Here is a 57,181-nt window from a genome sequence, read left to right on the forward strand (position 1 = left end):
CCGCTTCGGCGAAGTCCACGGCTACGACGGCCCCCGCCTCCACGCCCCGGCCCTCCCCGACATCCCGCTCAAGGCGCGAGGAAGGGTGCGCTGAGCCGGGGAAGACAGCGTCGAAGTGGCGGTCCCGTCCGTCGTTCTGCTCCGATGGCCGGCCTCGGGCGACGGGAGCGACACACGACGCCCCGACGGGTGCGCGCTCCAGCGAGATCGCAGAGGATCCGGCGGTGCACGGTGAGTCGTTCGGGCTGCGAGGGGTGGGAGTGCCGCTTCCTCTCGGCCGCTCGGACGGTTTGATGAACGGGAACCGGCGGCTGGACGCGGCCGCCGGCTCGTTCGCACTGAAGCGGATCACGGATGTGCCGCTGTCACTGGCGCGCCGGAACCTGGGAGAGTGCGGGCTACAGCGTCGGTAGGGCCTCCCCACGGCGGGGTGGGCGGCGCTGCTCCAGCCAGAAGGTGTAGTTGCGCAGGTACGTCTCAAGCCCGTCGTCGATGTAGGCCGCGAATTCCAAGTGGCCCCGGGCCGCGTCGTGATAGTGCCCTTGGAACTTGACGGACCCGTTGCTCCCCCAGTCGGGGTGTGCAGCGGCACCCCAGTCCGCCGCGATGGCCAGGGCCCACTCGCGGACCCGGCTCCGGTCACGCCACCACGAACGAACGGTGGCAGGGGTCCAGTGCTCGTCGCCGTCCCAGCCGTACCCGCTGTACAGCTCCAGGCAGGCAGCGGAGACCACTGCCTCGGTCTCCGCTTCGTCCGTGGGCTGCCGGTAGACGAACTCCGTCCCGAAGCCGCCGCCGAAGTCGTCGTCGTAGGCGATGTGATGCGGCGCGTCCATCCGGCCGGTCGCCATGGAGTCGGTCGCCGCACCGTAGAACGGGCCTGGAACGTTGCGCCAGTTCCGTTCGGCCCAGACGCCTGCGAAGATTTCCCTTTCCTCAGCGGCGACGAGCCGCCGTGCCACGGGCAGCGGGTCCCAGTAACCGTGCAAGACAATCCCTCCTCGGGCGAGAGCACCGGACGAGATCATTCTCAGCCCGGCCGGTAAGTCCTCGGCCGTGGGGGTGAGCTCCTGCTGGGGCGCAAGGGGTCGAGCCCCAGCGGACTCGCCGGGCCTGGACTCGTCGAGGACCCGCAGGGGCGGGGTACAGATCGAACCGAGGCTGCCCGGAGCCACCCCGCCCTGGCTGGACGTCGTCGCCGTCCCCCGGCCACCGGCGACGGCCCTCGCCCGGGAATCGTCGGCTGGGCGTCAGGGCCGGTCGGCAGCCGCCCGCACCGGACTGGCCTCGGACGTCCGAGTCGTGCAGCGCCGTGGAAATCGGGATCGGGGCGGCACGTCGAGACGCTCGGCAGCAGCGTGCTCCAAGCCGTGGGCGGGGCGTCGGGCTCCGGCGCGGCCGGCGCCGCCCACCGGAGCAGCGGGATGAGCGCCACCTGGCGACCCGTCACCGGCCCGGACGGTGTCCGGCGGCTCGAAGCCCGCTGGGAAACCGGCCACTGAGCACGCCTGCCGCGCCCGACCGGGCCCGACCGGGCCCGACCGCGCCCTGTCGCCGCTGCGCGACCCGCTGGGACTGTCCGGCGTGCTACTCGGCCTGCTGCCGGCCGTCGTCGGGGTGGCCCCATGCAATGGTGGGGGCCGCCGACCCTGGGAAGGGGGGAACCCTCAGCGGGAACTCCGGGCGGCGCGGGGGACGGGGGCGCCGTGGCGGGCGGTGATCCGACGGTTCCCAGGCGATGAGGGGGACGAGCGTGGCCGTGCGCCGGGTGGCTTCGTCGACGGCGCGGTAGAGGGCCGCGAGGCTGCTCAACGACCCGTTGAGGTCGAGGCCGGGGGCGGGCCGGATCGGCGGGCCGGTCGTGTCGGTGCCGAGGAACCGGGGCCACCGCGGAACCGGGGCCACCGAGGCACCGGGCCGCCGAGTGACGGCCGACAGGCCGGGCCCGCTTCGATCGGACGTCAACGGTCCGTCAGGAAGCCGTCAGGGGCTCGTCAGGGCTGGTGGGCGGGGCTTGCCGGGTGGGCACCGGGCGGCATTGGATGGGGGACATGAACCGCTCGACACGCCACCACGACCGCCCGCCGCATCCGCGGTCGCAGGTCGTCGCTGTCGCGGTCGCGGCCGCCGTCCGATAGGCCGGAGCCTCCCCGCTCCGCCGTCGGCCCGTGCCGCTCAGCGCCGTCCGCCTCCCTGCCGCTCGCGCGGGGAGGCGGACGCGTTTCCCACCGTTCCACCCCTCTCCGCACCGCCGGTCCCGGAAGGGCGTGCCCTGTCACGCCCCGTCGGCACCCCGGCGGTGCCCGCCACCCTTGGATGGGTCATGTCCGACGCTGTTCTGTCCGCCACCTCCACCGTGTTCGCCGCCCGCACCGCCCTGGTCACCGGGGCCTCCTGCGGGATCGGCTGGGAAAGCGCCCGCCTGCTCGCCGGGCTCGGCGCCACCGTGCTGGTGCACGCCCGCACCACCGCCGAGGCCGAGGACGCCGTCGAGCGGCTGGTCGCCGCCGGCGCCCGGCGCGACCGGCTGGTGGAGGTCGCGGCCGACTTCACCCGGCTCTCGGAGGTCGCCGTACTGGCCGGCACGGTGATGAAGCACTACCCGGCCCTGGACCTGCTGATCAACAACGCCGCCGTGACGGCGCCCGAGCGCTGCACCCTCACCGACGACGGCAACGAGGTCTCGCTCCAGGTCAACTTCCTCGCCGCGCACCTGCTCGCCAGGCTGCTGCGGGCCCCGCTCTCGGCGGCCGGCGACGCCCGGATCGTCAACGTCTCGTCGTCGCTGCACCGCACCGCCTCGATGAACTGGTCCGACCCGCACCGGGTGAGGAGGTACTCGCGGGTCGCCGCGTACGCGCAGTCGCAGCTGGCGTTGACGATGGCGACCGCCGACATGGCGCCGGAAGGCTCGGGCATCACCGCCGTCAGCCTCAACCCGGGGCTGTGCGACACCGCGCTGCTGCCGATGTACGGCAGCCGCGTGGGCGCGCCGGCGGCCGAGGGTGCGGCGGCCGTGGTGCGGCTCTGCCTGCCGGACGTTCCGCTGCTCAACGGCGAGTACTACGACGGCGGTGAGCTCGCCCCGACGGCCGCGGCCGCCCAGGAGGAGCGCTCGCAGAAGCGCCTCGTCAAGCTGGCCGACCAGCTCGTCGGCCAGGCCGCCTGAACCGCCCGCCCGCCCACTCACTCACCGGAGAAGGAACGACATGTCCAAGCGTGCCCGCAAGAAGAAGGCCCGGCGGAAGAAGAAGGCCAACCACGGCCGCAAGCCGGGCCGGTGACCCACTGACCACCCGGTGCCGTGTGCCACCGGCACCGGGTGGACCTGCGGCCCCCGGGAGCCCTCGACGGAGTAGGTGACGGTGAACCCGTCCGCGGTCGTCGTCAGGGTGTGGACGGTCAGCTCGTGCAGGCCGTCCATGATTCGGACCCGGTACCCGCCGTCGGTGCTGCCGTGCACGGTCATTGCTCCGTCTTCTGTTCGGCGTCGATCCAGGAGGTCACGAGGGTGCCTCGTTGATCTCGGGTGTGGGGGTGAGTGAGCCGGTCCAGGCGGCGTTGACGTTGTCGGGTGTGACGGGTGTGCGTCGGGAGGCGGCGAAGAAGGCGGTCGAGGCGAGGAGGAGCAGGACGAAGACGACGACGACGCCGGGGGTGCCGCCGATCGCGTGGGCGGTCCAGTAGGCGGCGGCGCCGACGAGTGCGGAGGCGGGCAGGGTGAGCAGCCAGGCGAGGGCCATCCGGCGGGCGGTGTTCCAGCGGACGACGGCGCCTTTCCTGCCGACTCCGGAGCCGAGGATCGAGCCGGTGGCGACGTGGGTGGTGGAGAGGGAGTAGCCGAAGTCGGTGGAGGCGAGGATCACGGCGGCGGAGGCCGATTCGGCGGCCATGCCCTGGGGTGGTCCGATGTCGAGGAGGCCTTTGCCGAGGGTTCGGATGACGCGCCAGCCGCCGAGGTAGGTGCCCAGGGCGATGGCGATCGCGCAGGAGGTGATCACCCAGGTCGGTGACTGGGCGCCGGTGTCGTGGAATCCGTTGGTGAAGTCGAACCCCAGCGCGGTGACGACCACCAGAGCCAGGACCGCGTCGTTGCCGGTCACGGGCCCGAACCTAGCCCGCCGGCCGGATCGGCCCGATCCCCCGATCCCCCGACGACCCGGCGCGCCGGACCGCCACCGGCCCGCCGCCCGATCGGACCAACCCGGCCGGCCGGCGCCGACGGGCGTGCGGCCGGGTTCGGTTCGCCGCCCGTGGGTCAGGCCGGCCGGAGGAGCGCGTCCAGGCCGTACTCGAAGCGCTCGTCGAAGGAGCCGGGGGCGAGGTGCCCGAGGGCGCGCCGGAGGGCGGGGTGGGTCGCCTCCGAGACGGCGTCCGCCAGGCGGTCGTCCAGGGACTGATGCCGCGCCGCCTGTTCCTCCTGGGCGAGGCCGAGGGTGAAGTAGGTGACCGACCAGGCGGTCCAGGCAGCCTCGCGCTCGCCCAGGCCGGCGTTCAGGAGCGCGCCGACCAGGGCCTCGGCGAAGCGCAGGGTATTCGGCTCGGCGGCGTAGGTGCCGACGACGAGCGCGGCGCCGTCGCGGTGGGCCAGCAGGGCGCGGCGGTAACGGCGGGCCAGTTCGCGGGCGCGCTCGTCCGGCGAGGCGGGGAGGCCGTCGAGCGGGATCTCGCCGAGTACGGCGTCCGCCATCAGTTCGAGCATCCGGGCCTTGGTCTTCACGTGCCAGAGCACGGTGTTCATGCGTACGCCGAGCCGGTCGGCGACCGCCCGGGTGGACAGGGCGTCCAGGCCCTTGTCGTCCAGCAGCTCCAGCGCGGCACCGATCACGGTGCCGGGGTCGAGTCGGCCACCCGCTTGCTTGTTGGTCATTGACCTAGTTTACTGCGAAGCAGGAATTGGTCACCGACCAAGAGAGAGGTTGGACTCATGACAGCTCGTCACGTCGTCATCGCGGGAGGCGGCCCCGTCGGACTCTGGCTCGCCGCCGAACTGCGGCTGGGCGGGATCCCCGTCACCGTCGTCGAGGAGCGGACGGGGATCGACGGGCGCTCCAAGGCGCTCACCGTCCACCCGCGGACCATCGAGGTCCTGGCCTCACGCGGAGCGCACCGTCCGTTCCTCGCCGAGGGCCTGCCGATCCCGGGCGGGCACTTCGCCATGCTCGACACCCGGCTCGACTTCCGGGGCCTCGACACCTCCTTCCCGTACACGCTCGCCCTGCCCCAGGCGCGCACCGAGGAACTGCTCCAGGACCACGCGCGGCGGCTCGGCGCGCGGATCGTCCGCGGGCACCGCGTCACCGGGTTCACCGAGCACGCCGGGTCGGTGACCGTGCACGTCGACGGGCCGGAGGGGCCGTACGAGACGGAGGCGGCGTACCTCGTCGGCTGCGACGGCACCCGCAGCACCGTGCGCACCACCGCCGGGATCGACTTCCCCGGCACCCCCTCCACCGTCCTCGGCTGGCTCGGGGACGTCTCCCTCGACCGCCCGCCGCGCCCCGGCTTCAGCACGCTCACCCCCCGGGGCGGCGTCATGGTCGCACCGCTGCCCGACGGGCGGTTCCGCGTCGTCGGCGTCAGCCCCGACAGCCTCACCACCGAGTGGCCCGGCGACCTCACGCTGGACGAACTGCGGGAGAAGACCGTCGCCGCCGCCGGGGACGACTTCGGCATGCGTGACCCGTCGTGGCTCTCCCGCTTCGGCAACGCCACCCGACTCGCCTCCGAGTACCGGCGCGGACGCGCCCTGCTCGCCGGCGACGCCGCCCACCAGCACTTCCCCGCCGGGGGCGTCGGCATGAACGTCGGCATCCAGGACGCGCACAACCTCGGCTGGAAGCTGAGCGCGACGCTGAACGGCTGGGCCCCGGCGGGGCTGCTCGACACCTACCACGCCGAACGCCACCCGGTGGGCGCCCGGTTGACGGAACACAGCCGGGCGCAGACCGCCCTGATGACGGCCTTCACCCCCGAGGGCCTCGACCTGCGCTCGCTGCTGAGCGACATGCTCGCCACCCAGCCCGAGTTCCACCGCGCGATGGCCGAACGGCTCACCGCGCTCGCCGTCGCATACCCCGCCGCAGGCCCCGCAGGCCCCGCGGACCCCGCCGCCCCCGCGGCCCACCCGCTCACCGGCACCCGCGCCCCCGACCTGGCCCTCGCCGGCTCGGAGGCCGGCCTCCACGGCAGGCTGCGCCCGGACGCGTACCTCCTGCTCGACCTCACGCCGGGCGGCGCACTCGGTCGCCGCGAACTCGGCCACCGCGCACGGCCGGGGCTCGCCGTCCACGCCGCGACGCCCGCCCGCCCCCCGGCCGCCTGGGCCGAGGTCCGCGCCGCCCTGATCCGCCCCGACGGGCACGTCGCCTGGGTCGGCACCGACCGGGACGACACCGGGCTGGCCGCCGCCGCGGCCGAGGCCGCCACCGCCGTGGTGCGAACCGCGACCCGGTAGGGACGCGGGACCGTCCGGCCGAGACCGCGCCCCCTCGGCACCCGAGCCGGTCCGGCCACCGCGCCCGGCAGGAGCGCGGGGCCCGGTCCGGCGCCGGCTCCCCCTGGCACCCCGGCAGTCGCCGTTCGCGGACCGGCCCGTTCACCGCGTCCCAACCCGCCCGGGCCTGCGGCCGCTGCGTGACCCGGTCACTACGGTCGACGTGGATGAGGCGTAGCACGGAGCCGGCCGCGGCCCGGGCGGCTCGCCCCAAGGGCGCAACCCCAGGTGCGCCTTCGGTTGCGTTGCGTATCCAATGGACGGTGGGCGGCGGTTTCGCCGCGATCGTCCCCGGGAGTGCCATGAGTACGCCGCCCGAGCCGTCCCCGTCCGAGCCGCCCGATGGGGCGGCCGCCCCCGTCCGGCCCCACCCGGTGGGACCGGGTGCCTCAGGTGCCACGCGGATCGCGACGCGCGCGGTCACCGCTGTGCCGATCCCGCTCACCTTCATCCTCGTCCCGGTGGCCGTCCTCACGGTCCGGGCGCGTGGCATCGTGCTGGACACCGACCGGTACGTCTCGACGATGTCCCCTCTCGCGACGAATCCGGCGATCGAGGCGGCCGCCGTCGACCTCATCGCCACGACCACCGACGTCCGGCGCGACGGCAACGAGGTTGCGGCGGACGTGGCGTCCTGGCTGCAGCCCCGGGGCCTGCCGCCGCGCGCGGCCGAGGGGATCAAGTCACCGGGGCGGCTGGATGAGGCGGTCGACGACGTGGTCACCGAGGCGGCGACCCGTGTCGTACGAGCCCGCCGAGAACCAGGGCTGTCAGCGGCGCCCACGCCGATGACGGGACGGAGAACGAAATGACGCAGGCATCGTGGAGTGAGTACAGGCCGGGGCAGCGGTTCCCGGGGGTGGTGGGTCGGACGACCGAGGAGTCGACTCCGGCGTGGCCGCAGCCGGTGCGGGCGGTGACGGGTGCGCCGAACGTGCTGTTCATCGTGTTCGACGACACCGGGTTCGGACAACTGGGCTGCTACGGCAGCCCGATCGAGACGCCGAACATCGACGCGCTGGCCGCGGGCGGCCTGCTGTACAGCAACATGCACACCACCGCGCTGTGCTCGCCGTCGCGCTCCTGCATCATGACGGGCCGAAACCACCATGCCAACGGCATGGCGGCGATCACGGAGCTGGCCACCGGCTACCCGGGCTACAACGGGCAGATCCCGTTCGAGAACGGGTTCCTGTCGGAGATGCTGCTGCAGTACGGCTACAACACGTACATGGTCGGCAAGTGGCACCTGATGCCCTCGGAGCAGGAGTCGGCCGCGGGCCCGTACGACCGTTGGCCGCTGGGGCGGGGCTTCGAGCGGTTCTACGGGTTCCTGGGCGGGGATTCCAGCCAGTGGTACCCGGACCTGGTCCACGACAACCACCAGGTCGAGCCGCCGGCCACACCGGAGGAGGGCTACCACCTGACGGAGGACCTGGTCGGGCGGGCGATGTCGTTCATCGCCGACGCCAAGCAGGTTGCCCCGGACAAGCCGTTCTTCCTGAACCTGTGCCCCGGCGCCACCCATGCCCCGCACCACGTGCCGAAGGAGTGGGCGGACCGCTACCGGGGCCGGTTCGACGACGGTTGGGAGGCCTACCGCGAGCAGACCTTCGCCCGGCAGAAGGAGCTCGGGGTGGTGCCGGCGGACGCGCAGTTGTCCCCGCACGATCCGGACGTGCCCGCGTGGGAGTCGCTGACGCCCGACGCGCGGCGGCTGGCCGCGCGGATGATGGAGGTCTACGCCGGCTTCCTCTCCCACACCGACCACCACATCGGGCGGTTGGTGGAGTTCCTGAAGGAGACCGGCGAGTTCGACAACACGCTGATCATGGTGGTCTCCGACAACGGGGCGAGCGCCGAGGGCGGGGTGACCGGAACCACCAACGAGCTGCAGTTCTTCAACAACGCGCCGGAGTCGCTGGAGGAGAGCATGGCGCGGATCGAGGAGATCGGCGGCCCGGCCACGTTCAACCACTACCCGTGGGGCTGGACGTGGGCGGGCAACACGCCCTTCCGGCGGTGGAAGCGGGAGACCTACCGCGGCGGCGTGAGCGACCCGTTCCTCGTCCACTGGCCCGCCGGCATCCGGGCCCGCGGCGAGGTCCGCGGCCAGTTCGCGCACATCATCGACATGGTCCCCACCGTCCTGGACGTGCTCGGCATCGAGCCGCCCGCGACCATCCGGGGCGTCACCCAGTCGCCCCTCCACGGGGTCAGCTTCGCGCACACCTTCGACGACGCCGCTGCGGCGAGTCGCCACCGCACCCAGTACTACGAGATGCTCGGGCACCGGGCGATCGACCACGACGGGTGGCGGGCGGTCTGCCCCTGGCCCGGCCCCTCCTTCGAGGAGGCCGAGCGGCCCTTCGGTACCCCGATCACCATGGCCGACCTCGACGACCTCGACGCCCACCACTGGGAGCTCTACCACGTCGACGAGGACATCGCCGAGACCAGGAACCTCGCCCAGGAGCACCGCGGCAAGCTGATCGAGATGATCGCCCTGTGGTACGTGGAAGCGGGGAGGTACAACGTGATGCCGATCGACGGCAGCGTCCTGCAGCGCATCATGACCGAGCGCCCGCAGATCACCGAGGCCCGCACCGGCTACACCTTCCGTTCCGGAACCCAGGCCGTGCCCGCCGCGGTCGCGCCCCGGGTCCTCAACCGCCCGCACAGCGTCACCGCCGACGTCGAGATCCCGCCCGGCGGCGCGCAGGGCGTCCTGCTCTGCCAGGGCACCAACGCCGGCGGCTGGTCCCTCTACCTCAAGGACGGCCACCTCCACTACGCCCACAACTACGTCCAGCGGATCCTGCACCACGTGGTCTCCGGTGAGCGCGTGCCCGAGGGGCGGCACATCCTGCGCTTCGAGTTCGAGCCCACCGGCGCTCCGGACATCGCCCACGGCAAGGGCGCACCCGGCCGGGCCCAGCTGTACATCGACGGCCGCCTCGTCGGCGAGACCGAGATGCCGGTCACCACCCCGATCGCCTTCAACCCCGGTGGCATGGCCTGCGGCGCCAACCCCGGTTCGGCCGTCACCCCCGACTACCAGGCGCCGTTCCGCTTCACCGGCGCCCTCCACAGCGTGACCGTCGACCTGTCCGGCGACCTCATCGTCGACGCCGCGAGCGAGATGCGCATGCACATGGCCCGCCAGTAGGCGCGGCCCCCAGGGCCATGACCACGAGACCGCTCTGGATGGCCCGGCGCCCGAGCCGCTCAAGGACGGCGAACCGCTCGGCGACCTGGACGGCGGCGAAGCCGAGCACCATCCCCAGTGACCAGGGCAGGCTCGCCGGCCCCGCCCGCGGGGGCGTGAGGCCGAGGCCGGACCGCAGGAAGAGGCCGAGCGCCAGGGAGAAGCCGGCCACCGCGGCGAAGAACACCGCGCCGGTCGCCAGCCCGCGGAGAAGGCCCGCTTGCGGAACAGGCCCGGCACCACGAGCGGATCGCCGCCCGCCCGGGCCACCCGCGTCTCGTACCGGCCGAAGATCGCGGACAGCCCGATCCCGGCCACCATCGACACGAACGTCCAAGCCGGCCAGCCGAGTTCACGCCCCTGCACCAGTGGGAGCACCAGCAGCAACGCGCCCCGTGAGGCCAGGGCGGCGCCCACGAGGTCGAGCCGGGGCCGCCGCGCGGAGCGTGACTCCGGCAGGAACCTCCAGCCGCCCAGCAGGGCGAGCAGGCCGAGCGGCAGGTTGATCAGGAAGATCATGCGCCAGCCGGAGCCGAAGAGGTCGGCATCGACCAGGGCCCCGGCCAGGACCGGGCCGCCCACGGTCGACAGGGCCATCACCGGGCCGAACAGGCCGAACGCCCGGCCGACCTCCGGCCCGTCGAACATCTCCTTGATGATGCCCAGGCCCTGAGGGATCATCACCGAACCGAGCAGGCCCTGCAGTCCGCGAGCGCCGATCAGCGTCCCCGGCGACCAGGACACCGCACAGAGCAGGGACGCGGCGGTGAAGCCGAGCGCACCGATCAGGAACATCCGCCTGCGGCCCACGATGTCACCGAGGCGCCCGCCGGTGATCAGGCCCACCGCCATCGCCAGCGCGTACGCGGCGCCGAGCCACTGCACCGTCGCGGCTCCGCCGCCCGGGTCGGCCCGGATCGAGGGGGCCGCCACGTTGGCGATCAGCGCGTCCAGCATGTCCATCGCCTCGGCGGCGAGCAGCACCCAGAGCGCGACCCAGCGCCACCGGTACGGTTCACGGGCGGCCTGCTCGGTCGGCTGCCCGGCGGGGGAACGGAGGGGTGGACGGCGACGCCGGCCACGGGAAGTTCAGACTCCACAGGGCTGATCTCCGCCTCGGATTCCGCGGTGACCGGTCCGGGCGGTCTCGGAACGCGGCGGTGCCGGTGCGTCAGGCACGGTCGCGGTCACGGCTACGGTCACGCTTACGGCAGCACCGGCAGGGAGACCAGGCCACGCAACAGCCTCGTGTGCCGCCACTCCAACTCCTCGGCGGGCACGGCGAGGCGGAGCCCGGGGTGGCGGGTGGCGACGGTCCGGAACGCGATCTCGCCCTCGGCGCGGGCCAGGGCTGCCCCGAGGCACCGGTGGATGCCGTGCCCGAAGGCGAGATGCCCCTTGGCGTCCCGGTCGAGGTCGAGCCGTTCCGGGTCGGGGAAGCGCGCGGGGTCGTGATTGGCGGCGCCGGGCGCGATGAGCACCGGGGAGCCCGCAGGGATCCCGGTGCCGCCGAGGCTGACGGCCTCGGTGGCGAACCGGAAGGTCGCCGTGCTCACCGGGGAGTCGAGCCGGAGGAGCTCGTCCACGGCCGCGTTCACCAGGGCGGGCTCGTCCCGCAGGCGGTGCAGGGAGTCCGGCGTCAGCAGCAGGGCGCGGAGCCCGTTGCCGATCAGGTGGGTGGTGGTCTCGTGCCCGGCCACGAGAATCAGTACCGCGAGGGAGACGAGCTCGTCCTCGCCGAGCCGGTCCTCGCCGTCGCGGGCACGGATCAAGTCGTCGAGCAGGCTGTCGCCGGGGGCGCGGCGCTTGGCTTCGACGAGGTCGGCCATGTAGCCGGCGACGGCGTGTGAGGCGGCGTCGAGCCGCTCGGGCCGTCCGGCCGCGAAGAGTTCCTCGGACCACATGCGCACCGCCGCGCGGTCGGCGTCGGGAACCCCCAGCAGTTGGCAGATGACGGTGACCGGCAGCGGGACGGCGAGGCTCTCGACGGCGTCGGACACTTCGCCGGGCTCCCACGCGTCGAGCAGCTCGTTCGTCACACGGGCGATGTAGGGGCGGAGCCGTGCAACGGCGCCCGGCGTGAACGCCTTCGTCACCAGGCTCCGCAGCCGCGCGTGCCGGGGCGGATCGGTGGCCAGCATGCTCCGGGAGACGGCGGGGTGCAGGTTGCGTCCGGTGTCCTTGCCGGCGAAGAAGGCCGCCGTGTCCTTGGACAGCCGCGGGTCGGTGAACGCCTCCCTGGCTTCGGCGTAGCCGGTGACGAGGTAGCTGGACCGCCCTCCTCCGCCGGGCACCTTCCGGACCGGCGAGGCGCCCCGGAGTGCCGCGAAGGCGGGGTACGGGTTCCGGAGGAAGCCTGGGTCCTGAAGTGGGTTGCTCATGCTCGTCCCTGTGCCGTCTCGAATTTCCGTGCCTCGCGCGAGGCCGTCCGGCCTCCGGACGATGTCGCTCGCGGCGTACGCCCGTGGCCACGAGCGTAGCCAGGCGGTCCCGGCGCGGGCGCCAGCGCCGGCGCCAGCGCCGGGGCCGGGACCGGGGCGAGCAGGGCGGCCGGTGTGGGCCGGTGTGGGCCGGTGTGCCGGTTCCTGCGGCACACCGGCCCCGTACACGGCCCGGTCGGCGAGGGCAGTGGCTTCTGACCCCGCCTCGGGGCGGTCAGGCCGCGTCGACCAGCAGGCGGCCTTCCGCCGGGTCCGGTGCGGCGGTGCGGCCGGCGTAAGCGGAGTCGACCCGGGACCGTTCGGCCGCGTTGGGGACGGCGTTCCTGCAGGTGGTGCCGGCGCTGGAGCCCGACATCAACTGGGAGCACGGGCCGGGCTTGGTGTCCGGCAGGCCGAGGTTGTGGCCGATCTCGTGGGCGGCGATGCGGGTCTTGTCGTGGCCCTGGGCGACCGCCTGGCTTCCGAGTTCCACCCGGCCCTGGCCGCCCGGACGGACCGGTCCCAGCGTGGCCTGCGGCCAGCCGCTGGTGGCGACGATCTGGATCTCGGCACGGGTGCCGGGCCGGGCCGCCACCAGTTTGACGTTCTTGGTGTTCGCGTTCCAGGAGGCGACCCCGGCGGTGATGGCGGCTTCCCAGCCGCCGGCCCGGGTGGCGTCGTAGTAGAGGGTGGTCACCGCGGAAACGCTTGCCCGTGCGGTGGATTCGGGCGTGGACACGGCCTGCGCCGCGGGTGCCGCCATCACGGTGACGGCCGCGGCGGCGACTGCAGTGAACCACTTCGAGTGGGGCATGACTGTCCTTACGTGGGGGTCGGTCTCCCCCCCCGGGGGGGGAGGGGAGCGTGGGGGCGGGGGTGGTGGGCATCGCCACGTCCGCGAAGAAGCGGGCACCCCTGATTGGCGGTGGACTGTCAAGTCAATCGACGGGGGACGCACGGGTGTTACGTCCGATCCCGTCAACGACACCCGGTCGCGATTGACGCAGACGGACCCCAAGCCGCGGGAGGCCTGGTGGATCCGCTCTCTCGCACGGAGTGTCAGTCCGCCTTGGTGCAACGGGCGTCGAAGGCGTCCCGGACGAGATCGAGCAGCAGGGGCCGGGCACCGATGAGGGGTGATTCGTGGTGCAGAGCCGGTGATCAGGTCGCACAGGATGCACGCCTGTCCGATGCGGCGCGGTGAGACGCGCGGCGCGAATCCAGGGCTCCGCAGGCCGCCACGGTACTTGCGACCGGTCGACCTCCGGTCGACGTCAACGCGGTGGGGGCGGCACTCCCGAAGGGCTCTGCGGCACGGATGGGGTCGGAGTCCGATCTGGGGCGACGTCCGGCTGGTGTGGAGCTGGGCGCCGGTTGCTCGATCCGGCCCGGGTCCGCTCGGAAGCGGAGGGCAAATGACGTGTAGTCAGTTTCCCGAGGTCGTCCCATCGTTACCGGTGGAAGAGGGGGGCGTGGGCGGAGGGCTCGAGAAGGTGACGCCGGAGAAGTCCCGGCCTTGGAGGACCGGGGCTTGGAATGTACCTCCGCTGACCGTGATGGTCACATCGCCATCACCGGTGCGGACCACCCTGGCCTGCTCGTGCCACTGCTGCAAGCCGGCGCGGAACTGGGAGTCCAGGGCGGCTCGCACGGCCAGGGCGGTGCTCAGCGCGCTTGCCTGTTCCAGGCCGGGTGCTTCTTCGAGTGCGACCAGTTCCGCCTCCCCCGAGGAGGCTGCGGGTAGGTCCTCGGAGCGTTGGAACGGGCGGCGGACCAGGGCGCTCAAAGCGGCCCAGACCTGCCTGCCGGCTTCTCCTCCGGCGCCACTCGCCAGCGCTGCCAGCAATACCATCGAGACCGGCTCCACCGCGCCCCCAGTGTCGTCGCCTACCTGGACCTCAGTTGACACGGTACGGGTAACTCTCGTCCGTCTGAACGCAAACCGGGTAACTGTATCGTCGTCCGCGACCCGGGGGCAGGCTCGTGCAGGTCGTTTCGATCAGGGTCCTGAGGTCTGACCTGCGACAGGCTCGATCTCCCTCATGCATGCGCACGCTTGCCTGTCGGTGACCGAGCGGGTGGCAACGCAACCCCTCGGCCGAGGCGCCGTCCCGGCAGGTGCTGCCACATCCGTGATCAGGTCTGCCCGGAGGTGCCGGCGGGAGTGGCGGTCCGTTCGCTGTCGAACCGTCGATGGTGCGTGGAGTCGCAGCGCTAGGTCGCGTGAAACGCTCCGCCGGGTTGGGCCACGACGTGCGTGTGGCCCAACCCGGCGGCGCCTACAGCCCCGGGTCGGCCCAGATGGGCATCCAAGCCTGGACGGTCGAATCCGGGTGGGAGGCTTCCACCGGTCCGCCGGTCGAGGCGAACAGGAACGCGGCCGCGAGAGCGGTGGAGCATAGAAGGATGAGCTTCACGTGGTGCAATCCAATGATCGGAGGAATGGCGTTGAGTGGAATTAGTACAGCAGGGGGAACGCCGTCGATCAAATCGCACACGGGGTCAGGTTTGGGCGCAACGGCCACCGAGTAGGCTAATTCTTGTCGGTAAGTTGATCAAGTACTGTCAATATTTCTCCGAGCTTGATCGACCATGGTGCATTGATTGATTCAAACAGCTCGATAGCACGTTCGGCGGCCCCGCGGGCCTGGTTGTGGCGCCCGGAGTGTAGATGTAATTCGGCCAATGTCTCGCAGGCGTAGGCCTCTTCTTCCACTGCGTCAATCCGTCGCGCCAGGGCTGCTGCCTGGTCGAGGTGGGTCAAGGCGGTAGACGTGTCGGCGGTGGCGTGCGCGGTCTGGCCGAGTCCGCGCAGGGCTGCGGCCTGCTCGCGTTGCGCACCGATGGATCGGGCGAGTTCGAGAGCGAGGGAGTGTTGTTCGGCCGCGACGTCGAATTGTCCTGACCGTCGATGGACGATTCCGAGTCCGTTCATCGCGTCGGCCTCGGTTCGGCGGTTACCGGAATCGCGGAACGTGACGAGGGCGGATTGGTAGAGCTCGACGGCACGGGTGGATTCCCTCGGCAGTGGAAGGGAGGCCGCGAGATTCACCCGGACGGTCGCCAGGTCGTTCGGTGAGAGTACTCCGGCTCCGATGGACAGGATTCTCTCGAAGACGATCCGAGCCTGGATCGGGTTTCGGGTGCTCAGATGGATTCCTCCGAGATTGCTGAGAATCTGCAGCTCGAGCCGTGCATCGGCGAGACGATTGGCCAGAACCTGGGCCTCGGTGAGGGTTTTGAGTGCCGATGTGCTGTCTCCGAGGTGCAGAAGCACGGCGCCGATGTTGTTCAGGCAGCGGGCGTGGTTCCACTCGTCGTGTGCTCCTCGGTGAATCTCGACGACCTCACGTTGGATCGACAGTGCTGTTGTGAGGTCGCTCTGATGCCAATGGATCGCTGCGAGCTTCTCCATTGCCTCGGCGGTGCAGCGGGTGTTTCCCTCTGCCCGAGCGATGGAGAGGGCCCGCTCGGCCGCCTGTGAGGCGTCGAGGTACTTGGCGGCCCGGATCTGAACCGAGGCGAGTGCGAGGAGGGCGTGTGCCTCGGACAGAAGCACACCGCGTGTGCGCCAATGGGTGGACGCGGCAGAGTGCATCTCGGCGGCTTCGCGCCACAGTCCTTCGGATTCGAGATGTCCGGCGAGGACGTGGGCAAGCCAGGCGGCCTCCTCCGCCAAGCCACTGATTCGAGCATGCTGCTCAACGGCTGCCAGGCTGGGTAGCTCTGTGCTCAGCCAGGACTTGATCGTCCTTTCGTCGGGCCAGTCGAGCACCTCGGCCGTGGGTTCTCCGGCGGAATGCTCGGACTCGGCAGGCAACGGCAGGCGGAGACGGCGCGGGCTGAGGATTCGGTCCGCTCGGTCAGCGATTCGCGACGTGTGACCGACGAGGCGTCGAATCGATTGGTGGCGTTCCTCGACGGTCAAGAGATCCACTGCGAACTCGCGGAGGAGGTCGTGCAGCACGTATCTCTCGGGTGAGTGTTCCTGGATCATGTGAAGGTTGTGCAGGTTCTCGAGAATCCGGTCCGTCTCGCTCGGCGGACGTCCGATCAGCGCGGCAGCCAGATCCAGACCGACGTCAGGACCGGGATGGAGGCTGAGTCGGCGGAAGGCCTCCTGCTGTGCATCGGGCAGTGATTGGTACGAGACGTCGAAGGCGATGGCCACGCTGTCGAGGCCGTGGCGGAGCTCGTCCAGGCGGCCGCTCTTGCGGGAGAGCCGGTTGATGATGTGCCCCAGTGACCACGACGGGCGAGCCCTCAGCCGGCTGGCCGCCAGTTCGATGGCGAGCGGTAGTCGCTCGCAGAGGCCGATGATCGATTCGACCTCGTCCCTGTTTCCCGCGCGTTCGTGTCCGACCAGGCGGGTGAAGAGATCGACTGCGTCGTCGATCGGCAGGACATCTAGGAAGACCGGGCGGCAGGGGAGCTCGGCGAGGCGGTGGCGGCTGGTGATGAGGATCAGAGCGTTCGGGCTTCCGGGGAGGAGTGGGCGGATCTGGTCCGGGCCGCGGGCGTCGTCGAGGACCACGACTGCTCGGCGCTCGGTGAGCAGCTCTCGGCAGCGTGACAGGAGCTCGTCGCGGTCCGATGGAATGGCCGTGGCCGCAAAACCGGCTTGCCGAAGGATGGTTGTTGCGACTACCTCGGGCTGGAGCGGTTGCTGTGCGCCGGCGTTCGCCCGGAGGTCCACGTAGAGCTGCCCCTCCGGGAACCGGTGCTGCGACAGGTGGGCGGCGGTCACGGCGAGGTGGGACTTTCCCGAGCCGGCCATGCCGGAGATGACGGCGATGGCACCCCCGGAGGGGCCAGGTCCGATGGTCGAGAAGATGTCCTTCAATTCCCTTTGTCGGCCCACCAGTTCGCGGATCACAGGCAGGTAGCTGCGCTGTGCTGTGGTCTGCGCATGGGCGGGAACGCGGTGAACCGCCCTCCTCGGGCGGGGCAGGATCTCGTCGACGGGAGCCCGACGAAGGACGCGCTGTTGGAGGAGCCTGAGCTGGTCTCCCGGCTCGGCACCCAGCTGGCTCTGTAACGCTCGCCGGGTCCGTTGAAAGGCGCCGAGGGCCTCGGCCTGCCGGCCACAGCCGTAGAGCGCGGTGATCAGGTGGCCGGCAACCCGTTCGTCCGTCGGGCGCTCGTCGGCCAGTGCGGCCAGCTCGGGAACGAGGCTGATGAAGCGGCCGAGCCTCAACTCGACCTCGAAGCGGACAAGTGTGCTTGCCAGCCACTGGTCGCGCATGATGTTCCTGGTGGCGTGTGCCCACAGGCCGGGCAGGCCGGCCAGCGGCTCGCCCTGCCAGATCTCCTCCGCCTGGCCGAACGCCGCGAGTGCTTCACAGTCGTCCCCGGCCTCGGCCAGGGATCTCGCGCGGCGGGACAGTTGGAGGTAGCGCTGCCAGTCGATCCGTTGCGGATCGATGTTCAACGTGTAGGTGTGAGCTTTGCGGCTGACGGATGCCAGGGGAGTATCGGCATCGATGGGCTGTGCGAGACGTAGCGCGGTGCGAAATCGTGACAGGTAGGAGTGAGCTGTTGCGCGGGCCTTCGCCGGGGGGTCGTCGTCCCACAGCTTCGCGATCAACGAATCCAGTGAAACCGGTCGGCCTGCGTCGATCGCGAGAGCCGCCGCCAGGCATCGCACCTTGTCGGAGTCGAGCTTCATCGCCCGCCCGTGGGATGACAGTTCGACTGTTCCAAGGAGATGGAACTCCATCCGGATACCCCCACCGGTCGGTCCCCAGTCTTCACCGCAAGAGAGCATCGCACGCGCCTGGCCGAGCAGCTATACCACGTCAGGTTTCGAATCCCGGTGTGCTCTCGCATACTCTTCGTAGGTTTGCGTGCAATGTGGTAAGAGCCGAGGGGCATAATGGGACCACTGAACACGGACATGGTCGAAGCGGCACTGCGCAGGGCCAAGCCGTCATCGTTGGCGGCCATCGGGTCCTGGCTCCACGTGGCTCCCGGCGATCCAGGTGATCTGACCGAACTGTGGCTGCGCGGACTGGCCGGGCCTGATCGCGAGTCTGCGCTGACCGGTCTTGCTCTGCTGCTGGTGGAACGGTCGGAGCAGAGCTCCGAACTCGCAGTGGAACTGGTGCGATGGCTGGCCGATAGCGGTCACGACCGGGCGAGTTCACGGAGTGACCACCGCAATACGATCTCCGGCTCGGCCGATGTCGCTGGCGGTGTTGTACAGGCACGGGACATTCACGGGGGCGTGCACTTCCAGGTTGTCGCACCGGCGCAGCTTCCGGTTCCTCAACAGCTTCCGCCCGCCCCCGTGCGCCTCCTCGGCCGCGCGCGGGAGATGGAAGGACTTGACGCCGTTCTCAGAGAGGTTCCCGCAGGCGGTGGGCTGACGATCGTGCTGTCGGGGCCGGCAGGGGTGGGCAAGAGCGCGCTCGCGACGAGCTGGATGCGCGGGTTGACTACTCGATTTCCCGATGGCCTCTTCTATGCTGACCTTCGGGCCCATGCCCCGGACGGACCGGCCGAGTTGACCGAGGTTCTTGGTGGATTCCTGCGTGCGCTGGGCGTCGCCTCCGTGCCCTTGCCGGTTGCGGAGATCGTCGCCCTGTGGCGCTCGACGGCCTCGAAGCGCCACATCGGTCTTCTGCTCGACAGTGCTCTCAGCGCTGCCCAGGTTCGCCCGCTGCTTCCTGGATCGGACTCCTCCTTGGCCGTGGTCACCAGCCGGGCCCGGCTTACCGGCCTCGGCATCGACGGCGCTAGCTTCCACCCCGTGGGTCTGCTCGATCGAGAGTCGGCCGCAGCGATCCTCTCAGCCCGAATCGGGGCCGACCGGGTGGCTGCCGAACAGACTGCCGCCGACCAGGTGATCACCCGCTGTGCGGGCCTGCCGCTGGCCGTCTGCCTGGCCGGCGCCCGCGTGGCCGCCAGGCCGCACCAGGCTCTCGCGGTCACCGCCGATGCGCTCGCACATGAGAGTGACCGCTTGGACGCGTTGCGGATCGACGGTGAGACGGCCGTCAGGGGTGTCCTGGACGCCTCCTGCCGCGTACTCGCTGAGGAGCCTGCCCGCCTCTACCGGTTGCTCGGACTGCTGCCGCTACCGGACATCAGCCCGGCTGCGGCTGGGGCTGCGGCCGGTGTCCCGGTCGGCGATGCCGATCGAATGCTTGATGCGCTCGCCGAGGTGCACCTGCTCGAAGACCTGGGACACGGCCGGTACGGCTTCCACGACCTGGTCCGTTTGCACGCTCGTACGTGGGCGCTGGAGACGGATTCCCTTGAGCTCCGCCAGGCGGCGTTTCGTCGTGTTCTCGAGTGGTACCTCGCAGCGGCGACGCAGGCCGAGGCCCTGATCAGCCCCAGCCACCGAAACCTGGCACGGGACTACCGGGAACCACCTGCCGGGCTGCCTGACTTCGCCGATGAGTCCCAGGCTCTGGCGTGGCTCGACGCGGAGCGCGGCCACCTGATGGCCGTGCTGCGCCGTGGGGCCACCACTGAATGCCACGGCGCGGTATGGCAGCTCGTCGACGCTATGTGGCCCCTCTTTCTTCGACTCCGCCCCCATGACCTGTGGATCGAGGCCCACGAGATCGGGCTCGCGGCGGCGCGCCGTGCCGGCGATCGGCCGGGGGAGCTCCGGATGCTCACCTCGGGGGGCCATGGTTTGCGGAACGCAGACCGGCTGACCGGAGCCGCTGAGTGGTTCGCCGCGGCGCTGACGCTGGCTCAGGAAGTCGGGGATTCACGGGCCGAGGCCGATGCCCAGCACGGCCTGGGCCATGCCCACCAGGCCTCGGGTCAGTTGGACCGTGCGGCTGAAGCGTTCGGCCGTGCACTGGAGCTGAGGGAGTCGCTCGGCTACCTCCGTGGCGCGGAACTTGCCAGGCTCTCGCTGGGAGAACTGATGTTGGCGCGACGCCGAGACAGCGATGCGGTGCGCCTGCTGAGGCAGGCGCACCAACAACTCCTCGCGCTTCCGGACCGGTACGAGGCCGCCCGGGCGATGGCGTGGCTCGGCCGAGCTCATGCCGCAGCCCAGCAGAATTCCTCTGCCGAGGAGTGCTTCGACGACGCGCTCAAGGAGTTCCGGCAGCTCGGATCCCGGCACTGGGAAGCACGTGTTCTCGAACTGATGGGGGAGCTTGCCGAACAGCAGGACTGCCCGGCCGATGCGTTGATGCGGTTCGGGCAGTCGCTCGCGATCTACCGATCACTGGGTGCCTTGGACGTTGGCCGCCTGGCCGGCAGGATCGACGCCCTCCCACGGGCATAGTCGCACCGGACCGGCGCCACGGTGATCAGGTCGGCCGTACTCCTTCCTGCGGCGAGCCAGCCGTGCAACAGGGAGCCGATCACGGCAGGCTCCCAACCGGGGCCGCTCACCTCCGACACCTGTACGCACTCGGCCGTCCTGGTCGCAACGACGAGTCCGCCGAGGTAGCCCACAGCAGCTACTGCGCACCCCGGAAAGCGCCCGATCGTGTCTCCGGCTCGCCACTCGGCCTCGCGACGGCTGCACGGCCGGTGCTCGTGCAGGACGTCAGCGTGTGGCCGCCACCTCTCGTCGCGGGGGGAGCCGAGTCCGATGGAGAGGTGCTCGTCAGCCGGAGCCCGGAGGGCGTCGGCCCGATGCCCTTCCGTGACTGCGGTGAGTCGAACCAGCCAGACCGGGCCGACAGCTGACGTGACCTCGGCCATCCAGGAGGCTGTGTGAGCCCTGTGCGTCTCCCGGGCCATGCGGACCCGGACGGTCACCGCCACCGCGCCGCTCCCGACAACGGGCGCGGAAGGGCGACAGGCCCTCCCTCGGGTTCGTGTGCGGGCTCGCCCAGCTCCAGCACTCGGTAGAGCAACCTGCGCATATTGGAGTCGAACCGGCCGGGCTCGGAGGAGATGCGAGCCGCGATCGGTGTGTAGTCCTCCCGTCGGTACTGCCTCTCGGCATAGTCGAGCTGTCGGTCGAGGGAGTGCGTCAGCGACAGGGAAGGAGCTGTCCGGGCCAGAAGCGCCCCGGGCGAACAGAGGTTGACGTCCTGGAAAGGGAAGCGAGCCAGCAGGACGGGTGCTGCGGTCATGGTGGCGTAGAGCGTGAGCGACCCGTGGTCACCGATGACGAAGTCCGCCGCCGCCAGGAGCGGACGCCAGTCCGTCTCCGGGGCGACCAGCGTGACCGCGCCCCGCGTCGTGCCCGCGACCCAGGACCGGACCTGCCAACCGCCGTGGCCCGACCACACATTCGGGTGAACGAGCATGGCCGTCCGGAAGCGGTCGGAGGGAAGCTCGGTGGCGAGGCGCGGGAAGAGATTGTCCGGCTGACCGAACACCGATCCGGTGCCCCAGGTGGAGCACACGAGGACGAATCGTTCGTCATCCCGGAGCCCGAGCGCGTGTCGGTACTCGGAGCGGAACGGGATACTGGCTGCCAGCCGGTCGTGGTCGACGTCACCGACGACCTCCGCCACCCCGAGCGCATCGGGGCATGATGTCGAGAGCTCCGTCAGGTCGTCCTGGTGGGCGAGGGCGAAAGCCGCGCATGTGAGCTCCCCCTCCCAGATGAGGAACTCCCGTCCCAGCCCGGAGACGCTCCGTCGGCCGTCCTCTCCGGCGGGCGAGAGCTTCTGGTGCCCGGCACCGTGCGGAAGTCTCACCACGGGCCCTCGAAGCTGGTCGATCCCTTGGGAACCGGCGGCCAGCACCAGGTCGAACTCCATGGCCGTTGCCGTCTCCCACGGCAACACCGTGCCCCCCAGTGCCGACAGGTAGCCGGCCACGCCGTCGTTGAAGGCGTGAGGCGCCACCGTGAAGACGACCTGGACCCTCAAGTCCGAACCGAGGAGCGCGAAGATGTCTCGGAGTCGTTGCGCGTAGACCAAGGTGTGGACGGCAACCAGCACCCGCTTGCACTCTGCCATCGTTGCCCAGCGCGCATTCCCCTGCGCGGCCGGGATGCACCTTCTGAGTGAACTGTTCACGACCTTACCCCCCATCGTGCCTGCAGCCGGGTCACCGCCCGGTCGAGGCACGGTCTGTCCACCCACAATGGCAAATCCCTGCAAGCAAGTTGCAGAACCCTTGCAGTCGCCGGGTGTGTCGGCAGCGGCTGGTCCGGCCGGTGTGGAGATCGTCTCGGCGGCGGGTCGCGACCGGACGGTGGGGTGGGGGTCGTCCTGGGCGCCTGTGGGTGGCTGGAGGCGGCGTTCGGCGACGCCGGGGCGAGCGCGGCGTGAGAATGTCCGGTTATCGATCGTACCGGGAAGAAGAATGACGGTTCATCAGATGATGGAAGGTGCGGGCCCCGCCCGCGCGTTCCGATATCGATCAGTCGATGAACGATCTGGAGACAGCCGTGCGCATACTCTTCACCGGCCCGGGTGCGCCCACCCACTTGTTCCCGATGGTGCCGACCGCGCAGGCCCTGCGGGCCGCCGGGCACGAGATCCTGTTCGCCGTACCGCAGCCGGTGGATCCGATCCGGGGCGCCGGCTTCCCGATCGTGGAGATCGGGGACGGCCGGCCCCTCATGGAGTCCTTCGAGGCCGTCGAGGGCGAGGCCATGCGCTTCGCCCGGCCGGAGATGTCCCAGGACGAGATCCTCGAACGGGGCGCCGCGGCCTTCGCCCACGCCTCGCGCTCCACCGTGGACGACCTGCTGGCCACCGTCGACGGCTGGGGTGCGGACCTGCTGATCCACGACTCCTGCCTGGCCTCCGCCCAACTGGTCGGCGCCAAGCTCGGGATCCCGACCGCGCTCCAGAACTTCGGCGTCATCTCCGGTCTCGCCCTGGCCGCACAGCTGGCGAATCACTTCACCGACGTCTACGAGGCGTACGGGGTGGCCGCGCCGGCCGAGTCCACCGCGCTGAACATCGTCCCGGCCTCGCTCGGCGGCGACCCGGGCGGGCTGCGGATGCGCTACCTCCCCTTCAACGGCGGCGGCGTGGTGCCGGCCGGCCTGCTGCGCCGCAGCGTCCGGCCGAGGGTCGCCGTCACCCTGGGCACCGTGGTCACCGAGGTGGACGGCGTGCACGCCATCGCCCGCCTGGTCGAGGCCGCGGCCTCGGTCGACGCGGAGTTCCTGCTCGCCGTCGGGGGCGCCGACCTCAGCGGCCTCGGCACCCTTCCGGACAACGTCCGCCCGCTGCCGTGGACCCCGTTGGCGGAGTTGCTGCGGGTCTGCGACGCGGTGATCCACCACGGCGGTGCCGGCAGCACGCTCACCGGCATGCAGGCCGGTGTGCCGCAGCTCCTCCTCCCGCAGGGCGCCGACAGCTTCACCGTCGCCGACGCCCTCGTCGCCACCGGTGCGGGCCTGCGCTCCGCCTCCGGCGACGTCGACGCCGCCCTGCTCACCCGCCTCGTCTCGGACCCGGAACTCCTCGCCGGAGCGCTCCGGCTCCGCGCCGAGAACGACGCCCTCCCCACGCCCGCCGCCGTCGTTCCCGAGATCGAAGCCCTCGTCACCACCGCCCGCTGACCCGTGCGGCCCGGGCCCACGCGGCCCGGGCCCGCGCGCCGGCGACCCGGCGGCGGACCCGGGCCTGAACACCACTCGGCACCCGGGCGACGACATGGAGCGGCTGTGCGGGTACGTCGGACCGGGGAATCCCGGGGCTCGACGCCGATCCCGGCCCGCGCGCAACGGCACCCCGAGGGGGAGCCGAGGGGCCGGAGCGTTCGGAAGCACGGCGGGCCCTAAGTGTGACATCGGCCACACCCAAACCGTCGAATGCCGGCCAACTGCCGCTCGCAACACCCGAATGTGCAGGTTGCAGCCACAGCCCGTGGTCTCGAACGAACCCGGGCCGTTCGAAACGATTTGGCCACCGGCGGAGGAACGAGCCTAATCTGCCCGCCATGTCCCAGAACACGAACACCCCCGGCATCCCCGGGCAGCCGGCCGCGCCGGCCGGCGACTCCGCCAAGGTGCAGCGCCAGGTACAGCAGCAGGCGGGCGTCGGACCGGTCTCCGGCGGCGGCGGTACCCTCTTCTCCGAGCCGGTCCTGGTGGTGAACCAGAAGGCCAAGCTGATCGAGCTGACCAACGAGTACTCGGTCTTCGACCAGCAGGGCGCCACGCTGGGCTCGGTGGTCCAGGTCGGCCAGAGCGGCCTGCGCAAGGTGATACGCCTGCTCAGCTCGATAGACCAGTACTTGACCCACAAGCTGGAGATCCGTGACGCCCAGGGCGCCCCGGTGCTGCTGCTGACCCGCCCGGCGAAGTTCATCAAGTCCCGGGTGGTCGTGCAGCGTCCGAACGGCGAGGAGGTCGGCCAGATCGTCCAGCAGAACGCCATCGGGAAGATCAATTTCGCGCTGGAGGTCGGCGGGCAGAAGATCGGCGCCGTCAAGGCGGAGAACTGGCGGGCCTGGAACTTCTCCATCGTCGACGAGACGGACACCGAGATCGCCCGGATCACCAAGACCTGGGAAGGCCTGGCGAAGACGATGTTCACCACGGCCGACAACTACGTGCTCCAGATCCACCGCCCGCTCGCCGACCCGGTGCTGAGCCTCGTCGTGGCGACCGCGCTGACCGTGGACACCGCACTGAAGCAGGACGCCCGCGGCCTCGGATAGGCGGCTGCCGACGTGGCCCTGACGCCTGATGCGCCCTTCTTGGCGGGGTCCTGACGGCGTGGGGGTCCCGGATCGTGCTGTCCGGCGGGCCGACTCCGGGGCGGGGACCCCGGGCCACCCGGCACGGGGGCGGGGGAGGGGGCGCGCGGCGGTGCCGGTGGGCACGTCGGGCAGAACGGTCGTCGTGGGGACGGGCCCGCCGGGGGTAGCGGGCACGGATCCGAGCGACATGGGGAAGGCTCCGCATGCGCCTCGGGGCGGGTTCAGGGGGGTCCGGTGCCACCCGCCGGGCCCCCTGCCGGACAGGTCGGCCCGGCGGCGTCGGGAGGGGCCGCCGGGCCGCGTCGTCCCCGGCCGCGAACAGCCCATGTCGACTTCGCCTGCGCGGGGAACCTTTGGGTCGGTACCGGCCTCCTGGCATGCCGCAGCGGGTCCGCGGGGGACCCGCCGAGGCGAGAGGCGTTTCCGTGACGTCCAGTACGACATCGAGTGAGACGGCGGCCACGGCCGCCGCCGGCCGACCGTTCCCGAACGCCGAAGGGGCGCAGCACCGCTGGGTGGACGTGCGGGGTGCCCGGCTGCACGTCGCCGAGTACGGGACAGGGGCGCCGGTCCTGCTGCTGCACGGGTTCCCGCAGCACTGGTTCGCCTGGCACCGGGTCGCTGCCCTGACGGCCACCGGGCGGCGGCTGATCTGCCCGGACCTGCGTGGTTTCGGCTGGTCGGAGCAGACCCGGCGCGGGTACGACATCGACGGCCTGGCGGCGGACGTGGTCGCGCTGCTGGACGCCCTCGGGCTCGACCGGGTGGGCCTGGTCGGTCACGACTGGGGCGCCCACGTCGGCTTCCGGCTGTGCGGGCGGGCTCCGGAGCGGTTCAGCGGCTTCCTGGCGCTCAACATGGCGCACCCGTGGGCCCGGCACCGGGCCATCCTGCCGAACCTGTGGCGGCAGTGGTACACCGCGTTCGTCGAGTACCCGGTGGTCGGCAGGGCCGTGCTGCGCCACTGGCCGGCGTTCAGCCGCTTCCTGCTGCGGCACCAGGTCGCCGACCCGTCGGTCTGGCATGCCGAGGAACTGGCGGAGTTCAGCGCCGCGACCCGGGACGGCGCGCACGCCGGGCAGGCCATGTTCTGGCAGTACGTGGTCCGTGAGGTCCCCGCGCTGCTGCGCGGCACGAGGCGCGGGCAGCGGCTGACCGTCCCGACCCTGCTGCTGGGCGGCGAGCGGGACAACGTGATCCCGCCGTCCATGCTGGCCGGAGGCGAGAGGCACGCGGACGACCTCACGGTGCGGATCGTGCCGGGCGTCGGTCACTTCCTGCCGCAGGAGAGTCCCCAGGTGGTCGCGGCGGCGCTGAACGAGATGTTCCCGGCGGGCAGTTGACGGGTCACGGGCGCAGGGACGCCCGGTCCGCGACCTTCCGGACGAAGGTCCGTCCGTGGCGGGCCCGGAGGGCGTACGCCCACTGAACCGGCCGGAGGGCGGCGGGGCGCGCGGCGCCGAGAACGGCGAAGCGCGTCCCGTCACCCTCCGGCACGGCCGCCATGCCGCCCACGACGAACCGCGACTGCATCAGGCACCACCCGGGAGCGAGCCGGACCTCGAAGGCGCTGTGGAATCCCAGCGGTCCCGTCGCCAAGGCGTCCTTGCGGTCGGCGTCGCCGGGAGGAACGCGGAACTCGCGCAACAAGGGGACCAGGTGCGGCAGTTCTCCCGACAGGTCCGAGGCGGTCGCCCACACCCGGTCGTACGGCAGCGCCAGGTGTTCCTCCGCGTACATCGTGGTGCGCAGGCCGGCGGCCAGGATCCGCAGCCGCGCCACGGCGTCAACGCTCACTGCAGCCACGCTTTCCGGAAGGCCGAACGGGCGCGGTGCAGACGGGATTTGACCGTCCCCTGCGCGACACCCAGGACCTCGGCCGCACCTCGTTCATCAAGCTCCTCCAGCTCCCGCAGGACCAGCACGGCGCGGTGGTGGGCGGGCATCCGCGCCAGCACGTCCCGTACCTGGGCGGACAGTTCCCCGTCGCCGACGAGACCGGGCAGACCGGTGAACTCCCCGGGGTCGACCGTCCGCTCGCCGGCGGTGCGCCGCGCGACCCGGACCGCCTCGCGCACGGTGACGGTGCGCACCCATCCGTAGAAGGCCTGCGGATCACGGAGCCCCCGCAAGCCGAGGAAGATCGCGGTCAGCGCCTCCTGGACGGCGTCCTCGCAGTTCGCCAGGGCGATCGGCCGGCACAGCCTGGTCACGTAGCGCGTCACCACGGTCAGCACCTCGTCCATCGCCAGCGCGTCGCCCCCCTGCGCCGCCCGCACCAGTGGGGCGACGGCCTCCCACGGCGGCTGGGATTCTCCCGTTGATCCGTCCATCACCGCGGACAGTACCGTACGGCCCGGGCACGGTCCGGGCGCGGCCCGGACGGTGATCGACGGGTGGCCCGGAGGCCTTGAGCCGGTTCGCGGGGGCGCCTGGCTGCACGGCTGTTCGGGCCGCCGGCGTCGGCGTCGCCGGGGCGCTGACCCGATGTGGACGACCTGGGGCGAGCCGGTGGGCAGTTCGACGGCCACCTCGACGGCCACGTCGACGGCCACCTCGACGCCGGCGGCATCCAGCCCTACCCGTCCGTGCATAGGAGGCGGTGGCGGCAGGGTCTACGGAAGGTGAATTCACGGTGACGTTCAGGGGGATTCCTGTGCGTCACGGGTATGTCCGAGGGGCCGCTGCGGACGATGGCTGCGTTCGTTCGTCGGTGCGTCACGTCCTGGCAGGGAGCCCCCGTGTCTACTGGTCGGTCCGTCATGATCCGTTCGCTCACGCCGTCGGTGCTGGCGCTCGCCCTGGCGGTCGCCGCCTCGGGGTGCGGCGCGGAGTCCGAGACCGCGGCGGGGGCCGCACCCACCTCCGCGCCGAGCAGCGCACCGGGTTCCGCACCGGGTTCCGCGCCGATCGCCTGCGGCGGGTCGGGGCCGTTGCTGGGTGCCGGTTCGACCGCTCAGGGGAACGCGATCGACCTGTGGAGGACCGAGTTCGAAGCGGCGTGTCCGAGTGTCACCGTGAACTACGGCGGGGGCGGCTCGGGCGCGGGCGTCCAGCAGTTCAACTCGGGCAAGGTCGCCTTCGCCGGCACCGATGCGGCCCTCAGCCCCGCCGAGGTCGACGCCTCCCGGCAGGCCTGCGCCGGCGGCCGGGGTATCGACCTGCCGATGGTCGGAGGTCTGATCTCGATCGTCTTCAACATCGCCGGTGTCGACAGGCTCGTCCTCGACGGCCCCACCACGGCCAGGATCTTCGACTCGCAGATCACCGAATGGAACGATCCGGCCATCGTCGCGCTCAATCCGGGCACCAGCCTGCCCGACGCGCCGATCCAGGCGCTCCACCGCGGGGACGACTCCGGCACCACCGCCAACCTGACCGCGTACCTCGCCGCGGCGTCGAACGGCGCCTGGGCCTACCCGGCCGGAAAGGCCTGGGCGGGCAAGGGCGGGCAGTCCGCGAACGGTTCCGCCGGGGTCTCGGCGCAGGTCAAGCAGGTCGACAACTCGATCGGCTACGTCGAACTGTCCTTCGCCGAGACCAACAACCTGAAGAGCGCCGCCATCAGCACCGGGGCCGCCGCGCCGGTCGAGGCGAACGCCGCGAACGCCGCCACCACCCTGGCCAAGGCGCAGGTCGTCGGCACCGACGGCGACCTCGCCCTGAACCTGGACTACGCGACCACGGAGGAGAACGCCTACCCGCTGGTCCTGGTCACCTACGAGGTGGTCTGCGACAAGGGGAACAAGGCGTCAGCCCTGCCCGCCCTGAAGTCCTTCCTCACCTACACGAGCAGCGGCGCCGGCCAACAGGCCATCGCCCCGATCGGCTACGTCCCCTTGCCGGAAGCGCTGGCGTCCAAGGTCCAGGCTGCCGTCGCGGGTCTCGCCTGACCCCCCCTGGTGCGCAGGTCGTCCCCCCGGCGGGGCCGCCCGGTGCAGTCGTGGCCCGCCGCAGGAGACAGGGGCCCGGCGGTCTTCCCTCGCGTCGGGCGCGGCTCGGTCGGGCCCGGACGAGCCGCGCCTGACACGAGTGGTCCAGACCTGTTTGGTCCAGACCTATTGACGAGCTCTGCCGCCCCACCTACGATCCGGTCCGGCACAGCCCCACATGTCCCCACCTCACCCAGAGCCGGGCGTCACGCCCCCACGCGTCGGTCATGTCCATGGCGCTCGGCGGGAAGGGAGCGCAGCATGTTCCGTCGAAGGTCGCGCAATCCACGTCCGTCGGGCGACTTCCGCCCCTGTCCGGATCCCGGCCGCCTCGAAGGCGACCGGATCGAAGGCGACCTGGCCGGGAGCGAGTCGCTCCGGGCCCCTCGCCCGCAGCGGGCGCCCTTGGCGCGCGCGGCGCGGGTGAACCGGACCGGCGGCGGCGCCGAGCGCGGGCCGACCGCCCTGAGGAGCTCCCTCGCCGGCATCACCGCCGCCGCCGTCATCGGTGCCGGTCTCGCCGTGGCCGGCACCGTCACGGCCGGGGCCGCCGTCCCCAACCTGGTGGCCAACTCCGGCTTCGAGAACGGACTTTCCGACTGGACCTGCGCCGGCGGCTCCGGCGCGGCCGTCAGCAGCCCGGTCCACTCCGGCACCTCCGCGCTCAAGGCCACGCCGACCGGCCTGGACAACGCCCAGTGCACCCAGACCGTCAGCGTGCAGCCCAACTCCCAGTACACGCTGAGCGCCTACGTCCAGGGCAGCTACGTCTACCTTGGCGCCACCGGCACCGGCATCACCGGGACCTCGTCCGCCTGGACGCCGAACAGCGCGTCGTACAGCCAGCTCAGCGCGAGCTTCACCACCGGGCCGAGCACCACCTCGGTGACCGTCTACCTGCACGGCTGGTACGGGCAGCCCGCGTACTACGCCGACGACGTGTCACTCGCCGGCCCCGGCGGCAACAGCCCCACGCCGCCCACCACGCCGCCCACGACCCCGCCGACCACGCCCCCCACCACGCCGCCGACAACCCCGCCCACCACGCCGCCGACGACCCCGCCGACGACGCCGCCCACCACCCCGCCGGGCGACACCTGCCCCACGAAGCCCAAGCCGTCGGGCAAGGTCCTGCAGGGGTACTGGGAGAACTGGGACGGCGCCGCCAACGGCGTCCACCCCGGCATGGGCTGGGTGCCCATCACGGACAGCCGGATCGCCGCGCACGGCTACAACGTCATCAACGCCGCCTTCCCGGTGATCCTCTCGGACGGCACCGTCCAGTGGCAGGACGGCATGGACGCCGGCGTCAAGGTCTCGACGCCCGCCGAGATGTGCCGGGCCAAGGCGGCCGGGGCGACGATCCTGATGTCGATCGGCGGCGCCGCCGCAGGCATCGACCTGAGCTCCAGCACCGTCGCCGACCGGTTCGTGGCGACCGTCGTCCCGATCCTCAAGAAGTACAACTTCGACGGAATCGACATCGACATCGAGACCGGCCTGTCCGGTAGCGGCAACATCAACACGCTGTCCGCCTCCCAGTCCAACCTGATCCGCATCATCGACGGCGTGCTGGCCCAGATGCCCGCGGGCTTCGGCCTGACGATGGCCCCGGAGACCGCGTACGTCACCGGCGGGAGCGTCACCTACGGCTCGATCTGGGGCTCCTACCTGCCGATCATCAAGAAGTACGCGGACAACGGCCGCCTGTGGTGGCTGAACATGCAGTACTACAACGGCAGCATGTACGGCTGCTCCGGCGACTCCTACCAGGCCGGTACCGTCCAGGGCTTCACCGCGCAGACCACCTGCCTGAACAACGGCCTGACCATTCAGGGCACCACCATCAAGGTGCCCTACGACAAGCAGGTGCCCGGCCTGCCGGCCCAGCCCGGTGCGGGCGGTGGCCACATGGCACCGGGCCTGGTCAGCCAGTCGTGGAACGCCTTCGGCGGTGCGCTGAAGGGGCTCATGACGTGGTCGATCAACTGGGACGGCTCGAAGGGCTGGACCTTCGGCGACAACGTCAAGTCCCTCCAGGGGCGTTGACGTCCCGCTGAGGTCCCGCGCCCCGGTGCACCGTCTCGCGCCGGAGCCGATCACCGACCGGGGGCGTGGGCATTGAAGGGGCAGGGCCCCGGGAGTGTTGGCTGCTCCCGGGGCCCTGCTTTCTTGTGGGGAGGGTGACCGGAGGGCGGCAGTCCGCTCCGGAGCCCGGCCGCGTCATTTCCGGCAGCGAAAACGCTACGTTGCATTCGCGATGTCGGGCAGGTGATTCATTGCATCCACATGCTATTCCGGCAGGTGGTGCCTGAGAAGTCATTGCAGTGATGTGGAGCGAACGCAACGGTTCGCCGCCGTCTTCATTGCGATCGTCCGGGGTCGAACGCTATGGTGGGGGCGCCACGGACTACGAAGGAGGCCCCGATGCCGGGAGGCAGGCTCACCCAGCAGGAGCGCCAGCAGATCTCGCTGGGGCTGGCCGACAGCCTGGCCTACGCGGAGATCGCCAGACGCCTCGACCGCCCGACGTCGACCATCACGCGCGAGGTCATGCGCAACGGCGGCCCCACCGCCTACCGCGCCGACCTCGCCCACCGGGCCACCGAACGCCGCGCCCACCGCCGCAGGAAGGCCGTCGCCCAGGACTCCGACGCGCTCCCGCAGACCCACGGGCGCGATGCCGAGGCGGTGCGCGAGTACGAGGAGACGTTCACCACCCTCTTCATGCAGTCGGGCCTGCCGAAGATGACGGCCCGGGTGCTCGCCGGCCTCTACACCACCGACGCCGGCAGCCTCACGGCTTCCGAGCTCGCCGGGCGCCTCCAGGTCAGCCCGGCATCCGTGTCCAAGGCGGTCACGTTCCTCGAAGGCCAGGGCCTCATCCGGCGGGAACGCGACGAGCGCCGCCGCGAACGCTACGTCGTCGACAACGACGTCATGTACCAGTCCACGATGGCCAGCGCCCGGGCCACCGCCCACCTCGGCGAGGTCGCCCGGCAGGGCGCGGGCATCCTCGGCCCGGGCACCCCGGCAGCGGTCCGCCTGGAGAACATCGCCCGCTTCGCGGACTTCGTCTCCGAGAACATCGCCCGCGCTGCGGACCAGGTGCGCGAGGTCCTCCACGCGAAGCCCGAAGCGCCCCGGGGCCCGTCCGACGAGTGACCCCCCGGGCCGGTCCTCCGGGTCCCGTCCCGCCGTGAGCGGTGGAACGGGACCCCGGCGGGACCCCGGCCGGAACCCGGGTGCGGTGCTGTCAGCAGCCGCTGTCGGCGATCACGTAGTAGCCGGCGGCCGTCTCCTTGAGGGTGTGGGTGGTGAAGACGTTGTACAGGCCCATGTCCTGCTCGGAGCCGTCGGCGTGGGCGTGGCCGCCGCCGGTGTGGGCCCGGCCCGCGGCGACGTGGTGGTAGTTGTCGGCCGTGGTGCAGTGGGCGGTGTGGCCGGTGGTGGTCGCGGTGACCGCCCCGGACGGGGTGCCGACGGTGCCGGCGGAGTCCACGGCGGCCACCGCGTAGGAGTAGGACGTCCCGCCGGTCAGGCCGGTGTCGGTGTGGGAGGTGCCGGTGGCGGTGCCGACCTCGGTGCCGTCGCGGTAGACGCGGTACGAGGCGGCGCCGGTGACGCCGGACCAGCCGAGCGAGGCCGTGCTGCCGGTGGTGCCGGTGACCGTCAGGCCGGTCGGGGCGGGCAGCGTGGTGCCGTCGCCGGCGGGCTTGTCGAGCCCCCAGAAGGCGGCCGTGTAGTAGGTCGAGCAGATGGTGTCGAGGTAGTAGCCGCCGGTCGCGCCGCACTGGCCGGTGCCGGAGCCCGGGTCGACGGCCAGGCCGTGGCCCATGCCGGAGACGGAGTACAGCCCGACGGCCGGCTTGCCGTCGGCGCCGTCGTAGACGCTCAGGGTGGTGCCGCCGGGGAGCGAGCGGGTGCCGGAGGCGGTCTGCGGGATGCCGTGGACGTCGGTCCACTGGTCGCGCAGCTCGGCGCCGTTGACCGGCTTGACCGTGGTGTCGGTGGTTCCCTGCCAGATCGCGACGCGCGGGTAGGGCCCGTGGTAGCCGGGGTGGGAGTTGCGGGCCCGGTCGCCCCACTGCGCAGGGGTCAGGCCCTGGTCGGTGTTCTGGCAGCCGGACGCGGCGCTCTGGGCGGTCGCGCACTGGGCGGGGAGGCCGGAGGCGATCGAGCCGCCGGCGAACACGTCGGGGTAGTCGGCCAGCAGGTTGGCGGCCTGCCCGCCGCCCGCCGACAGGCCGGTGATGTGGATCCGGCGGGGGTCGCTGCCGTACTGGGCCACGGCCTTGTCGACCATCTGCTTGATCGACAGCGCTTCGCCCCTGCCGCGCGTGTTCTGGGCGGAGTCGAACCAGCGGAAGCAGCTGAGCGCGTTGTTGGCCGAGCCGGTCTGCGGGTACACCACCGCGAAACCGTACCGGTCGGCGAACTGCGCCCAGCCGGAGTGGCCGTGGTAGTCGGACGCGCTCTGCAGGCAGCCGTGCAGGGCGACGACCAGCGGCGCGCCGGCGGGCAGGCCGGCCGGGGCGTACGCGTACATGGCGAGGTTGCCGGGGTTGGACCCGAACCCGGTGACCTGGGTGAGGCCGGCGGCGGTGGCCGGCGGCGCACCGGCGCCGAGCAGGCCTGCTGTGAGGGCGAGTGCGCCCGTCGTGGCCGGGATCCAGCGGCGGAGGCCGTGTCTCCGGCCGGGCCCGGCAGGCTGACGTGTCATGGGGGCTCCAGGGTGGGGGAGGAGGGCGGACGTGACCGCCGGCCGCGCCGGGCCGGACGTCCGGCCCGAGCACCCGGCCCGAGGCCGGACAGGGTGGCGCGGCGGGCCGTGACGTGAACCATGCGGCGCGCCTCCGTCGGCGTAAATGTCCGGGGGATCCACCGTTCGAGTCGCCGTCATGTGCAGACGTTCCATGGGCAGACGCCCCATGTGCGGGCGTGCCATGGGCAGGCTGTCCCTGCCGGTGCAGCTCCTCCTGTCGGGAGGACAACCGGACGCCCGCAGCCGCACGCGGACGCGACCCGATCGTGGACGCGACCCGATCGTGGACGCGACCCGATCGCGAACGGCCCGCGCGCACAACGGACTTCCCGGCCGTACGACCCGGCGGTGCGACTCGCCGGACGATCTCCCCGATCGCCCGCCCACCGTACTCGAACGGCTTGTAGCATGAGGCCCACCCGGCCGGAGAGGACGACCATGGACGGCGGCGCCGACGCCAGCTCGCTCGACCGGGCGGCGAAGGACTTCCTGGCGGTACGCCCGCGGCTGTTCGGCATCGTCTACCGGGTGCTCGGCAGCACGGTGGAGGCCGAGGACATCGTCCAGGAGGCATGGGTGCGGTGGCAGAACACCGACCGCGCGGAAGTCCTCGAACCGGCCGCCTTCCTGGCCACCGTCACGACCCGTCTGGCCATCAACTTCGCGCAGTCCGCCCGGGTCCGGCGCGAGTCGTACGTCGGCCCGTGGCTGCCCGAGCCGGTCGACACCAGCGCCGATCCCCAACTGGGGGCCGAGCGGGCCGAGGTGCTCGAACTGGCCGTCCTCCGGCTCCTGGAGAAGCTGAACCCGGTCGAACGGGCGGCCTACGTCCTCCGGGAGGCCTTCGACTACCCGTACCGGCAGATCGCGGACATCCTGGAGACCAGCGAGGCCAACACCCGCCAGCTGGTGAGCCGGTCGCGCAAGCACCTGGCCGCCGCGCGCCGGGAGCGCGTCAGCCCGGCCGAGCACCGGCGTCTCCTGGAGGTGTTCCTCGGCGCCGCCCGGACGGGCGACCTGGCGGTGCTCGAAGAGGTGCTCGCCGCGGACGTCGTCAGCTACTCCGACGGCGGAGGGACGCGCGGTGCGTCCAGGATCCCGGTCGTCGGGCGTCTCACCGTCTCCAAGTACCTCAGGGCCTTCGCCCCGCACTTCTGGCCCGGAACGGAGCTCCGGTGGGTCGAGGCCAACGGCCGGCCGGCCGTGCTCATATCGTCGGCCGGCGCCGCCGTGGCCCTCCTCTGCGCGGACGTGTCCACCGAGGGGATCGAGACGATCATGTGGCTGATGAACCCGGCCAAGGTGTCGTCCTTCGTGGCGTCCCTGGACGGCTGAGTCTCACCGGGGCCTCAGCGGAGTCCGAGCGGAGCCGGGCAGGGGCTGGACCAGGGTCGGGGCCGGGCCGCGGTGGCCGGCCGCTCCGCTCCGCCGCCGGGGGATTCCCGGGATTCACCCGGATGCCTGTCACAGATCCGGTGGCCGTCCGGTCCAACTCGGTGGGGCGGCACCGACCGGTGCGGGTGAGAGGCCGGTCGGACCGCCCCGGACAGGCCAGAAGGATCTCAGCGAGAGGATCGTCCCCATGAAGGTCGTAGTGATCGGCGGCACCGGGCTCATCGGCTCCAAGCTGGTCGCCGGGCTCGGCGAGCAGGGCCACGAGGCGGTGCCGGCCGCGCCCGGCACCGGTGTCGACACACTGACGGGCGAGGGCCTCGCCGAGGTCCTGGAGGGCGCCGCGGTCGTGGTCGACGTGTCCAACTCCCCTTCGTTCGAGGACGACGCCGTCATGGCGTTCTTCCGCACCTCGACCGCCAACCTCCTCAAGGCCGGGGCGGACGCCGGCGTCACGCACCACGTCGCGCTCTCCGTGGTCGGCACCGACCGGCTCCAGGAGAGCGGCTACTTCCGCGCCAAGCAGGCGCAGGAGGACCTGATCAAGGCAGCCGGGATCCCGTACACCATCGTCCACGCCACCCAGTTCTTCGAGTTCATGAAGGGCATCGCGGCCGCGGCCACCGACGGCGACACCGTGCGCCTGGCCCCCGTCAAGATCCAGCCCGTCCACTCCGACGACGTGGCCGCCGCGGTGGCCCGCACGGCTGTCGGCAGCCCCGTCGACGGCGTCGTGGAGGTCGCCGGCCCCGAGGCGTTCCGGCTGGACGAGCTCATCCGCAAGGGGCTCGCGGACACGGACGACCCGCGCACGGTCGTGACGGACCCGGCCGCCCGCTACTTCGGTGCGCGGCTCCAGGAGACCACGCTCCTCCCGGGCCCCGGCGCCGGCCTCGCACGGACCCACTACGCGGACTGGCTCGCCCGGCAGGGCTGAGTCCGGGCGGGGCGGCCCCGCGGTGAGGAGCGGCGCGGCGACGCCCGCGCCGGTTCCCGCCGGTCCGGAACGCGCAGGGGAGCGGGCCCCGGAGAGCGGGCCCCGGAGAGCGGGCCCCGGGCCGTTCCGTGCCCGCTGCGCGCGCTCGGAGCGGTCAGGAGGAGGGCTGCTCGACGAGCTGCGCGAGGTAGAGGGGTTCGCCCAGCTTCTCCACCAGGTCCAGCTGGGTGTCGAGGTAGTCGACGTGCTCCTCCTCGTCGGCGAGGATCGCCTCGAAGATGTTGGCGGAGGTGATGTCGTTCCTGGTGCGCATCAGGGCGGTGCCGCGCCGGAGCCGGTCGATCGCCTCGACCTCGACGCCCCGGTCCGCGGTCAGCATCTCGGTGACGGTCTGGCCGACCTGGACGTGGAAGAGCCGCTGGTAGTTCGGCAGGCCGTCGAGCATGAGGATCCGGTCGGTGAGGATCTCGGCGTGCCGCATCTCGTCGAAGGACTCCGCGCGGGTGTGGGCGGCGAGCCTGGTCCAGCCGAAGTGCTCCTGCATCTTGGCGTGCAGGAAGTACTGGTTGATCGCGGTCAGTTCGGCGGTGAGCTGTTCGTTCAGGTATTCGATGACCTCGGCGTCGCCGTCCATCGGACGTCTCGCTCTCTCCGGCGTGGTGGCCGGTGTGAGGCTGCGGGCAGGCCGGGGGAGGACCTGCGGGGTTCACCTTCCATTGGAACGCCCGTCCGCCGGTGCCGCCACAGTGCGGCCGGCGGCCGCGGTGCCCGTCCGCGGTGCCCGTCCGCCGCCCACGCAGGCCGCCCCCGTCCGCCGCCCACGCCGGCCGCTCACGCCGGCGGGCCGGTGCGGTGCTCGACCGGCGGGGCGGCCGCGGTGGCCTTCGGACGGGGCCGGCGCAGGAAGAGGTAGAGCACCGGCACCAGGTAGCAGACCCAGACGACCACCTGGAGCACGGTGGGGTCGGGCTGGAAGTTGAGGATGCCCTTGAGCAGGGTGCCGTACCAGCTGTCCTTGGGGACGGTGGAGCTGATGTCGAAGGCGAGGTCGTTCAGCCCGGGCAGCCAGCCGGCCTCCTGGAGGTCGTGGACGCCGTAGGCGAGGACGCCCGCGGCGACGACGATGAGCAGCGCACCGGTCCAGGTGAAGAACCTCGCGAGGTTGATCCTCAGCGCGCCGCGGTAGAACAGCCAGCCGAGCAGGACGGCGGTCAGCAGCCCGAGGGCCGCGCCGACCAGCGGGCGGACGCCGTCGCCCGTGGCCTGGACGGCGGTCCAGATGAACAGCGCGGTCTCCAGCCCCTCGCGGCCCACGGCGAGGAACGCGGTGGTGACCAGGGCGACGGTGCCGAGCGCGATGGCCTCGTCGAGCCGGTGCTGCAGCTCGCCCTTGAGGAAGCGGGCGGTGCGGCGCATCCAGAAGACCATCCAGGTGACCAGGGCGACGGCGGTGATCGACAGGGTTCCGCCGAGCGCCTCCTGCGCCTCGAAGCTCAGCTGGGCGGAGCCGTACTGGAGGACGGCGCCGAAGACCATGGAGAGCACGACCGCGGCGGTGATGCCGGTCCAGACCGGGAGGAGCTTGTCCCTGCGGTCGGTCTTGACCAGGTACGCGATCAGGATGCAGACGATCAGGCAGGCCTCCAGCCCTTCGCGCAGACCGATCAGGTAGTTCGCGAACACGCGCGCTCCTCGGGGCGGGGGGCGAGGTCGGGGGCCGGGGGCGGGGGCTCGGCTGCGTCCCGAGGCCGGCGGCGCCGAGGGCCGCGCCGGCGCCGGCCCGGCCGAGTACGGCACGCCGGTCCACCCCGGCGCGGGAGCCGCGCGGCCGCGCGCTCCGGGTGCTGTCCGCTCCGGGGGCGTCGTCCCGAGTGCTGTCGTCCCGCGCGCCGTCGTTCCGGGGGCTGTCGTCCTGGGGGTCCACGGGCGCGGCGCCTTACGGTGACCGGGTGGTCGGCGTGACGACCGCGGCCAGTCGGGAGAGCGGTTCGGCGAGCGCGGTGTCCGGCCGCGGGGCCGTGGTCGCCGCGATCGCGGAGCGGCCGGTCACGGTGAGCTTCTGCCGGATGCCGCTGCCGGTCATGCCCGGCTTGCAGGCGATCTCGTACGAGCCGGGGCTGATCTCCGCGGTGAGCGTGGCGCCGGTGCCCGGGCCGATGTTCTCCCGCTCGGTGACGATCCTGTCGCCGGGTGCGTAGATGTAGACCTCGGTGACCTTGGAGCCGGTGTTCTTGATCTCCAGCGCGACCCGGCCGGCCTCGACGGTGTTCGCGGACACCTGGCAGGCGCTGTCGGACGCCTCGACCCGGATGGTGCCGTCGGAGGCCCCGCCCCCGCCCGAGGGGCCGGAGCACCCCGTGGCGCCGAGCGGCAGCGCGGTGAGGAGGAGGACGGCGAGGGGGACGGTGCGAGGGGTCGGCATGGGGCTCCCGGGTCCGACGGGGCGGCGGGGCGGCGGGGCGGCGCCGCGCGGGCCCGCCGCGGGCCCGTCCGACGCCGTCGTATCAGCCAAGGCTTACCTTGGTTCCGCGTCCCGGGCGCGCCTCGCGGGGCCGCACGGGTGCGGCTTTGACCCGGACGGACCGTTCCGCCGCCGCGAGTCCGGGGTACGTCCGGGCTCCCGGGACTCGTCGGGCACGGGGCGCGCGGACACGGGAGCGGTCAGGGGCGGAACGCCGCCTCGGTCTGCGCGGTGTCCTCGGTGCCGCGGTACCGGACGATCTTCCCGTCACGGAACGTGAACCGGTGGTGCAGGTCCATCTCCAGCGGCTGCCCGCCGTCCCGGCGGGTGGCGCGCATCCGCACCACGGTCAGGACGTCGCTGTCGTTCGCGGCGAAGGTCAGCGGGGTGAACTCCTCCACCGCCATGGTCGAACCGAACTGCTCGAAGAACTCGGCGACTTCGGCCTTCCCGTGGCGGACGCCGTACCACGGTGCGGCGGTGGACGTGGTCTCCGAGGCCCAGTCGACGTCGTCGCCGAGCCTGGCCAGGATCCCCGGGACGTCGCCGCTGCCGAACGCCGCGTAGACCGATCGGATCGTCTCGATCATGCTCTGCTCGTTCACCGGGCACCTCTCTCCGGTCGGTGTGACCACCTCTCTCCATGCTAGGAGCCGGGGCCTCCCGGTCGCCTCCCCGCAGCCTTCCGGCGTCAGCCGGTACCGGTGCCGGCGGACCCTCCGGGTGACCTGGGAGCGTGGGGCCGTGGGGGAGCGGCCGGGGCGTCGCATAGTCGGAGCCCGGGTCACATCCTTCGATCACGAGACGAGCCGACCATGCGTCTGCCCCGCCGAGCGGCCCTCACCGTGGCCGCCGCGCTGTTCCTCGCCCCCACGGGCTGCGGCTCCCCGGCCGCGCCGCCCCCGGCGGACGTCCCGAGCGACGTCCCGAGCGACGGCCGGGGCCCCGCGGTCGCCGCGTCACCGACCGGGCCGCGGGCGTTCACGCTCGTCGCCACCGGCGACGTCCTGCCGCACACCGAGATCATCCGCCAGGCCCAGGAGGACGCCGGCGGCGCCGGTTACGACTTCGGCAGGATGTTCGCCGGCGTCGCGCCGCTGATCGGCGGCGCGGACCTCGCCATCTGCCACATGGAGACCGTCTACGGCGCCGACGGCGGGCCGTTCACCGGCTACCCGGCCTTCAAGTCGCCGCCGCAGGTCGCCCGGGCGCTCAAGGACGCCGGCTACACCTCCTGCGACACCGCCTCCAACCACACCCTCGACGACGGCCCGGCCGGCATCCGCCGCACGCTCGACGCCATGGACGCCGTGGGCCTGGCACACACCGGCTCCGCCCGTGACGAGGCCGAGGCCGGCAGGCCCGCGTTGCTCCGGGCCGGTGGCGCCACCGTGGCACAGCTCGCCTACACCTACGGCACCAACGGCATCCCGCTGCCGGCGGGCCGGCCGTGGGCGGTCAACCTGATCGACCGGGACCGGATCCTCGCCGACGCGCGCGCGGCCCGGGCGGGCGGTGCGGACGTCGTGGTGGTCAGCATCCACTGGGGCACCGAGTGGCAGGACGCGCCGAACGACCAGCAGCTCACCCTGGCCCGCGAACTGGCCACCGGGCAGGCCACCGGGCAGGGCAGCGGGCAGGGCAGCGGGCAGGGCGCCGCCCAGGGCGGCGGCAGGCCCGACATCGACCTGATCCTCGGCACCCACGCCCACATCCCGCAGGCGTACGAGAAGATCGACGACACCTGGGTGGTGTACGGCCTCGGCGACCAGCTCGCCGGACACATGTTCACCTACGACGGCGCCGAGGACCCGCGCGGCAACTGGAGCTCGATCGCCCGGTTCACCTTCACCCCGCCGGCCGCGCCGGAGCAGCGGTGGACGGTCGCCAGGGCCGAGTTCGTCCCGCAGGTGACGGACCTCGGTCCGCCCTACCGCGTGCTCGACCTGCGGGAGGCCGTGCGCCGCGACCCCGCCCGGGCCGACTACGCCCGTGCGCTCGAACACATCCGCTCGGTGGTGCTCAGCCGGGGCGCCGGCGCGGCCGGCCTGACCATGGCCCCCTGAGGCCGGCCACCGACCGCACGGCGGCGGGCGCCGGTCAGGTCGGGGCACCGGTCAGGTCGGGGCGCCGGTCAGGTCGGGGCGCCGGTCAGGTCAGGGCGCCGGGCGGGTCGGGGTGTCCGCGGCGCGTCCGGGGGCCCGGTGCCGTCGGCGGGCGAGGGGTGTCCGCGGCGCGGCTTTGCCGTCCCTTTACACTCGTGTAGAGATCATCGTCCACAGCGGCGGTGATCCCGCCGTCCGTACCACCACCGTCATGTCGCCCTATCCGAAGGAGTCGCGGTCCCCGCGATGGACGAACCTCCCAGTTGCCGCCGTACCCCGTCGCCCCGCCCCTGTGCCCGGCCCCGGACGGAGGTGGCCCGGTGACAGAAGTACTGCTCCTGCTCGTGGCCCTCGCCCTGACCGCGGCCTGCGCGGTGTTCGTCGCGGCCGAGTTCTCACTGACCACCGTCGAGCGCTCCGAGGTCGAGCGCGCGGCCGAGGCCGGCGAACGCGGTGCCGCCGGCGCGCTGCGCGCCGTCAAGCGCCTCACCTTCCAGCTCTCCGGTGCCCAGCTGGGCATCACGGTCACCAGCCTGGTGATCGGCATGCTCGCCGAGCCGGCCGTCTCCGCGCTGCTCCGCGGCCCGCTGGAGAGCACCGGCCTGCCCGCCGGCACCGCCGCCACCCTCGCCCTGGTCCTGGGCGTGCTGCTCTCGACCGTCGTGCTGATGGTCGCCGGCGAGCTGGTCCCCAAGAACTGGGCGATCTCCCGGCCGCTGGCCGTCGCCAAGGTCGTCGCCACCCCGCAGTACCTCTTCTCGGCGGCCTTCTCGCCGCTGATCGGCCACCTCAACAACACGGCCAACCGGGTGGTGCGCCGCTTCGGCCTGGAGCCCGCCGAGGAGCTCGCCTCCGCGCGCACTCCGCAGGAGCTGATCGCGCTCGCCCGGCACTCCGCCCGCGAGGGCGCCATAGAGCCCGACACCGCGGACCTGTTCGTCCGGGCGCTGCGACTGCGCGAACTCACCGCCGAGAACGTGATGACCCCGCGCATCGACGTCCGGGCCCTGGAGGAGCACGCCACCGCGAGCGACGTCGCCAACCTCACCCGGGCCACCGGCCTGTCGCGCTTCCCCGTCTACCGGGAGAGCCTCGACCAGGTCGTCGGCACCGTCCACATCAAGCACGCGCTCGCCGTCCCCGCGGCCGACCGGGCGACCACCGCGGTCGGCGGCCTGATGACCGCGCCGCTGCTGGTGCCGGAGACCCTCACCGTCGACCGGCTGCTCGACCGGCTGCGCGGCGAGGAGACCCTCGCCGTCGTCATCGACGAGTACGGCGGCACGGCCGGCATCGCCACCCTGGAGGACATCGTCGAGGAGGTCGTCGGCGAGGTCCGCGACGAGCACGACCCCAACGAGGTGCCCGACCTGCTCCACCTCGGCCCCGGCGCCGGCGGCCGCGAGCAGTGGGACGCCGACGGCATCACCCGCACCGACCAGCTCGAAGCCATCGGCATGCCCGAGCTGGACGGCCCCTACGAGACCCTGGCCGGCCTCATCGCCGACCGCCTCGGCCGCATCCCCGTCGTCGGCGACACCGTGGACGTCGACGGCTGGGACCTGGAGGTCGAGACCGTCGCCCACCACGTCGCCGAACGCGTCCGGCTGACGGCCCCCGAACCACCCGCCGAGGACCCCGCCGCCGGTGGCGAGCCCGGGCAGTCGAAGGAGAACGGCCGATGATCGCGCTCCAGCTCGCCATCGGGCTGCTGACCCTGGTCACCAACGCGTTCTTCGTCGGCGGCGAGTTCGCCCTGATCTCGGTGCGCCGCAGCCAGGTCGAACCGCGCGCCGAGGCCGGCGACCGGCGGGCCCGCACCGTCGTCTGGGGACTGGAGCACGTCTCCGCGATGCTGGCCACGGCCCAGCTCGGCATCACCGTCTCCTCGCTGGTGCTCGGCATGGTGGCCGAACCGGCCATCGCCCACCTGCTGGAGCCCGCCTTCCACTCGCTGGGTGTCCCCGAGGCGCTCATCCACGTGTTCGCGTTCACGATCGCGCTGACCGCGGCCACCTACCTGCACATGCTCGTCGGGGAGATGATCCCCAAGAACTTCGCCCTCGCCGCCCCGGAGAAGGCCGCCTACGTCCTCGTCCCGCCGCTGGTCGCGACCACCCGGGCGCTGCGCCCGCTGGTGTTCTCGATCAACGCCTTCGCCAACAGCCTGCTGCGGCTGCTGAAGGTCGAGCCCAAGGACGAGGTCGGCTCGGTGTTCACCGGGGGCGAGCTGGCCCGGATGGTCAAGGACTCCTCCGACGCCGACCTGCTCAGCGAGCGCGACACCGAACTCCTCCAGGACGCCCTGGAACTGGGCAGCCGCCCGGTCTCCGAGGTGGTCACCCCGGCAGCCGAGATCGTCTTCGCCGGTCCCGGGACCACCCCGGAGCAGCTGGAGGACCTCGCCGCACGGACCGGCTTCTCCCGCTTCCCCGTCCTCGGGGCGGACCGCAAGGTCGTCGGCTACCTGCACATCAAGGACGCCCTCGACGCCGACGGCTGCCGCGACCAGGCGTTCCCGCTGCGCGCCCTGCGCCCGATCGCGCGGGTGCCGCAGGAGATGCCGCTGGACGACGTGCTCACCGCGATGCGCCGCTCCGGCACGCACCTGGCCGCCGCCGTCGCGGCCGACGGCACGGCGCTCGGCCTGGTGACCATGGAGGACGTGCTGAAGGAACTCGTCGGCCCGGCCCCCGCCGTGGGGTGACGCCGACGACGCCGACCGCTCCTCCCGTTCCTCCGGCTCCTCCCGCCGCGCTCACCCGGTCGGGCCACGCGCCCTGCGTGCCGCCCGGCCCGGGCCCGGACACCGGGCAAGCATGGCGGGAGGAGCCCCGCCGGTTCGCGGCCCGGGCGAACCGGCGCGGCCGTCTGGCGGCCCTGGTGTGCGTGCCCGCCCTCGCCCTCGGCGCCCTGCTGGCGACCGGCACCCCGGGATGGGCGGACACCGGGCAGCCCGCGCCCGGCCGGGCCGTACAGGGGCAGGCCGCACAGGGCGAGACGGGGCAGGGCCAGGCCGCGCAGGGCCAAGCCGTGCAGGGCCGTCGCGCGCTGATCAACTTCGGCACCGTGAAGTGGTTCAACGCCGAGAAGGGCTACCGGTTCATCGCCCCGGACTTCCCCGGCCCGGACGTCTTCGTCCACTACTCGGCCATCGTCTCCCTCGGTTACCGGACCCTGACCGAGGGCCAACGCGTCGAGTACCAGGTCAGGGAGACCCCCAAGGGCCCGCAGGCCGTCCTCGTCATCCCCCTCTGAACCCACGGCCATCCGCGCGCCTCCGCGTGTGAGGGCGCCGGCAACCGGTCCGATCCATAAGGTGGAGTCCGTGCACCGCCTCCTCCCCTGGCCTCGCAAACCCGACCCGACCGGCCGGCAGGCCGCGCGGACCGACTACGCCGGAGCCCTCTACGGGTCACTCCTCGCCGCCTCCGTGATCGCCTCGGCGAGCGCGGTCGGCGACTTCCCCCGGGTCCAGGCGGTGGTGCTGCTCCTCGTCACCGGTGTGGTCTTCTGGGCCGCCCACGTCTACGCGAGCCTCGCCGGCGAACGCCGGGTCGGCCGCCGGCCCGGCTGGACCGAGGTCCGCAAGGTGGGGCGGCACGAGTGGCCCATCGTCGAGGCCGCCGTGCTGCCCGCGGCCGCCGTCGCCGTGAGCCCGCTCCTGGGGCTGGGACTGGGCGGCGCGGCCTGGCTGGCGCTGGGGGTCGCGGTGGCGCAGCAGGTCGGCTGGGCCTGCCTCGGGGCCCTGCAGGCCGGAGCCACCCGTGTCGAGGCGGCCGTCGAAGGCGTGGTCAACCTCGTCCTCGGGCTCGTCCTCGTGGCGGCGAAGGCGGCCCTCGGGCACTGAGGAGCCCGGCCTGGCCTGGCCTGGCCCGGGCCGGCGCGGCCCGCTCGTCCGCCCGGCGGCTCGTCCGACGCGCACCCGTGCCGCCCGCTGCGCGCCTAGCCTCCCGGGGGCGGGCCGGTCCCGTCGTGCCGGTCCGCTGGGGCGGCGGGGGCGGCCGGGGTGTGCGGCAGGAGCGCGGCGGCGACGAGGCCGACGAGCCCGACGGCGGCCAGGGTGATCATGGCGGCGGCGTACGCGTGGCTGGAGAGGCCCGCGACCAGGATGGTGCCGGCGACGGCCGTGCCGAGGGAGGACCCGAGGTTCGACACGCTGCGCGACAGGCCCGAGATCTCGCCCTGCCGCTCCTCGGCGAAACTCGACTGGACGATGTTGACCGAGGGGGTCAGCATCACGCCGAGGCCGAGGCCGATCAGCAGCAGTCCGGGGGCGAAGGCCCAGGCGCCGGGGGAACCGCCGACCACCACGACGAGGACGACGATGCCGGCGATCGTGGTGACGAACCCCGTCAGGATGAGGGTGCGCTGGGCGTACCGCTCGGCGAGGCGTTCGGCGGCGAGGGAGGACACCAGGATGCCGAGGGTGGCCGCCGTGAAGATCACACCGGTCTGGATCGCGTCGTAGCCGCGGACGACCTGCAGGTAGGAGGCCACCGTGAAGGACACGCCCATCAGGAGCAGCCACTGGGTGTTCTGGGTGACGAGTCCGAGGTCGGAGGTGCGGCTGCGGAACAGGCTGGTGGACAGCAGCGGCTCCTTGCCCGCCCGTTCCCTGGCGCGGACCCACCGGAAGAACCCCGCCAGGAAGAGCGCGCCGAGGGCGAGCAGGGCGAGCATCAGCCAGCCGTTGTCGTCGGCGGCGAGGATGCCGGTGACGACGAGGACGAGGCCGACGGCGGACAGCACGGTGCCGACGGTGTCGAAGGGGCGGGTCGGGTCCGGCGGCAGCGGGTCCTCGATCCGCCGGCTGAGGACGATGATCACGACGATCACCAGGGCCTGGAACACGAAGGCGGCCCGCCAGCTGAGCGCCGAGGTGATCAGCCCGCCGATCAGCGGACCGGCGGCCGCGCCGATCCCCCCGAGCGCCATGATCGTCCCGAACGCGCGGGCACGTGAGGTCGTCTCGGTGAAGAGCAGCGTGGTGAGGATGTAGACGGGTGGGATGAGCAGGGCCGTGCCGACTCCTTCGAGGATCGAGTTGCCGAGGATGAGAACGCCCAGGCCCGGTGCGGCGGCACTGATCAGCGCGCCGACGCCGTACACGACGAGGCCGGTGAGCAGGCACCGCTTGCGGCCGTAGCGGTCGGTCAGTTTGCCGCCGGGGATCATCAGGGCGGCCATCACCAGCAGGAAGACGGTGATGGCGACCTGCACGCCCTGCACGGTGGTGTCGAGGTCCTCGCTGATGTCGTTGATCATCACGTTCATGTTGGAGCCGGCGAAGCTGCAGATGAACTGGGCGAGGGCGAGCGGGGCGATGACCCGCCGCAGGGCGGCGGGCGGTCGTTCGGCCGCGCTCATGGGGGACTCCTTCGTTTCGGCTCGTGGCCGTACCTCTCCCACGTACCTCTCCCACGTACCTCTCCCACGTACCTCTCCCACGTACCTCTCCCACCACGTTCGCACCGGAGCCGGACGGGCGCGCGGGGGCGTGGCCCCGGCACGGCGGGCGTGTGGCGAGGCCGGGATGCCGGCCCGACCCGCACGGCCAGGCGGCGAGCGCTTCCCCGGACGGCCGGTCGACGGGCCACCGGTCACCGGCCGGGCGACGGGCCGCCGCCCGCCGCCCGGCGAGTCGCGGAGTCCACCGCGGGGCGATACACCTTGGAGTGTGGGCCCCTCGGCGGCCGGCGGACCCCGAGCCCACCCCGGGAGGTGACGGCGGTGACGCGAGGCGGGCAGGACGGAGACCCCGGTCCGGGGGACGAGGCCGAGCAGGCCTTGCTGAACGCCCTGCTCACCCTGTCACCCGTGGGCCTGCACGTGCTCGACACCGACCTGCGGGTCGTCCGGATCAACACGGCCACGCCCGCCATGCGGGGTGTCCGCGCGGAGGACCTCATCGGTCACCGCTTCACCGAGGTGTACGACCTGGTCGACCCGGTCGCGGCCGAGGCCGTCGCCCGCGGCGTGCTGGAGAGCGGCGTCCCCCTCCTGGACCGCGTCATCCGGGTCCGTCCCCGGCAGGCCCCGGAGGACGAGCACTTCCACTCGATCTCGGCCTTCCGGCTCGCCGACCGGCGGGGCCGGGCCCTCGGGCTCGCCGTCTCGGTGGTCGACGTGACGGAGCGCGAGAGGGCGCGCTCCGGCATGGCGCTGCTGGAGGCCGTCCACCGGAGCGTGGGGCGGACCCTCGACACCGTGGTGACCTGCCAGGAGCTGGTCGACGTGCTGGTGCCCGGCTTCGCGGACATCGCGGTCGTGGAGGTGGTGGACGCGGTGGTGCGCGGCGAGGACCCTCCCTTCGCCCCGCTCCCCGACGGCGTCCCGCTGCGCCGCGTCGCGTTCCGGAGCGGCGCGGTCGGGCACCCGCCGCAGGCGCACCCGGTCGGGGACGTCCGCGCCATCCCCGTACCGACCCCGTTCGCGCTGACCCTGGCGGACCTGCAGCCCCGGGTGGTCGCCCTCGACGAAGGCCTGCCCTGGACGGCCGCGGCCCCGGAACGCGCCGGGGCGATCCGCGCCTCCGGTGCCCACACGCTGCTCACCGCGCCGCTCGCCCTGCGCGGCACCGTGTTCGGCCTGGTCAGCCTCTACCGCACGGCGTCGACGCCCCCGTTCCGGGAGGACGACGTCGCGGTGGTGCGCCAGCTCGCCGACCACGCCGCGCTCTGCATCGACAACGCCCGCCGGTACACCCGGGAGCACGCCGTCGCGGCGACGCTCGAACGGCATCTGCTTCCCCGGCGCCCCGTCTCGCGCATCGCCCTGGAGACCGTCGTCGCGCCCCTGAACCCCTCGGGCAGCGGCGGCTGGTACGACACCGTCGCGCTGTCCGGCGCCCGCACCGCCCTGGTCGTCGGCGACGTCGCCGGAACGGGCATCAACGCCACCGCCGCCATGGGGCAACTGCGTACGGCCATCCGCTCGCTGGCGACCTTCGACCTCGAACCCGACGAACTCCTGGCGCGCCTGCACGACACCTTCCGCTACCTGGCGTCCGAACGGGCCTCGCTCCCACCGACCGATCCGCTGCACCGCGAGGCGCTGGCGGCGAGCTGCGTGTACGCCGTCTACGACCCGTTGACCCGGTGCTGCACGGCGGCGCGGGCCGGCGGCTGTCCCGGACCCTCCGTCGTCCGCCCCGACGGGACCGTCGACGTCCCCGACATCCCGGCCGGACCCCCGCTCGGTGGGTCCGACGACACCCCGTTCGCGACCGCGACCTTCGAACTGCCGGAGGGCAGCGTCCTGGCCTTCGCCGGAGTCCCGGAGGCCGACGAAGCTCCGGCGGACCTCCCCGTGGTGCTCCGGAAGGTGGGCGCCGGCACCGGCCGGCCGCTGCGGGAGCTGTGCGACGAGATCATCTACCGGCTCCACGCGAGCGGTCAGGCGGGCGGGACGATGCTCCTCCTCGCCCGCACCCGTACCTTCCCGGCCGACCTGGTCGCCGCCTGGCCGTTGGCGGCCGACCCCACGGCCGCCGCCACCGCCCGCAGGCACGTCCGGGACCGGCTGAAGGCCTGGCAGGTGGACGAGGAGACGGCCTTCAGCACCGAACTCATCGTCAGCGAGCTGGTCACCAACGCCGTCCGCTACGGGGACCCGCCGCTGGAACTGCGGCTGATCCACGACCGGATGCTCACCTGCGAGGTCCACGACCACGGCCTGGCCGCGCCGCACCTGCGCCACGCCCGCACGGCCGACGAGGGCGGGCGCGGGCTGTTCATCGTCTCCCAGCTCGCGCAGCTCTGGGGCACCCGGTTCACGGCCGACGGAAAGATCCTCTGGACCGAGCAGCCGCTCCCGGCGCCGCCGGACTGAGGGGCCCGCTGCCGCTGCCGCCGGAACGACGGCACGCCCCCGGTCGAGGAGGACCGCCTGCCCACCCCCTGCGGGCGGCGGCCGCGCTGCGCCCCCGCGCCCGACACGCACGGCGAACACGGCGAACACGGTCCGAGGTGAAATGAAAGTCGTTTTCATCTAAGGTGGCGTGAGCGGGCCCCGCGGGGCACCGCACCCGCACACCCCACCGAACGGAACCGCCATGTCTGCCCACTGCCAACTGACCGGCCGCAAGCCGGGATTCGGCAATGCCGTCTCGCACTCGCACCGCCGCACCGGACGCCGCTTCGACCCGAACATCCAACGCAAGCGCTACTGGCTGCCCGGCGAGGGTCGCCACGTGCGGCTCACCCTCAGCGCCAAGGGCCTCAAGACCGTCGACACCATCGGCATCGAGGCCGCCGTCGCCCGGATCCGCGCCCGAGGGGGGAAGGTCTGATGGCCAAGCGGAGCACGACCGCCAGGAACGAACGCCGCCGCGCCCTCGTCGCCCGGTACGCGGAGCGGCGGGCCGAGCTGAAGCGGGCGATCGCCGCGCCGTCCAGCAGTCCCGGGGAACGGGCCGACGCACAGCGCGAGTTGGCCCGTCAGCCCCGCGACGCCGGTGCCGCCAGGGTGCGCAACCGCGACGGCCTCGACGGCCGCCCGCGCGGCTACCTGCGGGCCTTCGGCCTCTCCCGGATCAACCTGCGCACCATGGCCCACGCCGGACAGCTGCCGGGCGTACGGAAGTCCAGCTGGTGAGCGAGGAGCTGATGACCGACCGGATCAGGCTCCCGGTCGTGGTGGTGGCCGGGCTGCACCACGCCGAGCGCCGCAGGGCCGTCCAGGAGATCCAGGACGGAGCCGTCGACGCGATCGTCCTCCACCACGACCTGCGCGACGCCTCCCTCGGCACCGTCCACCGCGAGTTGCGCGACGCCACCGGCCGCCACGGCACCGCAGACGTGCCGCTGACCAACGACTGCGCCTGCTGCGCCCTGCGGGTGGACCTGCTGCCCGCGCTGCTGCGGATCGCCGACGAGGGCCGGCACGGTCTGGCCGTCGTCGAGCTGTGGGGCGGCAGCGACCCGCACCCGGCGGTCGAGGTGATCGCCGGGGGCGAGGTCGACGGGCGCCGCCTGCGCGACGTGGTCGAGCTGGCCGGCGTGGTCACCGCCGTCGACCCGGACCGCGTGATCGGCGAGCTGTCCCTCTCCGACGACCTGGCCGAACACGGCGAGCACACCTCCCGGGACGACCGCCGCACCCGGGCCGAGGCACTCGCCCACCAGATCGAGTACGCCACCACGATCGCCGTCGCCGCCCGCGGCGGCGAGGCCGGGCCGGCGATGCTCCGTCAGCTCCACCCCACCGCCCGGCGCGTCCGGCTCGGCACCGGGGAACTGCTCCGGGCCGCCCTCGGCGGGTTCGACGTGGCGGCCGCCCGCGACCGGGTCGACCCGGCGCTCTCGCTGCTGCCGCAGGAGCACGACGAGGCCGGCGTGGCGACCCTGATGTGGGAGCGCCGCCGGCCGCTGCACCCGGGCCGGCTGTACGGGGCGCTGGAACTGCTGGTGCCCGCGGCCCAGCGCAGCCGGGGTCGGTTCTGGCTCGCCAACCGCCCCGAGCTGATGCTCGCCTGGGACGCCGCGGGGGCGAACCTCGCCGTCGAGGAGTGCGGGCCCTGGCTGGCTTCGCTGTCCGACGGAGACTGGGAGCGCCACCCGCCCGCCCGGCGGGCGGCCGCCGCGCTGGACTGGCATCCGCTGCACGGCGACCGGGTGCAGCGGCTCAGCTTCACCGCCGAGGGGCTGGACGTCGACGGGATCGTCGACCTGCTCGACTCCTGCCTGCTCACCGACGCCGAGCTGATGATGGGCGAGCCGGGGTGGAAGAGCCTCCCCGATGCGTTCGGGGAGCTCCTGCAGCCGGTCTCCTGAGCCTTCCGCCACGACCACACCACCACTGAACGGAGGAACCCGATATGGGCAAGCGCCCTGCCGGCGGACGACCGGCCCGACCGCGTCCCGACCTGCTGCTCGGAGCCGGGACCACGTACGTCGACTACAAGGACACGGAGCTGCTGCGGAGGTTCGTCTCCGACCGCGGCAGGATCCGCAGCCGCCGCGTCACCCGGCTCACCGTCCGGCAGCAGCGGGCCGTGGCCCGGGCGATCAGGAACGCGCGGGAGATGGCGCTGCTGCCGTACGCGGCGGCCGTCACCGCCGCCCGCTGACAGCGGGCGGCGCGGCGGCGGGCGGTGCGGTGGGTGGGGCAGCTGGTGGGTGGGGCAGGTGGTGGGCCGGCCGAACTCCACTGACAGGAGGTGTCAGTGGAGCGCCCGTACGGTCCACCCATGGCTTTCACGGAGAAACTCCTGCTGGTGCCACCGCCGATCCAGGTCGGCGGGCGGCAGGTCAAGCGCTACCACGTCACCGCCGACCCGGCCGGCATCGAGCCGGAGGTCGAGCGCGCGGCGTACACCCTCCTGCCCGACCTGCTCCCGGAGCCGGACGGCACCCCGCCGGCCTCCTTCGTGGTGCTGCACCGGGGCGGCGACAGCGGCGCGTACCTCAACGTCTACAGCTGGACGTGGGACAACGTGCTGCACTTCGCCGGCGCCGCCGCCGGCCAGCCGGTGCTGGGCTGCCCGGACACCGACCCGACGAACTTCGTCCGCCTCGACGGCGGGCTGATCGGCTGCGTCTGGGAGCTGGTGCCGGTCCTGCACGAGCGGGACGCCTGGGTGCGTCACCTGCTGGCGCCCGAACAGCCTGACCTGGCCGCCTACTTGACCGACTCCGCTCCCGCGGGGACGACCGGGGACCGCGTCAGCGCCTGACCGCCCCCGCCCGTCCGCCTCGGACCTCGCGGGGGGAGGCCCGAGGCGGACGGGCGGGGCAGCCCCCTCGGTGCGCGGAGCATCGGGGACGGCTGCGCGCGGCGCGGGCGGCCGGCATCCGGGTGGTCGGGCCTACGGGCGGGGGCGAGGGTGCGTCGGGGCGGGTCGATGGTACGAGGGCCTGCGGGACCGCCTGGCGGCCCTGACGCCACCGGAGTTCGCCGCGATGCCGGCCGCCATGGACCGTGCGAGCGCCGAGGGCGCGGAGGACCGCACGCACCGCCGACACCGTCGAACGACTCACCGGCCGCCCGCCGCCCGCCGCCCGCCGCACGGCTTCCGGCAGGTCGTGGAACCCGCCCCTCCCGACGCGGCGGGCGCGCCGGCGGGCGGCGCGCTGCGAAAACCGTGTGCCCGATCGCGTGCACAGGAGCAGAATCGCGCTGTGGCGGACATGCGAGCGTTCCGGGATGCGGTGATCGGCTGGGCGGCGGCGGGCGGCCCCGAGGAGCCGGCGGGTGGGCCCGCGGGTGAATCGGCGGGTGAACTGGCCGTGCGGCTGGGCGTGCGGACGGCCGTGCTGCTGGAGGGGCCGAGCGACCTGGAGGCGGTCGAGACGCTGGCCGCGCGCAGCGGCCGGGACCTCGCCGCCGAGGGGGTGTGCGTCGTCCCCATGGGCGGCGCCATGTGCATCGGCCGTTACGCGGACATCCTCGGGCCGCCTGGGCTGGGGCTGCGCCTCGTCGGCCTGTGCGACGTCGGCGAGCAGCGCTTCTACGACCGCGGTCTCGACCGGGCCGGTGCGCCGCGCGACGGGTTCTTCGTGTGCGCGGCGGACTTGGAGGACGAACTCATCCGCGCGCTGGGCGTACCGAGGGTCGAGGAGATCGTCAGGGAAGAGGGCGACCTCCCGGCCTGGCGGATCTTCGTACGCCAGCCCGCCCACCGGGGCGAGGCACCGCAGCAGCAGATGCGGCGCTTCCTCGGCACGAAGAAGGGCCGCAAGATCCGCTACGGCCACCTCCTGGCGGAGGCCCTCGACCCCGGGCGGGTGCCGGCTCCCCTCGCCGGGCTGCTCGCCGGCCTCTGACCGGAGCCCCGCCCGGCGCCCGCGCCGTCGGCGGGGCCGGGTCGTCGCTGGGGCCGAGAGCGGGGACGCCGGTTCACGCGGAGCCGAACCGGAAGACCGTGTCCGGCCAGTCGGCGTCCGGCCAGTCGACGTCCGGCGCCGCCGCGTCGAGCGCCGCGCTGATCGTCCGCTCCTCGTAGCGGAAGTGGGACTCCATGATGGCCGCCAGCCCGTCGAGTTCACGCCCGATCGCGTCGAGGTCCGGGTCGGGGGACTCGGCGGCCCGGTGGGCGAGTTCGCCCACCCGGGACAGGATCGAGGAGATCAGCCCGTGGTCCTCGACCAGCTTCGCGACCGTCTCCGCGAGGTCGGGGCGTTCGCGCACCAGCTGGGAGAACATCCCTTCGTCCTCGCCCCGGTGGTGTGTCGTCAGGGCGGCGCAGAAGGCCAGGCAGTGGGCGACGAGTGCGTCGTCGCTCAGCCGGCGGTGCCCCAGGTCCGCCCTGACCTCGTCGATCCGGCGGCGTAGTTCCCGGTGTGCCCGGGAGAGTTGAAGACTCAAGGCGACTGCACGGTCGCCGTCGTGGGAGGCCATGGTCGGCGGTCCCTTCGGTTCCGCACCTCCATGCCTGACGCAGTCCGCCACCGGCACGCGATGCGGCGCCATCCGATCACGGGACCCGGCGCCGCGGCAAGCGACTTCCGCCTCTCCGCCTCTCCTGAGGCACGAGGCGCGAGCCACAAGGCACGAGGCCCGGGGTCGGGGGTGTGTGTCCGCACCGCACGCCGGGGTGTCCGCGTCCGGGCGCGCCCTCGGCCGGCGCGGGCCGGTGGGCGGGGCAGGGCGGGACCGCGGCCGTCGACGTGCCCTGCCCCCGCCCCGCCCCCACCCCTGCCCTCGTCCCTGCGCTACCGCCCGGCGGCGGGCCCGCTCGTCTCCAGGCCCGCCAGGGTGACGGGCAGACCGGCCTCGATGCGGCGTAGCAGGCGGCCGCCGTGGACGCCGGGGGCGTCGAAGCCGCGCAGGTCGTCGGGGTCGTCGTCGGCGCCGGTGCGCAGGACCTCGGGCACGAGCACCGTCTCGGGCGCGACGGGCGGTTGCCCGGGCTCGGGCGAGAGGTAGGGAGGTGAGAGGACGGGGCCGTGCAGGGTGTCGCCGATCAGGTCCGGGGCGAACTCGGCGGACAGGACGGTGGCCCGGGCGTGCAGGTCGCCGTGGATCATCACGAGCTTGTCGGTCGTGTTGCCGACGAAGCTGTCGACGTGGACGCTTCCGCGGACGAGGAGCTTGGCGTCGCCCTCCAGGTAGACGGCGCGGGCCCGGAGGTCGCCGAGGACGATCAGCGCGGGGCAGCCGTCGTCGATGTTGAGGACGGCGCCGGTGACGTCGAGGTCGCCGTCGACGATGTAGCCGGTGCCGTCGGGTTCGGTGGCGTCGAGGTCGAGGTGGCCGTCGATCGCGAGGTCGCCCGCGTGGACGTCGTAGTCCTCCTCGTACAGGTTGCGGTAGGAGTCGGCAGGCAGGTTCCGCTGCTCGAAGAGAGCGACGGCCTCGTCCCAACTGTGCGGTGCGGCATTGATGTTCATGGGCGGAACTGTGCCACCTGCCACTGTCATCTGATCCTGTGGGACGGGCCGGCGGCGCCCGCGCAGGAAGTCGGCCGGTCCGACTTCCTGCGCGGCGGGTGCTTCGGCCGGCGGCCGGGTGCTTCGGCCGGGAGGTCCGGTGAGTCACTCCGGCGGGTGTCGCAGCCTCAGGAGCGCGGCTGGTTGATGTTGACCAGCCAGGTGATGCCGAAGCGGTCGGTGCACATGCCGAAGATGTCGCCCCACATCTGCTTCTCGATGGGGACCTGCACGGTGCCGCTGCCGGACAGCTTGCCCCAGTAGCCGCGTAGTTCGCCGTCGTCCTCGCCGCTCACACTCACCGAGATGTTGCTGGCGGGGTTGAACTCCGTGTCCGGCGGGTTGTCGGCGGCCATCAGGGTGAAGTTGCTGCGGGTGGTCAGCTGCCCGTGCATGATCCGGTCGCCGATCTCCCCGTCGCCCGCACCGAACTCGGCGTAGGTGTTGAGGTTCAGTTCGCCGCCGAAGACGTCCTTGTAGAACTCCAGGGCCTGCCGGGCGTCGCCGTCGAAGGTGATGTACGGATTGAGGATGGAGGGCACGATCAGTCCTTTTCATTGGCATATGTCCGCTCCGTAGCGTAGGGAATGCCGCGCCGAACCACGGGATTGCTGCACGGCGACCGGCGTGGGTGTGTCGCCGACGCCGGGGCCGCCGCCCCGACGGTCCGTCGGGCTACGCTCGGGGGATGCGGATCGTGTCGCTCCTCCCCGCCGCCACCGACATCGTCGCCGTCCTCGGTCTGGGCGGTGAGCTCGTCGGCCGGACCCACGAGTGCGACTGGCCGCCCGCGGTGGTGGCGGGCGTCCCGGTCGTCACCGCGGCGGAGTTCGACGCCGACCGGCTGACCAGCCGGGAGATCTCCGAGGCGGTCGGCGGGGCGGCGCACCGAGGCTCCTCGCTCTACACCCTCGACGTCGAGCGGATGGCCGGACTCGCCCCGGACGTCGTCCTCACCCAGGACCTGTGCGAAGTGTGCGCCGTCTCCTACACCGGTGTGTCCGAGGCGGTGCGCGTCCTGGACGCCGGGCCGCGGGTGCTGAGCCTGGAGCCCCGGACGCTCCCCGAGGTGATCGGCTGCCTGGAACGGGTCGGCGACGTGCTCGGTGCGCCCGAGGCCGCGGGGAGGGTGGCCGCGTCCCTGCGCGGGCGGCTCGACCGGGTCGCGGCGGAGGTGGCGGGGCGGGCCCGCCCGCGCGTCGTCGCCGTCGAGTGGCTCGACCCGCTCTGGCCCGCGGGCCACTGGGTGCCCGAGCAGATCCGGGTGGCGGGCGGCGAACCCCTGATCGCGGAGCCCGGCGAACACACCCGGCCCGTGGACTGGGCGGCCGTCCGGGAGGCACGCCCCGACGTACTGCTGCTCCTGCCCTGCGGGTTCCCGCCCGACCGGACGGAGCGCGAACTCCACCTGCTCACGGGGTTGCCGGGCTGGGCCGACCTCCCGGCCGTGCGCGGCGACCGGGTCTGGATCCTCGACGGCCCGGCCTGTTTCAACCGCCCGGGCCCGAGGGTCGTCCGCGGCGCGGAGATCCTCGCCCACGTGCTGCACGACGTGCAGGTGGGGGAGCCGGTCACCGAGGGCGAGGCCCGCCTGGTCCGGCGGAGCGGAGCGGACACGGCGCCCCCGGCGACCGCCGGGTAGCCGATCGGTCGTGCGAAGGGCCGGCCCGGCGGCAGGTGCCGCCCGGCCGGCCCCGGCACGGTGCGTACGGAAGGCCGCCCGACGGGTCCGAGGAACCCGGTGCTCCCGGTGATCCCGGTGTGCCAGGGCCTCGGAACCCGTCAGGTGCCTCAGAGCGCGGGCGCGGCCGCTTCCGGCGCGGAGCTCCGGCCGGTCACCGCCGAGGCGGGCTTCGGGGCGAGGAGTCGCTCGGCGAGGTGACCGAAGACCAGGCCGAAGGAGACCCAGAGGGTCAGCTGGATGGCGAGGGCCGCCAGGCGGAACTGCCAGAGCAGGGTGGCCGAGAAGTGCTCGGGCACCTCGTTGACGGCGGGCAGGAGGACGTAGGCGAGACCGATGGACACGACGAAGCCCAGGGCGGCCGCGACCGTGGCGTTCCAGTTCCCCAGACGCGGCGCGAGCTGCTTGCCGGCGCTCACCGAGGCGACCGCCAGCAGCACGCTGAGCAGCATCATGAGGAAGTACAGCGCGGTGCGCCGGCCGATCGTCTCGCCGTCGCCGACGGCCGGCGGGTTGGCCGGGTACTTGAGGAACGGCACGACGTACACGGCGATCAGGGCGGCGCCGGACAGCAGGGCCGCGGTGGCCCTGGGGGAGAAGCGGCCGACGCGGCCGAGGGCGAAGCAGTAGGCGAGGGCGGCGATGCCGCCGAACGCCACGCCGTAGACGAGGATGCCGGTGGCCAGTCCGGCGGTGGACTGGAGCGTACGGCTGACGAGCTCCTCCTCCATGCCGTGCTCGGCGGCGTGGGCTCCCTCGAAGGCGATGGCGGCGTCCACCCGGGGTTCGCCGAGCAGGTAGGCGACGACCAGGGCGAGCACACCGGCGGCGAGGCCCGCCAGCATGCCGCGGACGAGCAGGGATCTGACGGTTGCTGAGTTCACGGGTCGGCTCCGGATCAGTGGCAGGGGAAGCCGAGCAGGTGGCGGCCGTCGTGCACCCATTCGTGCAAGTCCTCGCCGGAGATGAGGGAGACGGCACTCTGTTCGGCGCCGACGAAGTAGAGCAGGGCCATCAGCAGGATGCCGAAGAAAACGGCCCAGGGCAGGATCGCCTTGACGGAGATGGGGGTGATCGCCGGTGCGACGGCGGGGGCTATGGGGTGAGCCATGACCGGAACCTCCTTTGGGAACAGCGCGTCCCGATTCGGTGGAGTGCGGACGACGGAGGCGGGTCTGACTCGCCGGTCCGGCAAAGCCGGGTCCGGTCTCACAGTGGCGCGACCGTTCCGGTTTCTCACCGGTCTTCCACGCACCGTCGTCTTGGGTTGTCGCAGGGACGGTACCGTGTCCCGGGGGTCCCGCCAAGGGCCGTCACAGGGGGCGGACAGCGCGCGGACCGGCGCGAATGCGCCCCCGGAGCCCGTACGTACCCGCCCGAGTGGCGGCGTTCACGGTGGATCAGGAGGTCGGATGACCGTGCGCGTGACGTTGGTCGCACCGTCGCTCGGACCGGACGCGCGGGCCGCGCGCTTCGGTGACGACGGGCCGCCGGACGAGGCGGGACTGGCGGCCGCGCGGGCCGCCGCGGGTACCATTCCGGCGCCGTCGCACAGCCACTCGGGACCGTCGCACAGCTTCGCGGGACCGTCCACGCGCTGCCGGCGGACGGCGGAGGCGCTCGGCCTCACGCCGGGACCGGTGGCGGGGCCGGCGGACCTGGACGTCGGCGCGTGGCGCGGCCGGACCCTCGACGAAGTCGCAGCGAGCGAACCGGAAGCGGTGGCCCGCTGGCTGGGCGACCCCGCGTCCGCGCCCCACGGCGGGGAGTCCGTCACCGCCCTGTGCGGCCGGGTGGGTGCCTGGCTG

At 72.7% G+C, this 57,181-nt stretch carries 47 protein-coding genes and 2 pseudogenes (1 of these 49 cut by a window edge); 28 read left to right on the forward strand and 21 right to left on the reverse strand.

The window, feature by feature from the left end:
- Nucleotides 1-398: 398 nt before the first annotated feature.
- Nucleotides 399-989, reverse strand: a complete 591-nt coding sequence (locus AC067J_RS29085) for a ferredoxin (protein WP_478304128.1) — start codon at nt 987-989, stop codon at nt 399-401.
- 1,334 nt (nt 990-2,323) lie between these two features.
- Here AC067J_RS29085 and AC067J_RS29090 point away from each other — a divergent pair.
- Both AC067J_RS29090 and AC067J_RS29095 read left to right on the forward strand, forming a co-directional pair.
- Nucleotides 2,324-3,169: an SDR family NAD(P)-dependent oxidoreductase gene (locus tag AC067J_RS29090; RefSeq protein ID WP_478304130.1), complete on the forward strand. Its 846-nt coding sequence runs from the start codon at nt 2,324-2,326 to the stop codon at nt 3,167-3,169.
- A gap of 40 nt (nt 3,170-3,209) precedes the next feature.
- Nucleotides 3,210-3,284: a 50S ribosomal protein bL37 gene (locus AC067J_RS29095; protein WP_396321813.1), complete on the forward strand. Its 75-nt coding sequence runs from the start codon at nt 3,210-3,212 to the stop codon at nt 3,282-3,284.
- Nucleotides 3,285-3,503: 219 nt separating this feature from the next.
- Here AC067J_RS29095 and AC067J_RS29100 read toward each other — a convergent pair whose 3' ends face one another.
- Nucleotides 3,504-4,103, reverse strand: coding sequence for an inorganic phosphate transporter (locus AC067J_RS29100; RefSeq protein ID WP_478304132.1), 600 nt, complete (start codon nt 4,101-4,103; stop codon nt 3,504-3,506).
- A gap of 155 nt (nt 4,104-4,258) precedes the next feature.
- Nucleotides 4,259-4,870, reverse strand: a complete 612-nt coding sequence (locus tag AC067J_RS29105) for a TetR/AcrR family transcriptional regulator C-terminal domain-containing protein (RefSeq protein ID WP_478304134.1) — start codon at nt 4,868-4,870, stop codon at nt 4,259-4,261.
- A gap of 57 nt (nt 4,871-4,927) precedes the next feature.
- On the opposite strand from AC067J_RS29105, the gene AC067J_RS29110 reads away from it, so the two are divergent.
- From AC067J_RS29110 to AC067J_RS29120, 3 genes are all read left to right on the forward strand, one after another.
- Nucleotides 4,928-6,457 (forward strand): FAD-dependent monooxygenase, encoded by a 1,530-nt coding sequence (locus tag AC067J_RS29110; RefSeq protein WP_478304135.1) that lies wholly within the window; start codon nt 4,928-4,930, stop codon nt 6,455-6,457.
- Between the two features lie 500 nt (nt 6,458-6,957).
- Nucleotides 6,958-7,308, forward strand: a complete 351-nt coding sequence (locus AC067J_RS29115) for a hypothetical protein (protein WP_478304136.1) — start codon at nt 6,958-6,960, stop codon at nt 7,306-7,308.
- Entirely contained in the window at nt 7,305-9,665 is a 2,361-nt protein-coding gene (locus AC067J_RS29120) for an arylsulfatase (RefSeq protein WP_478304138.1), read from the forward strand. Before AC067J_RS29115 ends, AC067J_RS29120 begins: the two co-directional genes overlap by 4 nt.
- 387 nt (nt 9,666-10,052) lie before the next feature.
- Here the strand turns inward: AC067J_RS29120 and AC067J_RS29125 are convergent.
- The 4 genes and pseudogenes from AC067J_RS29125 to AC067J_RS29140 all read right to left on the reverse strand — a co-directional run.
- Nucleotides 10,053-10,667, reverse strand: a pseudogene (locus AC067J_RS29125) (MFS transporter); the annotation flags it as partial.
- A gap of 242 nt (nt 10,668-10,909) precedes the next feature.
- Complete coding sequence (locus tag AC067J_RS29130) at nt 10,910-12,085, reverse strand: cytochrome P450 family protein (protein ID WP_478304140.1); 1,176 nt, start codon at nt 12,083-12,085, stop codon at nt 10,910-10,912.
- A gap of 274 nt (nt 12,086-12,359) precedes the next feature.
- Entirely contained in the window at nt 12,360-12,938 is a 579-nt protein-coding gene (locus AC067J_RS29135) for a snapalysin family zinc-dependent metalloprotease (RefSeq protein ID WP_478304142.1), read from the reverse strand.
- A gap of 1,719 nt (nt 12,939-14,657) precedes the next feature.
- Nucleotides 14,658-17,843 carry an AfsR/SARP family transcriptional regulator gene (locus tag AC067J_RS29140; protein ID WP_478304144.1) on the reverse strand — a complete coding sequence of 1,062 codons (3,186 nt, stop codon included), beginning with the start codon at nt 17,841-17,843 and terminating at the stop codon, nt 14,658-14,660.
- 177 nt (nt 17,844-18,020) lie between these two features.
- On the opposite strand from AC067J_RS29140, the gene AC067J_RS29145 reads away from it, so the two are divergent.
- Nucleotides 18,021-20,381, forward strand: coding sequence for a tetratricopeptide repeat protein (locus AC067J_RS29145; protein WP_478304146.1), 2,361 nt, complete (start codon nt 18,021-18,023; stop codon nt 20,379-20,381).
- A 478-nt stretch (nt 20,382-20,859) separates the two neighbouring features.
- Here the strand turns inward: AC067J_RS29145 and AC067J_RS29150 are convergent, their stop codons facing one another.
- Nucleotides 20,860-22,002 (reverse strand): hypothetical protein, encoded by a 1,143-nt coding sequence (locus AC067J_RS29150; RefSeq protein ID WP_478304148.1) that lies wholly within the window; start codon nt 22,000-22,002, stop codon nt 20,860-20,862.
- Between the two features lie 431 nt (nt 22,003-22,433).
- Here AC067J_RS29150 and AC067J_RS29155 point away from each other — a divergent pair, with 431 nt between their 5' ends.
- The 3 genes from AC067J_RS29155 (at nt 22,434) to AC067J_RS29165 (ending at nt 26,070) form a co-directional block, all read left to right on the forward strand.
- Complete coding sequence (locus AC067J_RS29155) at nt 22,434-23,582, forward strand: glycosyltransferase (protein ID WP_478304150.1); 1,149 nt, start codon at nt 22,434-22,436, stop codon at nt 23,580-23,582.
- Nucleotides 23,583-23,806: 224 nt separating this feature from the next.
- The gene (locus AC067J_RS29160) at nt 23,807-24,685 is read left to right on the forward strand and encodes an LURP-one-related/scramblase family protein (protein ID WP_478304152.1); all 879 of its coding nucleotides are present in this window, start codon (nt 23,807-23,809) and stop codon (nt 24,683-24,685) included.
- Nucleotides 24,686-25,152: 467 nt separating this feature from the next.
- Nucleotides 25,153-26,070, forward strand: a complete 918-nt coding sequence (locus AC067J_RS29165) for an alpha/beta fold hydrolase (protein ID WP_478304154.1) — start codon at nt 25,153-25,155, stop codon at nt 26,068-26,070.
- Nucleotides 26,071-26,074: 4 nt separating this feature from the next.
- Here the strand turns inward: AC067J_RS29165 and AC067J_RS29170 are convergent, their stop codons facing one another.
- Together AC067J_RS29170 and AC067J_RS29175 are read right to left on the reverse strand one after the other, a co-directional pair.
- The gene (locus tag AC067J_RS29170; RefSeq protein WP_478304156.1) at nt 26,075-26,524 is read right to left on the reverse strand and encodes a hypothetical protein; all 450 of its coding nucleotides are present in this window, start codon (nt 26,522-26,524) and stop codon (nt 26,075-26,077) included.
- On the reverse strand, nt 26,521-27,060 hold the full coding sequence (locus AC067J_RS29175; RefSeq protein WP_478304158.1) for an RNA polymerase sigma factor: 540 nt from the start codon (nt 27,058-27,060) through the stop codon (nt 26,521-26,523). The genes AC067J_RS29170 and AC067J_RS29175 overlap by 4 nt, the downstream gene beginning before the upstream one ends.
- Nucleotides 27,061-27,468: 408 nt before the next feature.
- On the opposite strand from AC067J_RS29175, the gene pstS reads away from it, so the two are divergent.
- The 3 genes from pstS to AC067J_RS29190 all read left to right on the forward strand — a co-directional run bounded on the left by pstS (nt 27,469) and on the right by AC067J_RS29190 (nt 31,824).
- Nucleotides 27,469-28,620: a phosphate ABC transporter substrate-binding protein PstS gene (gene pstS / locus AC067J_RS29180; protein WP_478304160.1), complete on the forward strand. Its 1,152-nt coding sequence runs from the start codon at nt 27,469-27,471 to the stop codon at nt 28,618-28,620.
- Nucleotides 28,621-28,920: 300 nt separating this feature from the next.
- Nucleotides 28,921-30,708, forward strand: a complete 1,788-nt coding sequence (locus AC067J_RS29185; RefSeq protein WP_478304162.1) for a carbohydrate binding domain-containing protein — start codon at nt 28,921-28,923, stop codon at nt 30,706-30,708.
- A 378-nt stretch (nt 30,709-31,086) separates the two neighbouring features.
- Entirely contained in the window at nt 31,087-31,824 is a 738-nt protein-coding gene (locus AC067J_RS29190) for a GbsR/MarR family transcriptional regulator (protein WP_478304164.1), read from the forward strand.
- Between the two features lie 91 nt (nt 31,825-31,915).
- Here the strand turns inward: AC067J_RS29190 and AC067J_RS29195 are convergent, their stop codons facing one another.
- Nucleotides 31,916-33,382 (reverse strand): extracellular catalytic domain type 1 short-chain-length polyhydroxyalkanoate depolymerase, encoded by a 1,467-nt coding sequence (locus tag AC067J_RS29195; protein ID WP_478304166.1) that lies wholly within the window; start codon nt 33,380-33,382, stop codon nt 31,916-31,918.
- Nucleotides 33,383-33,832: 450 nt separating this feature from the next.
- On the opposite strand from AC067J_RS29195, the gene AC067J_RS29200 reads away from it, so the two are divergent.
- Nucleotides 33,833-34,759 (forward strand): RNA polymerase sigma-70 factor, encoded by a 927-nt coding sequence (locus tag AC067J_RS29200; protein WP_478304168.1) that lies wholly within the window; start codon nt 33,833-33,835, stop codon nt 34,757-34,759.
- Between the two features lie 247 nt (nt 34,760-35,006).
- Complete coding sequence (locus AC067J_RS29205; RefSeq protein WP_478304170.1) at nt 35,007-35,753, forward strand: SDR family oxidoreductase; 747 nt, start codon at nt 35,007-35,009, stop codon at nt 35,751-35,753.
- 154 nt (nt 35,754-35,907) lie between these two features.
- Here the strand turns inward: AC067J_RS29205 and bfr are convergent, their stop codons facing one another.
- From bfr to AC067J_RS29225, 4 genes and pseudogenes are all read right to left on the reverse strand, one after another.
- A complete protein-coding gene (bfr, locus tag AC067J_RS29210) occupies nt 35,908-36,387 on the reverse strand; it encodes a bacterioferritin (RefSeq protein WP_478304172.1) in 480 nt (159 codons plus the stop codon).
- Nucleotides 36,388-36,584: 197 nt separating this feature from the next.
- Nucleotides 36,585-37,436: an iron uptake transporter permease EfeU gene (gene efeU / locus AC067J_RS29215; RefSeq protein WP_478304174.1), complete on the reverse strand. Its 852-nt coding sequence runs from the start codon at nt 37,434-37,436 to the stop codon at nt 36,585-36,587.
- Nucleotides 37,437-37,743: 307 nt separating this feature from the next.
- Nucleotides 37,744-38,127, reverse strand: a pseudogene (locus AC067J_RS29220) (cupredoxin domain-containing protein); the annotation flags it as partial.
- Nucleotides 38,128-38,414: 287 nt separating this feature from the next.
- On the reverse strand, nt 38,415-38,819 hold the full coding sequence (locus AC067J_RS29225; RefSeq protein WP_478304176.1) for a nuclear transport factor 2 family protein: 405 nt from the start codon (nt 38,817-38,819) through the stop codon (nt 38,415-38,417).
- A 210-nt stretch (nt 38,820-39,029) separates the two neighbouring features.
- Here AC067J_RS29225 and AC067J_RS29230 point away from each other — a divergent pair, with 210 nt between their 5' ends.
- The 5 genes from AC067J_RS29230 (at nt 39,030) to AC067J_RS29250 (ending at nt 44,169) form a co-directional block, all read left to right on the forward strand.
- Nucleotides 39,030-40,280, forward strand: coding sequence for a CapA family protein (locus AC067J_RS29230; RefSeq protein WP_478304178.1), 1,251 nt, complete (start codon nt 39,030-39,032; stop codon nt 40,278-40,280).
- A 359-nt stretch (nt 40,281-40,639) separates the two neighbouring features.
- Nucleotides 40,640-42,004 (forward strand): hemolysin family protein, encoded by a 1,365-nt coding sequence (locus AC067J_RS29235; protein ID WP_478304180.1) that lies wholly within the window; start codon nt 40,640-40,642, stop codon nt 42,002-42,004.
- Entirely contained in the window at nt 42,001-43,026 is a 1,026-nt protein-coding gene (locus AC067J_RS29240) for a hemolysin family protein (RefSeq protein ID WP_478304182.1), read from the forward strand. Before AC067J_RS29235 ends, AC067J_RS29240 begins: the two co-directional genes overlap by 4 nt.
- Before the next feature lie 347 nt (nt 43,027-43,373).
- Complete coding sequence (locus AC067J_RS29245; protein WP_478304336.1) at nt 43,374-43,577, forward strand: cold-shock protein; 204 nt, start codon at nt 43,374-43,376, stop codon at nt 43,575-43,577.
- A 70-nt stretch (nt 43,578-43,647) separates the two neighbouring features.
- The gene (locus tag AC067J_RS29250; RefSeq protein ID WP_478304183.1) at nt 43,648-44,169 is read left to right on the forward strand and encodes a hypothetical protein; all 522 of its coding nucleotides are present in this window, start codon (nt 43,648-43,650) and stop codon (nt 44,167-44,169) included.
- Between the two features lie 95 nt (nt 44,170-44,264).
- Here the strand turns inward: AC067J_RS29250 and AC067J_RS29255 are convergent, their stop codons facing one another.
- Nucleotides 44,265-45,689: an MFS transporter gene (locus AC067J_RS29255; RefSeq protein WP_478304184.1), complete on the reverse strand. Its 1,425-nt coding sequence runs from the start codon at nt 45,687-45,689 to the stop codon at nt 44,265-44,267.
- A gap of 363 nt (nt 45,690-46,052) precedes the next feature.
- Between AC067J_RS29255 and AC067J_RS29260 the strand changes: the two genes are divergently transcribed.
- The 7 genes from AC067J_RS29260 (at nt 46,053) to AC067J_RS29290 (ending at nt 52,087) form a co-directional block, all read left to right on the forward strand.
- Entirely contained in the window at nt 46,053-48,152 is a 2,100-nt protein-coding gene (locus AC067J_RS29260) for a SpoIIE family protein phosphatase (protein ID WP_478304185.1), read from the forward strand.
- Nucleotides 48,153-48,375: 223 nt separating this feature from the next.
- Complete coding sequence (gene rpmB / locus AC067J_RS29265; RefSeq protein WP_478304187.1) at nt 48,376-48,612, forward strand: 50S ribosomal protein L28; 237 nt, start codon at nt 48,376-48,378, stop codon at nt 48,610-48,612.
- Nucleotides 48,612-48,917 carry a 30S ribosomal protein S14 gene (gene rpsN, locus AC067J_RS29270; RefSeq protein WP_478304189.1) on the forward strand — a complete coding sequence of 102 codons (306 nt, stop codon included), beginning with the start codon at nt 48,612-48,614 and terminating at the stop codon, nt 48,915-48,917. Before rpmB ends, rpsN begins: the two co-directional genes overlap by 1 nt.
- 11 nt (nt 48,918-48,928) lie before the next feature.
- Entirely contained in the window at nt 48,929-50,095 is a 1,167-nt protein-coding gene (locus AC067J_RS29275) for a CobW family GTP-binding protein (protein ID WP_478304337.1), read from the forward strand.
- 44 nt (nt 50,096-50,139) lie between these two features.
- Nucleotides 50,140-50,391: a 30S ribosomal protein S18 gene (rpsR, locus tag AC067J_RS29280; RefSeq protein WP_478304190.1), complete on the forward strand. Its 252-nt coding sequence runs from the start codon at nt 50,140-50,142 to the stop codon at nt 50,389-50,391.
- A 120-nt stretch (nt 50,392-50,511) separates the two neighbouring features.
- A complete protein-coding gene (locus AC067J_RS29285; RefSeq protein WP_478304191.1) occupies nt 50,512-50,997 on the forward strand; it encodes a hypothetical protein in 486 nt (161 codons plus the stop codon).
- A gap of 445 nt (nt 50,998-51,442) precedes the next feature.
- Nucleotides 51,443-52,087, forward strand: a complete 645-nt coding sequence (locus tag AC067J_RS29290; protein WP_478304192.1) for a TOPRIM nucleotidyl transferase/hydrolase domain-containing protein — start codon at nt 51,443-51,445, stop codon at nt 52,085-52,087.
- Nucleotides 52,088-52,160: 73 nt separating this feature from the next.
- On the opposite strand, the gene AC067J_RS29295 is transcribed toward AC067J_RS29290, so the two are convergent.
- The 3 genes from AC067J_RS29295 to AC067J_RS29305 form a co-directional block, all read right to left on the reverse strand.
- A complete protein-coding gene (locus tag AC067J_RS29295) occupies nt 52,161-52,661 on the reverse strand; it encodes a hemerythrin domain-containing protein (protein ID WP_478304193.1) in 501 nt (166 codons plus the stop codon).
- A gap of 314 nt (nt 52,662-52,975) precedes the next feature.
- Nucleotides 52,976-53,653, reverse strand: coding sequence for a hypothetical protein (locus AC067J_RS29300; RefSeq protein ID WP_478304195.1), 678 nt, complete (start codon nt 53,651-53,653; stop codon nt 52,976-52,978).
- Nucleotides 53,654-53,820: 167 nt separating this feature from the next.
- Nucleotides 53,821-54,234 (reverse strand): VOC family protein, encoded by a 414-nt coding sequence (locus AC067J_RS29305; protein WP_478304197.1) that lies wholly within the window; start codon nt 54,232-54,234, stop codon nt 53,821-53,823.
- A gap of 146 nt (nt 54,235-54,380) precedes the next feature.
- On the opposite strand from AC067J_RS29305, the gene AC067J_RS29310 reads away from it, so the two are divergent.
- Nucleotides 54,381-55,334 (forward strand): cobalamin-binding protein, encoded by a 954-nt coding sequence (locus tag AC067J_RS29310; protein WP_478304199.1) that lies wholly within the window; start codon nt 54,381-54,383, stop codon nt 55,332-55,334.
- A gap of 149 nt (nt 55,335-55,483) precedes the next feature.
- Here the strand turns inward: AC067J_RS29310 and AC067J_RS29315 are convergent, their stop codons facing one another.
- Together AC067J_RS29315 and AC067J_RS29320 are read right to left on the reverse strand one after the other, a co-directional pair.
- On the reverse strand, nt 55,484-56,257 hold the full coding sequence (locus AC067J_RS29315; RefSeq protein ID WP_478304201.1) for a CbtA family protein: 774 nt from the start codon (nt 56,255-56,257) through the stop codon (nt 55,484-55,486).
- Between the two features lie 14 nt (nt 56,258-56,271).
- Nucleotides 56,272-56,484, reverse strand: a complete 213-nt coding sequence (locus AC067J_RS29320) for a CbtB domain-containing protein (protein WP_478304203.1) — start codon at nt 56,482-56,484, stop codon at nt 56,272-56,274.
- Between the two features lie 301 nt (nt 56,485-56,785).
- Between AC067J_RS29320 and AC067J_RS29325 the strand changes: the two genes are divergently transcribed.
- Nucleotides 56,786-57,181, forward strand: the 5' portion of a protein-coding gene (locus tag AC067J_RS29325; RefSeq protein WP_478304205.1) for a histidine phosphatase family protein. It continues 207 nt past the right edge of the window; 396 of the gene's 603 nt are visible here — the first part of the coding sequence; its start codon is at nt 56,786-56,788; the stop codon falls past the right edge of the window.

Source organism: Kitasatospora sp. NPDC042419 (assembly GCF_056437345.1).

Coding starts and splice junctions, on each gene's coding strand:
- AC067J_RS29090 (WP_478304130.1), top strand. CDS start 2,324: ATGTCCGACGCTGTTCTGTCCGCCACCTCCACCGTGTTCGCCGCCCGC.
- AC067J_RS29120 (WP_478304138.1), top strand. CDS start 7,305: ATGACGCAGGCATCGTGGAGTGAGTACAGGCCGGGGCAGCGGTTCCCG.
- rpsR (WP_478304190.1), top strand. CDS start 50,140: ATGGGCAAGCGCCCTGCCGGCGGACGACCGGCCCGACCGCGTCCCGAC.
- AC067J_RS29200 (WP_478304168.1), top strand. CDS start 33,833: ATGAGGCCCACCCGGCCGGAGAGGACGACCATGGACGGCGGCGCCGAC.
- AC067J_RS29105 (WP_478304134.1), bottom strand. CDS start 4,870: ATGACCAACAAGCAAGCGGGTGGCCGACTCGACCCCGGCACCGTGATC.
- AC067J_RS29255 (WP_478304184.1), bottom strand. CDS start 45,689: ATGAGCGCGGCCGAACGACCGCCCGCCGCCCTGCGGCGGGTCATCGCC.
- AC067J_RS29300 (WP_478304195.1), bottom strand. CDS start 53,653: ATGAACATCAATGCCGCACCGCACAGTTGGGACGAGGCCGTCGCTCTC.
- AC067J_RS29175 (WP_478304158.1), bottom strand. CDS start 27,060: ATGGACGGATCAACGGGAGAATCCCAGCCGCCGTGGGAGGCCGTCGCC.
- AC067J_RS29320 (WP_478304203.1), bottom strand. CDS start 56,484: ATGGCTCACCCCATAGCCCCCGCCGTCGCACCGGCGATCACCCCCATC.
- AC067J_RS29130 (WP_478304140.1), bottom strand. CDS start 12,085: ATGAGCAACCCACTTCAGGACCCAGGCTTCCTCCGGAACCCGTACCCC.
- AC067J_RS29195 (WP_478304166.1), bottom strand. CDS start 33,382: ATGACACGTCAGCCTGCCGGGCCCGGCCGGAGACACGGCCTCCGCCGC.
- bfr (WP_478304172.1), bottom strand. CDS start 36,387: ATGGACGGCGACGCCGAGGTCATCGAATACCTGAACGAACAGCTCACC.
- AC067J_RS29205 (WP_478304170.1), top strand. CDS start 35,007: ATGAAGGTCGTAGTGATCGGCGGCACCGGGCTCATCGGCTCCAAGCTG.
- AC067J_RS29275 (WP_478304337.1), top strand. CDS start 48,929: ATGACCGACCGGATCAGGCTCCCGGTCGTGGTGGTGGCCGGGCTGCAC.
- AC067J_RS29190 (WP_478304164.1), top strand. CDS start 31,087: ATGCCGGGAGGCAGGCTCACCCAGCAGGAGCGCCAGCAGATCTCGCTG.
- AC067J_RS29140 (WP_478304144.1), bottom strand. CDS start 17,843: ATGGAGTTCCATCTCCTTGGAACAGTCGAACTGTCATCCCACGGGCGG.
- AC067J_RS29110 (WP_478304135.1), top strand. CDS start 4,928: ATGACAGCTCGTCACGTCGTCATCGCGGGAGGCGGCCCCGTCGGACTC.
- AC067J_RS29135 (WP_478304142.1), bottom strand. CDS start 12,938: ATGCCCCACTCGAAGTGGTTCACTGCAGTCGCCGCCGCGGCCGTCACC.
- AC067J_RS29285 (WP_478304191.1), top strand. CDS start 50,512: ATGGCTTTCACGGAGAAACTCCTGCTGGTGCCACCGCCGATCCAGGTC.
- AC067J_RS29295 (WP_478304193.1), bottom strand. CDS start 52,661: ATGGCCTCCCACGACGGCGACCGTGCAGTCGCCTTGAGTCTTCAACTC.
- AC067J_RS29185 (WP_478304162.1), top strand. CDS start 28,921: ATGTTCCGTCGAAGGTCGCGCAATCCACGTCCGTCGGGCGACTTCCGC.
- rpsN (WP_478304189.1), top strand. CDS start 48,612: ATGGCCAAGCGGAGCACGACCGCCAGGAACGAACGCCGCCGCGCCCTC.
- rpmB (WP_478304187.1), top strand. CDS start 48,376: ATGTCTGCCCACTGCCAACTGACCGGCCGCAAGCCGGGATTCGGCAAT.
- AC067J_RS29240 (WP_478304182.1), top strand. CDS start 42,001: ATGATCGCGCTCCAGCTCGCCATCGGGCTGCTGACCCTGGTCACCAAC.
- AC067J_RS29310 (WP_478304199.1), top strand. CDS start 54,381: ATGCGGATCGTGTCGCTCCTCCCCGCCGCCACCGACATCGTCGCCGTC.
- AC067J_RS29230 (WP_478304178.1), top strand. CDS start 39,030: ATGCGTCTGCCCCGCCGAGCGGCCCTCACCGTGGCCGCCGCGCTGTTC.
- AC067J_RS29155 (WP_478304150.1), top strand. CDS start 22,434: ATGAACGATCTGGAGACAGCCGTGCGCATACTCTTCACCGGCCCGGGT.
- AC067J_RS29145 (WP_478304146.1), top strand. CDS start 18,021: ATGGTCGAAGCGGCACTGCGCAGGGCCAAGCCGTCATCGTTGGCGGCC.